The 57,671-nt window shown below is 44.2% G+C and carries 47 protein-coding genes (2 of these 47 cut by a window edge); 35 read left to right on the top strand and 12 right to left on the bottom strand.

Going from position 1 to position 57,671, the window contains the following annotated elements; all coding sequences use genetic code 11:
- Together serC and CKQ84_RS20380 are read left to right on the top strand one after the other, a co-directional pair.
- Positions 1 to 944, top strand: the 3' portion of a protein-coding gene (gene serC, locus CKQ84_RS20385; protein ID WP_105252556.1) for a 3-phosphoserine/phosphohydroxythreonine transaminase. Its footprint begins 148 nt before the window's first position; the window shows 944 of its 1,092 coding nt (coding positions 149-1,092); its start codon lies off the left edge, out of view; it ends in the stop codon at positions 942 to 944.
- A 357-nt stretch (positions 945 to 1,301) separates the two neighbouring features.
- Complete coding sequence (locus CKQ84_RS20380; RefSeq protein ID WP_105252555.1) at positions 1,302 to 2,222, top strand: LysR family transcriptional regulator; 921 nt, start codon at positions 1,302 to 1,304, stop codon at positions 2,220 to 2,222.
- Here the strand turns inward: CKQ84_RS20380 and CKQ84_RS20375 are convergent.
- From CKQ84_RS20375 to CKQ84_RS20360, 3 genes are all read right to left on the bottom strand, one after another.
- Complete coding sequence (locus tag CKQ84_RS20375; RefSeq protein WP_173913201.1) at positions 2,219 to 3,115, bottom strand: YjjW family glycine radical enzyme activase; 897 nt, start codon at positions 3,113 to 3,115, stop codon at positions 2,219 to 2,221. The genes CKQ84_RS20380 and CKQ84_RS20375 overlap by 4 nt on opposite strands.
- Positions 3,087 to 4,646, bottom strand: coding sequence for a YjjI family glycine radical enzyme (locus CKQ84_RS20370; protein WP_105252554.1), 1,560 nt, complete (start codon positions 4,644 to 4,646; stop codon positions 3,087 to 3,089). The genes CKQ84_RS20375 and CKQ84_RS20370 overlap by 29 nt, the downstream gene beginning before the upstream one ends.
- Positions 4,647 to 5,019: 373 nt before the next feature.
- Positions 5,020 to 6,210: an amino acid aminotransferase gene (locus tag CKQ84_RS20360; RefSeq protein WP_105252552.1), complete on the bottom strand. Its 1,191-nt coding sequence runs from the start codon at positions 6,208 to 6,210 to the stop codon at positions 5,020 to 5,022.
- Between the two features lie 435 nt (positions 6,211 to 6,645).
- Between CKQ84_RS20360 and aroA the strand changes: the two genes are divergently transcribed.
- The 10 genes from aroA to CKQ84_RS20310 all read left to right on the top strand — a co-directional run bounded on the left by aroA (position 6,646) and on the right by CKQ84_RS20310 (position 16,845).
- Positions 6,646 to 7,926: a 3-phosphoshikimate 1-carboxyvinyltransferase gene (gene aroA / locus CKQ84_RS20355; protein WP_105252551.1), complete on the top strand. Its 1,281-nt coding sequence runs from the start codon at positions 6,646 to 6,648 to the stop codon at positions 7,924 to 7,926.
- Between the two features lie 186 nt (positions 7,927 to 8,112).
- A complete protein-coding gene (gene cmk / locus CKQ84_RS20350; protein WP_028759874.1) occupies positions 8,113 to 8,805 on the top strand; it encodes a (d)CMP kinase in 693 nt (230 codons plus the stop codon).
- 102 nt (positions 8,806 to 8,907) lie between these two features.
- Positions 8,908 to 10,575, top strand: coding sequence for a 30S ribosomal protein S1 (rpsA, locus tag CKQ84_RS20345; RefSeq protein WP_028759875.1), 1,668 nt, complete (start codon positions 8,908 to 8,910; stop codon positions 10,573 to 10,575).
- A gap of 73 nt (positions 10,576 to 10,648) precedes the next feature.
- Positions 10,649 to 10,936: an integration host factor subunit beta gene (gene ihfB / locus CKQ84_RS20340; RefSeq protein WP_006081718.1), complete on the top strand. Its 288-nt coding sequence runs from the start codon at positions 10,649 to 10,651 to the stop codon at positions 10,934 to 10,936.
- Between the two features lie 122 nt (positions 10,937 to 11,058).
- A complete protein-coding gene (locus CKQ84_RS20335) occupies positions 11,059 to 11,334 on the top strand; it encodes a LapA family protein (RefSeq protein WP_028759876.1) in 276 nt (91 codons plus the stop codon).
- A gap of 1 nt (position 11,335) precedes the next feature.
- Positions 11,336 to 12,496, top strand: coding sequence for a lipopolysaccharide assembly protein LapB (gene lapB / locus CKQ84_RS20330; protein ID WP_105252550.1), 1,161 nt, complete (start codon positions 11,336 to 11,338; stop codon positions 12,494 to 12,496).
- Between the two features lie 45 nt (positions 12,497 to 12,541).
- Positions 12,542 to 13,237: an orotidine-5'-phosphate decarboxylase gene (gene pyrF, locus CKQ84_RS20325; RefSeq protein WP_105252549.1), complete on the top strand. Its 696-nt coding sequence runs from the start codon at positions 12,542 to 12,544 to the stop codon at positions 13,235 to 13,237.
- Between the two features lie 186 nt (positions 13,238 to 13,423).
- Positions 13,424 to 14,245, top strand: coding sequence for an SDR family oxidoreductase (locus tag CKQ84_RS20320; protein WP_105252548.1), 822 nt, complete (start codon positions 13,424 to 13,426; stop codon positions 14,243 to 14,245).
- Positions 14,246 to 14,315: 70 nt separating this feature from the next.
- On the top strand, positions 14,316 to 14,858 hold the full coding sequence (locus tag CKQ84_RS20315) for a DUF2058 domain-containing protein (protein WP_006086757.1): 543 nt from the start codon (positions 14,316 to 14,318) through the stop codon (positions 14,856 to 14,858).
- Between the two features lie 229 nt (positions 14,859 to 15,087).
- A complete protein-coding gene (locus tag CKQ84_RS20310; protein WP_105252547.1) occupies positions 15,088 to 16,845 on the top strand; it encodes an acyl-CoA dehydrogenase family protein in 1,758 nt (585 codons plus the stop codon).
- A gap of 101 nt (positions 16,846 to 16,946) precedes the next feature.
- Here CKQ84_RS20310 and dacB read toward each other — a convergent pair whose 3' ends face one another.
- Together dacB and CKQ84_RS20300 are read right to left on the bottom strand one after the other, a co-directional pair.
- Complete coding sequence (gene dacB / locus CKQ84_RS20305; RefSeq protein ID WP_105252546.1) at positions 16,947 to 18,440, bottom strand: D-alanyl-D-alanine carboxypeptidase/D-alanyl-D-alanine-endopeptidase; 1,494 nt, start codon at positions 18,438 to 18,440, stop codon at positions 16,947 to 16,949.
- Positions 18,441 to 18,499: 59 nt separating this feature from the next.
- A complete protein-coding gene (locus CKQ84_RS20300; RefSeq protein WP_006081710.1) occupies positions 18,500 to 18,676 on the bottom strand; it encodes a hypothetical protein in 177 nt (58 codons plus the stop codon).
- Between the two features lie 429 nt (positions 18,677 to 19,105).
- On the opposite strand from CKQ84_RS20300, the gene CKQ84_RS20295 reads away from it, so the two are divergent.
- Together CKQ84_RS20295 and pssA are read left to right on the top strand one after the other, a co-directional pair.
- Positions 19,106 to 19,438, top strand: a complete 333-nt coding sequence (locus CKQ84_RS20295) for a DUF1904 domain-containing protein (protein ID WP_028759882.1) — start codon at positions 19,106 to 19,108, stop codon at positions 19,436 to 19,438.
- Positions 19,439 to 19,449: 11 nt separating this feature from the next.
- On the top strand, positions 19,450 to 20,763 hold the full coding sequence (gene pssA / locus CKQ84_RS20290) for a CDP-diacylglycerol--serine O-phosphatidyltransferase (protein WP_105252545.1): 1,314 nt from the start codon (positions 19,450 to 19,452) through the stop codon (positions 20,761 to 20,763).
- 153 nt (positions 20,764 to 20,916) lie between these two features.
- Here the strand turns inward: pssA and emrD are convergent, their stop codons facing one another.
- Together emrD and ampC are read right to left on the bottom strand one after the other, a co-directional pair.
- Positions 20,917 to 22,149, bottom strand: a complete 1,233-nt coding sequence (gene emrD / locus CKQ84_RS20285) for a multidrug efflux MFS transporter EmrD (RefSeq protein WP_105252544.1) — start codon at positions 22,147 to 22,149, stop codon at positions 20,917 to 20,919.
- Positions 22,150 to 22,526: 377 nt separating this feature from the next.
- On the bottom strand, positions 22,527 to 23,711 hold the full coding sequence (gene ampC, locus CKQ84_RS20280; RefSeq protein WP_105252543.1) for a class C beta-lactamase: 1,185 nt from the start codon (positions 23,709 to 23,711) through the stop codon (positions 22,527 to 22,529).
- A 408-nt stretch (positions 23,712 to 24,119) separates the two neighbouring features.
- On the opposite strand from ampC, the gene CKQ84_RS20275 reads away from it, so the two are divergent.
- Positions 24,120 to 24,884: a tRNA-uridine aminocarboxypropyltransferase gene (locus CKQ84_RS20275; protein WP_105253122.1), complete on the top strand. Its 765-nt coding sequence runs from the start codon at positions 24,120 to 24,122 to the stop codon at positions 24,882 to 24,884.
- Positions 24,885 to 25,032: 148 nt separating this feature from the next.
- Here the strand turns inward: CKQ84_RS20275 and CKQ84_RS20270 are convergent, their stop codons facing one another.
- Positions 25,033 to 27,090, bottom strand: a complete 2,058-nt coding sequence (locus CKQ84_RS20270) for a PhoX family phosphatase (protein ID WP_105252542.1) — start codon at positions 27,088 to 27,090, stop codon at positions 25,033 to 25,035.
- A 431-nt stretch (positions 27,091 to 27,521) separates the two neighbouring features.
- Entirely contained in the window at positions 27,522 to 28,637 is a 1,116-nt protein-coding gene (locus tag CKQ84_RS20265) for a tyrosine-type recombinase/integrase (RefSeq protein ID WP_105252541.1), read from the bottom strand.
- 590 nt (positions 28,638 to 29,227) lie between these two features.
- On the opposite strand from CKQ84_RS20265, the gene CKQ84_RS20260 reads away from it, so the two are divergent.
- The 4 genes from CKQ84_RS20260 (at position 29,228) to CKQ84_RS20245 (ending at position 32,865) form a co-directional block, all read left to right on the top strand.
- Positions 29,228 to 29,755, top strand: a complete 528-nt coding sequence (locus CKQ84_RS20260; RefSeq protein ID WP_105252540.1) for a hypothetical protein — start codon at positions 29,228 to 29,230, stop codon at positions 29,753 to 29,755.
- A 167-nt stretch (positions 29,756 to 29,922) separates the two neighbouring features.
- On the top strand, positions 29,923 to 30,261 hold the full coding sequence (locus CKQ84_RS20255; protein WP_105252539.1) for a hypothetical protein: 339 nt from the start codon (positions 29,923 to 29,925) through the stop codon (positions 30,259 to 30,261).
- A gap of 347 nt (positions 30,262 to 30,608) precedes the next feature.
- Positions 30,609 to 32,597: an ATP-dependent DNA helicase RecQ gene (locus CKQ84_RS20250; RefSeq protein ID WP_105252538.1), complete on the top strand. Its 1,989-nt coding sequence runs from the start codon at positions 30,609 to 30,611 to the stop codon at positions 32,595 to 32,597.
- The gene (locus tag CKQ84_RS20245; RefSeq protein ID WP_028759892.1) at positions 32,590 to 32,865 is read left to right on the top strand and encodes a hypothetical protein; all 276 of its coding nucleotides are present in this window, start codon (positions 32,590 to 32,592) and stop codon (positions 32,863 to 32,865) included. Before CKQ84_RS20250 ends, CKQ84_RS20245 begins: the two co-directional genes overlap by 8 nt.
- Positions 32,866 to 32,951: 86 nt before the next feature.
- Here the strand turns inward: CKQ84_RS20245 and eco are convergent, their stop codons facing one another.
- Entirely contained in the window at positions 32,952 to 33,503 is a 552-nt protein-coding gene (gene eco / locus CKQ84_RS20240) for a serine protease inhibitor ecotin (RefSeq protein ID WP_105252537.1), read from the bottom strand.
- Between the two features lie 641 nt (positions 33,504 to 34,144).
- Between eco and CKQ84_RS20235 the strand changes: the two genes are divergently transcribed.
- From CKQ84_RS20235 to CKQ84_RS20215, 5 genes are all read left to right on the top strand, one after another.
- Entirely contained in the window at positions 34,145 to 35,413 is a 1,269-nt protein-coding gene (locus CKQ84_RS20235) for a cation diffusion facilitator family transporter (protein WP_105252536.1), read from the top strand.
- Positions 35,414 to 35,893 carry a MarR family winged helix-turn-helix transcriptional regulator gene (locus CKQ84_RS20230; protein ID WP_028759894.1) on the top strand — a complete coding sequence of 160 codons (480 nt, stop codon included), beginning with the start codon at positions 35,414 to 35,416 and terminating at the stop codon, positions 35,891 to 35,893.
- Positions 35,894 to 36,104: 211 nt separating this feature from the next.
- Positions 36,105 to 38,198, top strand: a complete 2,094-nt coding sequence (locus tag CKQ84_RS20225; protein ID WP_028759895.1) for a prolyl oligopeptidase family protein — start codon at positions 36,105 to 36,107, stop codon at positions 38,196 to 38,198.
- A gap of 268 nt (positions 38,199 to 38,466) precedes the next feature.
- The gene (locus tag CKQ84_RS20220; RefSeq protein ID WP_105252535.1) at positions 38,467 to 40,092 is read left to right on the top strand and encodes a phosphoethanolamine transferase; all 1,626 of its coding nucleotides are present in this window, start codon (positions 38,467 to 38,469) and stop codon (positions 40,090 to 40,092) included.
- 188 nt (positions 40,093 to 40,280) lie between these two features.
- Positions 40,281 to 41,309 carry a GGDEF domain-containing protein gene (locus CKQ84_RS20215; protein WP_028759897.1) on the top strand — a complete coding sequence of 343 codons (1,029 nt, stop codon included), beginning with the start codon at positions 40,281 to 40,283 and terminating at the stop codon, positions 41,307 to 41,309.
- A gap of 132 nt (positions 41,310 to 41,441) precedes the next feature.
- On the opposite strand, the gene CKQ84_RS20210 is transcribed toward CKQ84_RS20215, so the two are convergent.
- Positions 41,442 to 44,147 carry an acetate--CoA ligase family protein gene (locus tag CKQ84_RS20210; protein WP_105252534.1) on the bottom strand — a complete coding sequence of 902 codons (2,706 nt, stop codon included), beginning with the start codon at positions 44,145 to 44,147 and terminating at the stop codon, positions 41,442 to 41,444.
- A gap of 276 nt (positions 44,148 to 44,423) precedes the next feature.
- Between CKQ84_RS20210 and CKQ84_RS20205 the strand changes: the two genes are divergently transcribed.
- The 10 genes from CKQ84_RS20205 to CKQ84_RS20160 are packed head-to-tail and all read left to right on the top strand — an operon-like array spanning position 44,424 to position 55,179.
- Positions 44,424 to 45,566, top strand: coding sequence for a methyl-accepting chemotaxis protein (locus tag CKQ84_RS20205; RefSeq protein ID WP_105252533.1), 1,143 nt, complete (start codon positions 44,424 to 44,426; stop codon positions 45,564 to 45,566).
- A 14-nt stretch (positions 45,567 to 45,580) separates the two neighbouring features.
- Positions 45,581 to 45,865: an STAS domain-containing protein gene (locus tag CKQ84_RS20200; RefSeq protein ID WP_028759900.1), complete on the top strand. Its 285-nt coding sequence runs from the start codon at positions 45,581 to 45,583 to the stop codon at positions 45,863 to 45,865.
- An 8-nt stretch (positions 45,866 to 45,873) separates the two neighbouring features.
- Positions 45,874 to 47,607 (top strand): SpoIIE family protein phosphatase, encoded by a 1,734-nt coding sequence (locus CKQ84_RS20195; protein ID WP_105252532.1) that lies wholly within the window; start codon positions 45,874 to 45,876, stop codon positions 47,605 to 47,607.
- 3 nt (positions 47,608 to 47,610) lie between these two features.
- Entirely contained in the window at positions 47,611 to 47,976 is a 366-nt protein-coding gene (locus tag CKQ84_RS20190; protein WP_028759902.1) for a response regulator, read from the top strand.
- A 17-nt stretch (positions 47,977 to 47,993) separates the two neighbouring features.
- Positions 47,994 to 50,147: a chemotaxis protein CheA gene (locus tag CKQ84_RS20185; protein WP_105252531.1), complete on the top strand. Its 2,154-nt coding sequence runs from the start codon at positions 47,994 to 47,996 to the stop codon at positions 50,145 to 50,147.
- Positions 50,148 to 50,157: 10 nt separating this feature from the next.
- A complete protein-coding gene (locus tag CKQ84_RS20180) occupies positions 50,158 to 50,670 on the top strand; it encodes a chemotaxis protein CheW (protein ID WP_049821692.1) in 513 nt (170 codons plus the stop codon).
- Positions 50,671 to 50,675: 5 nt separating this feature from the next.
- Positions 50,676 to 52,673 (top strand): methyl-accepting chemotaxis protein, encoded by a 1,998-nt coding sequence (locus CKQ84_RS20175; protein ID WP_105252530.1) that lies wholly within the window; start codon positions 50,676 to 50,678, stop codon positions 52,671 to 52,673.
- Positions 52,674 to 53,519, top strand: coding sequence for a CheR family methyltransferase (locus tag CKQ84_RS20170; RefSeq protein ID WP_028759906.1), 846 nt, complete (start codon positions 52,674 to 52,676; stop codon positions 53,517 to 53,519).
- A complete protein-coding gene (gene cheD, locus CKQ84_RS20165) occupies positions 53,506 to 54,126 on the top strand; it encodes a chemoreceptor glutamine deamidase CheD (protein ID WP_105252529.1) in 621 nt (206 codons plus the stop codon). Before CKQ84_RS20170 ends, cheD begins: the two co-directional genes overlap by 14 nt.
- Positions 54,127 to 54,129: 3 nt before the next feature.
- A complete protein-coding gene (locus tag CKQ84_RS20160) occupies positions 54,130 to 55,179 on the top strand; it encodes a chemotaxis response regulator protein-glutamate methylesterase (RefSeq protein ID WP_105252528.1) in 1,050 nt (349 codons plus the stop codon).
- A gap of 108 nt (positions 55,180 to 55,287) precedes the next feature.
- On the opposite strand, the gene CKQ84_RS20155 is transcribed toward CKQ84_RS20160, so the two are convergent.
- A complete protein-coding gene (locus CKQ84_RS20155; RefSeq protein WP_105252527.1) occupies positions 55,288 to 56,922 on the bottom strand; it encodes a diguanylate cyclase in 1,635 nt (544 codons plus the stop codon).
- A 391-nt stretch (positions 56,923 to 57,313) separates the two neighbouring features.
- Between CKQ84_RS20155 and CKQ84_RS20150 the strand changes: the two genes are divergently transcribed.
- A protein-coding gene (locus CKQ84_RS20150) for a bifunctional 2-polyprenyl-6-hydroxyphenol methylase/3-demethylubiquinol 3-O-methyltransferase UbiG (RefSeq protein WP_105252526.1) crosses the window boundary here: on the top strand, positions 57,314 to 57,671 show its 5' portion. The gene runs 323 nt beyond the window's last position; the window shows 358 of its 681 coding nt (coding positions 1-358); the start codon lies at positions 57,314 to 57,316; its stop codon lies off the right edge, out of view.

The following is a 57,671-nucleotide window of genomic DNA, read 5'->3' as shown; positions in this document are numbered from 1 at the left end:
CACAACAAGCCGAGTCCGATTTACGTGAACTGATGCAGATCCCCACAAATTACCATGTGCTATTTATGCACGGCGGTGGTCGTGGACAGTTCTCCGCTGTTGTGAATAATTTTTTAGGTAATCATGGCAGAGCTCTGTATTTAGTCAGTGGTCAATGGTCATCTGCCGCATTAGCCGAAGCACAAAAGCTCGTGGGTGAAGCGCAGATTGATAGCTTGAATATTGTTGAAAAACACAATGGACTCAATGCGGTTGTCTTACCTGATTTACATAAAATCGATGCCGATTATCGCTATGTTCACTATTGCCCTAATGAGACAGTAGATGGTATCGAAATTTTTGATGAATTAGACTCACCTTGGCCAATTGTTGCCGATTTATCGTCAACCATTATGTCACGTGAAATCGACGTCAGCCGCTACGGTTTGATTTACGCTGGCGCACAAAAGAACATAGGTCCATCGGGTCTGTCGATAGTGATAGTTCGCGATGACATGTTAACACTGCCGAGTTTACCGCAGTCGTCCATCATGGACTATCGTTTAGCCGTTGAGCATGACTCTATGTTCAACACACCGCCAACCTTTGCTTGGTATCTCGCCGCTGAAGTCTTTGCTTGGCTTAAGTCCATTGGCGGCATTGCGAGTATTGCAAAAATTAATCAACAAAAAGCGCAGATGTTATATCAATGCATTGATGGTAATGCTTTCTACCGTAATGGGGTTGTTGCAGCGAACCGCTCACAAATGAACGTGACTTTCCAATTAGTCAACGAAGCGCTCGATAGTGAGTTCCTAAAGCAAGCCCAAATAGCTGGACTCGTTGCCTTAAAGGGTCATCGTATCGTAGGTGGTATGCGTGCTAGCCTCTATAATGCAATGCCACTCGATGGTGTAGTTGCCTTGGTCAAGTTTATGAATGAGTTTGCAAACAAACATAGCTAGGCTTAGCTGTATTGAGTTACTCATTAGCTTGCGACGCTTAGCGTCTAGAGTTTGCTGCTTGAATATCAACGTTATGCTTATTGAATGTTGATCATCAGTTAGCCATCTCAAGTGAGACATCCCAAAAGCGAATGCTCAAATGCATTCGCTTTTTTGTTAACTTTAATTTATCGACAATGGCGTTAAGCAAGATGACGTTGAGACCAGATGCCTTCAAGAACACTCGTTTTGAGAAAGCCTGTGAGCTGACGCGCATTACTGAGTAAGATGCTGGGTTAGTTGTATGTTATTGTTTATCATGATTAAAAGAACGTATCTTTAAATGCGTGTACACGATAAATCAATAGGATGTCACCGATGGATTTGGCCAAGCTTTCGCGGATTAGTATGAAGCATTTGATCACTTTGCATGTGATGCTCGATACCCTGAGTGTAACCGCCAGCGCCGAACGTTTATGTTTAAGCCCCTCATCCGTCAGTAAAACCTTAAGCCAGCTCAGGGACAGCTTGAACGATGAACTGTTCTATCGTAACGGCAACTCACTGGTAGCAACCCCATTGGCAAGACGATTAGGGCCTAGCGTGCAGCAAATGATCAATGATATGAATCAGATCATGAGTCAGGATGCGTTTAACCCTGCACATTTTGAGGGGCGTTTTTCGCTTGCGATGCGCGAAAGTACCTTTGAGCTGCTGGCCGCCAAGCTCAGCGCCCATATTCTGAGCTTGGCTCCTAATATCCGCCTCGATATTTACAGCAAAGACAATATTGGTTTTGATGGATTGCTTAAAGGTACATTAGACTTTGTGCTGTTACCCCATGATCTGAGTCAACCTAATCCTCTTCAAGACGATCTGGTGTGGGAAACCTTGTTTAGCGATGAAATGATCTGCCTGATGAATTCATCCCATCCCTTGGCTAAACAGCCGCATATCAGCTTCGATGATTACCTGAGTTTTAGCCATATTGGCATTACAGACACAGATCTGAGCACGCCTTTTTTTGATATTTTGCTCGCCCAGCAATCTAAAAAACGTGCCGTCCCCATTTCGGTCCCAGACTTTGGCAGTGCTGCGTTAATGTGCCATCACAGTGAGTTGCTCTTTACCTGCTCGCGCCGCTGGGCATCTATTGCCAGCCAAGCTCAAGGCTTAACGATTAAATCTTTACCCATAGAATATGGCAAAGTGGCTTACAGCCTAGTTTGGCATAGTCAAAGCATGAAAGATCCCGCGCTGCGCTGGCTTTATGAGCAAATTTTGTTTTGCAGTCGTTAAAGGTATATAGAAGGTAACATGAGATTGGTTACGCCTCGCTTTGCAAGGGTTGCGGCTAAGCGTTCAATATCGGCTTGTTTACAGCTTGGCCAATTGAGTGCTGCATCGACAACACCATGATGGTGAAAGGCATTTAACTTAACTCGCGTATCTGGGCCTAGCAGAAGTAAATAGGTCGCTAGTGCTTCTATTTCTTCCTCGTAATCCGTGATGCTTGGAATGTGCAGCAATCTCACCTCATACAGTTTTTGCTGTTTAGCCAATAACTGGATTGATTTGAACACGGCATGGTTATCACGACCGGTAATATACCTATGGGTATCCTGTTGCCACGCTTTAAGATCCACCATAGCGCCATCTAAAAACGGCAGCAGTTTATGCCATCCCGTTAGACTCAAACTGCCATTGGTGTCGAGCATACAAGTCAGGTGTGATAACGGCTTTGTGGCCTTAATCGCTTGAAACAACGCAATAATAAACGGCAGTTGCAGGCTCGCTTCGCCGCCGCTAACCGTAATGCCATTAATAAAGTGACGCTGACTATGGAGAATCGTCAGTATATCCTCAACGGTGTAACGAGTGAGCTTGGGGCTCACTTGTTTTGGGCATACGGCAAGGCAGGTATCGCATTGGCTACAACGCTCACTATCCCATTGAATATGATGCTTATTATTGAGATTTATCAATTTCAGCGCATTTTCAGGGCAGGTGGCGACACAATCGCCACAAGCATCACATAAGCCTATGGTATGTGGGTTATGGCAGTTTTTGCATTGATAGTTGCAGCCCTGCAGGAATAATACGAGCCTGCTGCCAGGCCCGTCGACGCATGAAAAGGGCAATAGCTGACTGACAATAGCGTGTCTATTTAAAGACACAAGGGGAGTGTTCATGGGCGATAACTCGTGCTTGTCGTTGCAATATTCCTGTATTAACCGCAGCTTCTGCGGCTAAGCCTGTGGTATTGAGACGCGAGCCGCACTGTTTAAACGCTTCAATATCTGAGCGTTTTACCATATAGCCAGTCACGCGCATTAAATCGTTAGAGGCGACATTGGCGGTAAACTCCCTAAAACCTAACTCAAGCGCGGCTTTACACAGTTGGAACATAGCTTGAGGATTGGATTTTACGGTTTCATCTATGGTCAAAATATCGCTAATCCCCGCCGTATAATACTGATGATGTTGCGCTAGGGCTTGAATATGGGCGATGGGATTCGGTTCAGTGCCATAGGGGATGCGAACGCCAGGAGTCACATCGTTGTCGATACTAATACCGCCCTGTGAATGCAGTAGTGCCCGCCCATGGTAACCATGCGTGACGGGTGTGGATTTCACTATGGCATCGAGCGTGGCAGAAATACGGTAGCCAAGTTGATTTGCATCTGCCTGATGACCATAGCCAGTGTGTTGATCTCGTTGAGATAACTTCGTTGCATCAGTTGCAGTGAATGTCCGCAGAATATTCACGGCTTCTGCCATGCCGTAAATACCAAACATGGGTGCAAAGCGCGATTCATCAATCAATTGTTCTTTAACTAAAAAGCTGTCAAAGAAGTGTGATTCTTGATGCAAAAATGCCGAGCGAGCGTCAATGAGCTCGAAGGTGAGTGAGCAGTAATTTGGCAATACAGTATCAAAAAAATCGTTTATAGAATTGGCCTTTAACGCCACTTCTTTAAGATTAAGTCGAACTAAAGTATTGGCGCCGCCCGCTAACGGCAACGCGTTGTAGCAACTGACAATACCAAAACCGCACTCATCAAACGCACTGGCATGCAGAGGGTAATTCGCGATATGTGGCTTACTGCACTGACAAATATTGGTGGTCGCAAGTAACAACAATTCATCTGGCGTGACGGCGGGGTCGTACATAAAGGTCAAATTGGGGGCAACTTGTTTTAACTCGGCATCAATGCGCAGTAGGGTGCGGCAAACGATGTTATCTGTAGGGCCAATATTCACATGCATAAAGGCATCGGGCAGGGTTCGGTCGAGCATGATCCAGAACAGTTTTAATTTACGATAAAGGACTTCCGCATCCATTCCTTCAACGAAAGGCATCAAAATGTCATCCAGCTGACCTAAATACACGGGGATATTGGTCACCGATGGCACGTGATGATACAGAATCGTTAAGGCATTGATGGCTTCGTCCAAGTTTTTTGCCGCAGATAACTCTAAGTATTCAGAGCCTTGTTGAAGGTAGCGGGCATAATCTGGCAACACATAGCGTGGTTTAAACGGCGCATGGCCTTCAAACATGTCGCAAATAATACCGTCATTCATCGCCGCTTTTACCTCGGGCGATATCGACATATAGGGCAAACTGGCTTCCGCTTCTAATGCTAAATAGTTGGATTTTTGCTTGGGTGAAAGCAGCGGGTTGGTGACGATTTGCACTAATTTATCTTGTAATAACATGGCTGAACATCCACAAGTTCTATGATGACCACTAATCTACTCAGTGGCGTTGGCTTTAAAAAGTGAAAATAGCCGCAGTCCTGATTAATGAAATGGAAATCCGCCGACTGAGGTCACAATTTGTGGCTTATTGCGATAAAGCCGCGATGTCAAAATCGCTAGAATGTGGTTTTACGATTAAAAATAAATGCTTGAACAGTGAGACGTGGCGTTGCTTGTCATATTGTGAATATGAAACTGAGGTTAATGAACTGTCAAAACTTATCGGGTGGGATGATTGAAAAATTTAACACTTGAGGCGGTAAATGAACTCTGCTGTATTCCTTTATTGAGTGAATACAGCAGAGTGAGCGGTGCAGATAAACTCAGCGGCTTAAAGCACTTTAGCAATCGATTGAGCTAAGTAATCAACGTTATCTTCACTGATCCCAGCAATACTGATGCGGCTTGAACCTACCATATAGATGCTGAATTCTTTTTGTAGGCGCGCCACTTGCTCTGGAGCCACCCCAAGGAAAGAGAACATACCTTTTTGGCGGGCGATAAAGCTAAAGTCACGGTTTACGCCGTTGGCTTTAAGTTTATCCACTAAAATGGCGCGGTTGCCGTTGATGCGATCGCGCATCACTTTCAGCTCATCAAGCCATTCTTGGGTTAATTCTTTTGATCCTAAAATCGTCTCAACAATCGCTGCGCCATGGGCAGGTGGCATAGAGTAGAGGCAGCGAACCACATAAAGCAGTACAGATTGCGCGACATTGGCGGTATTGGCATCTTTGGCAATCACAGAACATGAACCAATACGCTCACGGTACAAACCGAAGTTTTTCGAGCATGAGCTGCACAGGATCATATTATCGACCGCTGCCGCCATATGACGCACGCCGTAGGCATCAATATCCACGCCATCACCAAAGCCTTGGTAGGCCATGTCAATCAGTGGCGTAAAGCCTTGCTCTTTTGTCAGGGCAACCACTTTATCCCATTGCTCTGTGGTTAAATCCATTCCGCTTGGGTTATGGCAACAGGCGTGGAATAACACCACATCATCAGGATTTACTTGCGATAATGCAGCAAGCATCTCATCAAATTTCAATGATTTGCTATCGTAGTCATAGTAAGGATAGGTTTTAACAGTAATACCAGCTGCTTCGAATAAACCGATATGGTTTGCCCAAGTTGGATCGCTTACCCATAACACGGCATTCGGGTTGCAGCGTTTGATAAAGTCACCCGCCACGCGCAGCGCGCCTGTACCACCGGGTGTTGAAACGGTGCGGATACGGTTAGCGATAATGGCACTGTGGCCAGCACCAAAGGCTAATTCCGTCATCAAGGTGTTGAATTGTGGTGAGCCTGTTGGGCCGATATACACTTTGGTGGTCTCGGTATCGAGACGGAATTTTTCCGCTTTTTTCACGCAGCTTAGAATAGGGGTAACGCCTGTAGGATCTTTATAAACGCCAACACCTAAATCCACTTTTTGTGGGTGAGAGTCTTCGCGGTACTGAGTTAACAAGCCAAGGATGGGGTCCGCTGGCATTGCGATGAGTGAGTTAAACATAGCTCCATCTACCTTTCTGGTTATAGTGCAAACGTGATTGTTCGTATCAGATATGCGTTATTTATCGTTTAAAGGGTAGAATAGCGCGGAAAGGTAAAGTAATTAAAGTGAAAACTGTGATTACACGCCAGTTATCTTGGCAAAAAAGCCTGCCAAAAATACGGTTAAATCATAAATTAACCGCTTAAATTTTGCGTTTTTGTTATTTTTACACTGATCTCAGCAAATAATCTGACCAAAATGCCATTTTTCTCGAAAAAACGGTTGAATCCTTAGCGACAATCGGTAATTTTATAACGACGAAGCACCAACAAGGCCCCAATCTCCTTTTATTTGTAATCTTAACTTGACGCGCTGTAGCGTGAAGTTGCCATTTTGCGTATTCAGTCCGCGTGATCGTGATGATGACGCCCTATAGAGAAAGAAGATTTATTCATGAAGCAATTACGTCTTGAACCTGTTGTGCAAGTCCACGGTGAAATCAATATTCCGGGCTCAAAAAGTATTTCAAATCGAGCCTTATTATTGGCCACCTTAGCCCAAGGTACGACCACGCTCACCAATCTGCTCGATTCAGATGATATCCGCCACATGCTGGCCTCCCTCAAGCAGTTAGGGGTTAACTACCGTTTATCGCAAAACAATACTGTGTGTGAACTCGATGGTTTAGGTGGTGTGATTTCCTCAGCATCCGCGCAGGAATTGTTTTTAGGCAATGCGGGTACCGCAATGCGCCCCTTATGCGCCGCCTTAACCTTAGGCCAAGGTGAATTTACCCTCACGGGCGAACCACGTATGGAAGAGCGTCCGATTGGCGATTTAGTCGATGCCTTAAGGCAACTCGGTGCCAATATTGTTTATCTTAAAAATGACGGTTTCCCGCCACTGACGATTAATGCCACTGGCCTTAATGGCGGTGATGTTGAAATTGCAGGCGATTTATCGAGCCAGTTTTTAACGGCTTTGTTGATGGTGGCGCCGCTTGCTAAGGGCAGCGTCAATATCCATGTCAAAGGTGAGTTAGTCTCTAAGCCTTATATCGATATTACTATCGCTTTGATGGCGCAGTTCGGCGTTAACGTCATTAACCATGACTACGCGCGTTTTGAGATTGTTGCAGGCCAGCGTTATATATCACCAGGTAAAGTACTGGTAGAAGGCGATGCGTCATCGGCATCATATTTCCTCGCGGCTGGGGCGATTAAGGGCGGCGAAGTCAAAGTCACGGGTGTGGGTCGTTTGAGTATCCAAGGCGATGTAAAATTTGCCGATGTGCTCGAAAAAATGGGCGCAGATATCGAGTGGGGCGATGACTATATTATTGCCCGCGGCTCCCAATTAACGGCCGTCGACTTAGATATGAACCATATTCCCGATGCGGCCATGACCATTGCAACGGCCGCATTATTTGCTAAAGGCACGACGGTTATTCGCAATATCTATAACTGGCGTATTAAAGAAACCGACCGGTTAGCGGCTATGGCAACTGAACTGCGAAAAGTGGGCGCCGAGGTTGAAGAGGGCAATGACTACATTAAAATCACCCCGCCAGCCGTGATTAACACCGCTGAAATTGATACCTACAATGATCACCGCATGGCCATGTGCTTTTCTATGCTGGCATTTGCCGATTGCGGTATCACCATCAATGATCCTGACTGTACTTCTAAAACATTCCCTGACTACTTTAAGCAGTTTGCGAGCCTGCAAGGCTAAGTCTGTTTGTTTCGTCATTGTTACAACCATCGATGTCAAGAATTGTAAGCCGTATTTGTGCGGCTTCTATTCTTCATAAAAAATCCACGGATTTTGTTTGTCTTTTGTTGTACAATGCGGCGCGCTCATTTTCGGGGGCTCACTTGATGAACTCACGGATGATGGTTATTTTTTGCGGAGGAATGTATGTCTGAACGGGCTCCTGTAGTCACAATCGACGGCCCAAGTGGTGCTGGCAAAGGTACAATTAGTCAATTATTGGCTCAGCATCTAGGTTGGCAACTACTTGATAGTGGTGCCATTTACCGAGTTCTTGCGCTTGCAGCAATTCATCATAACGTTGAACTGGAAAATGAAGAGTCTATCACGTTGTTAGCGGCACATCTGGATGTGAAGTTTCTAACAGGCAATGATAAAGATCCGGTTCAAGTGATATTGGAAGGTGAAGACGTCACCAACGACATTCGCACCCAAGAGTGCTCGAATGCCGCTTCAAAAGTCGCTGCCTTTCCACGGGTGAGAGAAGCCTTATTACGTCGCCAACGGGCCTTTAAAACGGCGCCAGGATTAATTGCCGATGGTCGTGACATGGGAACAGTGGTTTTCCCAAGTGCGCCGGCAAAATTATATTTAACCGCCTCAGCTGAAGAGCGTGCCCAAAGACGCTATAATCAGTTGCAGGACAAGGGCTTCGATGTTAATATCGAGCGCCTTTTAAGTGAAATTATCGAACGTGATGACCGCGATATGAATCGTCCGGTGGCTCCTTTAGTCCCCGCCGATGACGCGCTCATTATCGATACTAGCGGTAAGGGTATTGATGAAGTGCTAGCGCTTGCGCTTAACTTTATCAACCAAAAATTATCCGGCACTAACTAAGTTAGTCCACCGGATAGGTATTCGTATTAAGGATGATACGGATAATTTGACTGACTCCACGTCTAGGACGGACAGTGGTTTAATAAAGAAAGTAACCTAAACATGACTGAATCTTTTGCTGATCTATTTGAACAATCCCTTCAAACTCTGGAATTCCGTCCAGGCTCTATCGTTCGTGGTACTGTTGTATCAATCAAAAACGGTATGGTACTGGTTGACGCGGGTCTGAAGTCTGAAAGCCCAATCCCAGCTGAACAATTCAAAAATGCTCAAGGCGTTTTAGAAATTCAAGTTGGCGATGAAGTTGACGTAGCTCTTGACTCTGTTGAAGACGGCTTCGGTGAGACTCAACTGTCTCGCGAAAAAGCGAAACGTCATGAAGCTTGGATCGTTCTGGAAAAAGCTTATGAAGATGCTGAAACTGTAATCGGTATCATCAATGGTAAAGTTAAAGGCGGTTTCACTGTTGAATTAAACGGTATCCGTGCCTTCTTACCAGGTTCTCTAGTTGACGTGCGCCCAGTTCGCGACACCGCTCACTTAGAGTACAAAGAATTAGAATTCAAAGTTATCAAGCTAGACCAGAAGCGTAACAACGTTGTTGTTTCTCGTCGTGCAGTTATCGAATCAGAAAGCAGCGCTGAGCGTGATGCACTGTTAGAAAACCTGCAAGAAGGTCAAGCAGTTAAGGGTATCGTTAAGAACCTGACTGACTACGGTGCATTCGTAGATTTAGGTGGTGTTGACGGTCTGCTACATATCACAGATATGGCGTGGAAACGTGTTAAACATCCATCAGAAATCGTCAATGTTGGCGATGAAATCAACGTTAAAGTACTGAAGTACGATCGTGAGCGCACTCGTGTGTCTCTAGGTCTGAAACAACTTGGCGAAGATCCATGGTTAGAAATCAGCAAACGCTACCCAGAAAACACACGTTTAACTGGTCGCGTTACTAACCTAACTGACTACGGTTGCTTCGTAGAAATCGAAGAAGGCGTTGAAGGTCTGGTTCACGTTTCTGAAATGGATTGGACTAACAAGAACATTCACCCATCTAAAGTGGTTAACTTAGGTGATGAAGTTGAAGTTCTGGTTCTGGACATCGATGAAGAGCGTCGTCGTATTTCTCTAGGTCTGAAACAATGTAAGACCAATCCATGGGATGACTTCGCAACTCGTTACAACAAAGGCGACAAGGTTTCTGGTAAGATCAAGTCAATCACTGACTTCGGTATCTTTATCGGTCTTGACGGCGGTATCGATGGTCTAGTTCACCTGTCTGACATTTCTTGGAACGGTACTGGCGAAGACGCAGTTTCTGAATACAAGAAAGGCGATGAAATCCATGCAGTGGTTCTGTCTGTAGATCCAGAGCGTGAGCGCATCAGCTTAGGTGTTAAGCAAACTGAAGATGATCCATTCAACGCATACTTGGCTGACAAGAAGAAAGGTACTATCGTAAACGGTACTGTTTCTGCTGTTGATGCTAAAGGTGTGACTGTTGAACTGGCTGACACTGTTGAAGGTTACATCCGTGTAGCTGACATTTCACGTGAGCGTATCGAAGATGCATCTACTGTCTATAATGTAGGTGATGCAATCGAAGCTAAGTTCATGGGTGTTGACCGTAAGAACCGCTCTATCAGCCTGTCAATCAAAGCGAAAGACGAAGCTGAAGAGAAAGAAGTAATGGCGACTCTGAACAAACAAGATGACGCTGTTATTAGCAATGCAATGGCTGAAGCGTTTAAAGCAGCTCGTAAATAATCGCCTGTTGTTTGGGGAGACATCTCTCCCCATTAGGCGACTGTGTTTGGCTTGATAATAGGGGATAGCTAGGATGACGAAATCTGAACTTATCGAAAAACTCGCCACCAGGCAGTCGCAGCTGTCGGCGAAAGAGGTTGAAGGCGCAATCAAAGAAATGTTGGAGCAAATGGCAACAACATTAGAAAGCGGTGATCGTATTGAGATCCGTGGCTTTGGTAGTTTCTCGCTTCACTATCGTGCACCGCGGACTGGCCGTAATCCAAAGACTGGTTCATCAGTCGATTTGGAAGGTAAATACGTCCCGCACTTTAAGCCAGGCAAAGAACTGCGCGAGCGTGTTGACGCCGTTAATGTGTGATTGACCGCATAGTAAAAAGCCTCCGTTAGGAGGCTTTTTTGTATCTATTGCAAGGCAATGCTGGTCAGCTTAGTAAATTTCTTGGATAATCATTAAATTGAAACGCGTTTAGGGAGTGCAGCGTGAAATCATTTGTAGCAACTGTGCTTGTGGCACTGTTATTTATTCTGGCGTTGATTTTTGGCGCGCGTAACGAACAAGTGGTGACCATCAGCTATTTTGTCGCACAGGGTGAATATCGTTTACCTGTTGTCTTAGCGATTGTCTTTTTTGCTGGTTTTATTTTGAGTTGGTTATTTGCTAGCTACTATATTGTTCGCTTGAAATTAAGTTTAGCGGCAACTAAAAAGAAACTAAATCAAGTGATCGCTAAAATCCCTCAGGATGTAGACGCCTAATATGCTTGAGATCCTCTTTCTGTTGCTTCCCATTGCTGCCGCCTATGGTTGGTATATGGGGCGACGGAGCATAAGGCAGAATCAAAGTAATCAACGTAAACAATTGAGCCGGGATTATTTTACTGGCCTCAATTTCTTACTGTCGAACGAATCGGATAAAGCCGTCGATTTGTTTATCAGTATGCTAGATGTTGACGATGAAACCATAGATACCCATCTGTCACTCGGTTCGCTGTTCCGTAAGCGAGGCGAGGTCGACCGCTCTATTCGTATCCATCAAAATTTAATCGCGCGGCCTACATTAACCAATGAGCAGCGTGACATCGCTATGATGGAGCTGGGTAAAGATTATCTAGCAGCAGGTTTTTACGACAGAGCTGAAGAAATCTTTATTAACTTGGTCAGCCAAGACGATCACAGTGAAGAATCTGAAACACAGCTGATTGCTATCTATCAAGTGATTAAAGAGTGGCAAAAAGCCATTGATATCACTAAGCGTTTGAGTCGTAAACGTCAGCAAGTTTTAAAGCCGTTAACGGCGCATTTCTATTGCCAGTTAGCCGATGAAGCCAGTGATGATGCGCAGAAAATTAAACTGCTACAGCAAGCGCTGAAGCAAGATCCCCAATGCGGTCGTGCATTATTGACCCTAGCGAAAAAATTCCTCGATATTCAAGATTATGCCCAGTGTAAGCAAATGCTGCTGCAACTGAAAAAAGCCGATATCGAGCTTTTTGCCGATGCGATTCCAACGGCCAAACAAGTTTATCGCGACACGCAAGATAAAGAAGGTTTTCAAGAATTACTCGCGGGCGCCATGGCCGATGGCGCTGGAGCTTCTGTGGTGGTCGCCTTAGCGCAGCACATGATAAGTCTTGATGAGATTAAAGCGGCAGAGACCATAGTGCTCGATGCGTTATATCGCCATCCGACCATGAAAGGTTTTCAGCACTTGATGCAGATGCATTTGCGCCAAGCCGAAGAAGGGCAAGCTAAGCAAAGTTTAACTATGCTAGAGCAGCTCGTTGAACAACAAATTAAATTCCGTCCGAGTTACCGTTGTAAGGAGTGTGGTTTTCCTTCCCATGCGCTTTACTGGCATTGTCCTTCCTGTAAAAACTGGGGCAGCATTAAACGGATCCGAGGCCTAGACGGCGAATAATCTATTAGAAGAATACACAGTTTGTGTAACCCCGTTGGAGAGATGATGACGACTAAACCTATCCTCGTAGCGCTTGATTACGATAATAAAAACCATGCTTTACAACTGATAGAAAAACTCGATCCCAACATGTGCCGCCTTAAAGTTGGCAAAGAAATGTTTACCTTGTTTGGCCCGCAACTGGTGAAAGATATCCATGATCGTGGTTTTGATTTATTCCTTGATTTGAAATTTCACGATATTCCCAATACTGTCGCCAAAGCCGTGGCCGCTGCTGCTGAGCTGGGCGTATGGATGACGAACGTACATGCCAGCGGTGGCTTCGCCATGATGGAAGCGGCCAAAAAGGCCTTGCTGCCATACGGCGACAAAGCGCCTATGCTGATCGCGGTCACGGTATTAACCTCGATGAGTGATGACGATCTTAAATTACTCGGCATCAATGTGCCTGCGTTTGAGCATGTGCAACGTTTGGCGAAGCTCACGCAGCAAGCGGGACTCGATGGCGTGGTGTGTTCCGCCCAAGAAGCGACAGCCTTGAAATCACTGTTAGGTCAGGATTTCAAGCTCGTGACGCCTGGGATCCGCCCAGTTGGCAGTGATGCTGGCGATCAACATCGCGTGATGACGCCACCTCAAGCGATAGCAGCGGGTTCTGATTACCTAGTGATTGGCCGCCCAATCACCAAAGCCGCCGATCCGTTAGCGGCATTGCAAGCGATTCACCAATCATTGGCATAGACGCCACACTAGCCGTCTAAAGCGCGGTTTGAAAGCCGTTTGACCGTCGTTTAAATAAAAAAGGCTTGGAATCGCTTGTTGGTATCCTTGATATGATGGATAAAAATTGAAATAGTATCTTGAATGACAGCATAGAATAATGAATCACACCCTGAGTGCATATCTCACTGTTCACGGAGAACGCCCATGTTTAATGCTACGATGTTTAACTATCAAGGTAAGAATGTTGTCGTTGTTGGTGGTACCAGTGGGATAAATCTCGCGATTGCCATTGCGTTCGCACAGGCTGGCGCAAATGTGGCCGTTGCGAGCCGCAGTCAAGATAAAATCGATACCGCGGTATTGCAGTTGCAACAGGCCAATCCTGACGGTATTCATTTGGGTGTGAGTTTTGATGTGCGCGATCTTAGCGCCCTTGAAGTCGGTTTTGATAAAATCGCTTCTGAGTTTGGTTTTATCGATGTGCTGGTAAGCGGCGCGGCGGGGAATTTCCCTGCCAGCGCCGCAAAGCTTTCGGCCAATGGTTTTAAGTCGGTGATGGACATTGATTTGCTCGGCAGTTTTCAAGTGCTAAAGCAGGCTTATCCTTTGCTGCGTCGCCCCAATGGCAATATTATCCAGATTTCGGCGCCGCAGGCTTCGATCGCTATGCCAATGCAAGTTCATGTGTGTGCGGCTAAAGCGGGTGTGGATATGCTGACGCGAACTTTAGCGTTAGAGTGGGGCTGTGAGGGGCTGAGAATTAATTCGATTATGCCAGGCCCCATAGCTAACACTGAAGGCTTTAATCGCCTTGCACCCAGCGCCGCATTACAGCAAAAGGTTGCCCAATCCGTTCCGCTAAAACGCAACGGCGCAGGTCAGGATATCGCCAATGCCGCGCTATTCTTAGGCTCTGAATTAGCTTCCTATATTACGGGAGTTGTGCTGCCGGTTGATGGCGGTTGGTCACTTGGCGGCGCCAGTATAGCGATGACAGAGCTTGGCGAACTGGCCGCAAAAATGTAGTTTGGTTTTAGATTATTGATATTCAAAATCGAGAACTTTGATTTTATAGAAATTAAGCAGGTAATGATCCATGGCTAATGCATTACAAGAGCAGCTACTCAAAGCAGGGCTTGCCAGTAAACAAAAGGTTCGCGACGTTAAGACTCAAAAACGCCGTGACAAAAAATCACGAGTTGATGATGGCTCAAGTGCTTTTAAGCAAGAAGTGGCCGAGCAAAAACGGTTGCAGGCGCAAAAAGATAAAGTGCTAAATGAGCAACGTTTTGCTGAGGCATCTGAGCGTGGACAGGTGCGCGGTTTAATCACAGAGTTCACTAAGTCTGCGATTAAGATCCCAGCTTATGCTGAAGTGAAATTTAACTATACTCTTGATAATAAAATTTATTCTTTATACATAGATGAAAAACTGCAGGCAGAATTGCTTAAAGGGCAGTTAGGCATAGTGCGTTACGAAGATAAGAGTTACTTAGTACCACATAAGTTAGCCGAGCGAGTGAAACTGCTGGTGCCGCAGTGGTGTGGTTATCTGTGGCAACAGGATGAATCTAAAGCTGTGGTCGTTGAAGATGATCCCTATGCAGATTACGCAATTCCTGATGATTTAATGTGGTAATTGCCACAAGCCTGTGACCTAACGCTAAGACAATCCTGTTGTAAAGCTTATAAAATAGAGACCCTTAAGTTCAAGCTTAAGGGTTTTTTTATGGGTTAAATTTATATTTAGCTCGCACACTCGCATACTTTTATATTATTCACAGCTGTATTTGTAATGAGATTGTTTTCTACAGTGAACTGGTATAAATTAAAACAACTGTTTTAATCCTACGTTTAAGAGTCTACCAATGAATCCTTACCAAGCCCCGTTGACGGATATGCGTTTCCTACTGGAACAGGTATTTGATGCCCCAAACACTTGGGCACAATTGCCTGAGATTGCTGAAATGGTCGATATCGACACGGCCAATGCTATTTTGGAAGAAGCAGCCAAGATCAGCTGTGAGTTGATCCATCCGCTGAACCGGACGGGCGATGAGCAGGGCGTGTTGCATCAAGACAATCAAGTGATTACCCCTGATGGCTATAAAGCCGTTTATGAGCAGTATTCCCAGGGCGGTTGGATTGGTTTGTGTGGCGATCCTGAATTTGGTGGCATGGGGATGCCGAAGATGCTGGGGATCTTAGTCGACGAAATGGCTTACAGTGCTTGTAATGCGTTTACGCTTTATGGCTCGTTAACCGCGGGGGCGGCTTTATGTATCAATGCCCACGGCAGCGAAGAATTGAAACAAGCTTATTTGCCTAAGTTATATTCCGGCGAATGGGCGGGTGCTATGGATATGACGGAGCCGCAAGCGGGTTCTGATCTGCGTAATATTCGCACTCGAGCTTTACTGCAGGATGATGGCAGTTATGCCATCACGGGCAGCAAGATTTTTATCACGGGTGGCGATCATGATTTAACTGAAAACGTTATCCATTTAGTGCTTGCTAAGCTGCCGGATAGTAAAGGGATTTCACTCTTCCTGGTACCTAAGATATCGGTGAATGCCGATGGCAGCTTAGCCAATGCCAATGGTGTATCAGTGGGGTCTATCGAGCATAAGATGGGCCTTAAAGGTTCTGCGACCTGTGTGATGAACTTTGATAATGCCCAAGGCTTCTTGATTGGTGAGCCTAATCGTGGCCTCGTATGCATGTTCACTATGATGAACTATGAGCGTTTAGCGATTGGTATTCAAGGGCTTGGCAGTGCGCAGGCGGCGTACCAGATGGCGGCCGATTATGCTAAAGAGCGTAATCAAGGCATCGCCGCTGGCGGCTCATCGACGGGCAGTGATTCTGATCCCATTATTGTCCATGGCGATGTGCGCCGTATGTTGTTGACCATTCGTGCGATGACAGAAGCGGGCCGTGCTTTGTCTGTGTTTACAGGACAACAGCTGGATTTAGCAAAATATGCCCAAGATGAGGTTAAGGCTAAAGCGGCGCGTTATGTGGGTTTATTAACGCCAGTGGCGAAAGCATTTTTAACCGATCGGGGTCTAGATGCGACTATCATGGCGCAACAAGTCTTTGGTGGACATGGTTATATTCGTGAAACAGGTATTGAGCAATTAGTTCGTGATACCCGTATCGCTCAGATTTATGAAGGCACCAATGGCATTCAAGCCATCGATTTCCTCGGTCGTAAAGTCACTGGCGATAACTTAGCCGCATTAAATGAATTTGTGGCTGACTTGAAGGCACAAATGCGCGCATTTACTCACGTTGATGCGGTGAAAGTGGCGGCAGTATGTGCACGTTTAGATGCCTTGGTCATAGTTGCCGAGTCAGTTAATGATCGCAAAGTGGCTCAGCCTGCACTTATTAATGCGTGTGCGGTCGACTTTTTAGATGCCTTTGGTTACACCCTGTATGGTTTCTACTGGTTGGCTATGGTCGATAAGGTCGCGGATCATGAAGATAAAGCTTTTGCCGAGCAGAAAGTCTATTTGGCTAAGTTCTATTTTGATAAGTTATTGCCAAAAGCGGATTACCATATCGCTCAAGTCAGAGCTGGTGATGCGACGACTATGGCGATGCCTGCGGAGTTGTTTTAACAAGGCTTCGGTATATTCGTTTAGATAAAAACTGAAAAAGCACTGATGACTCAGTGCTTTTTTGTGCAAGTTTTTTACTCTGTAGCAGTTAATTAATGACTCTAGTGAGCCGCAGTATTCACAGTCGCAGTGGTTGATGACGGTTGCAGCACTGAAATCAATTGTTTAAGAAACTCGGCATTGAATGAGGGTTTATGTTGATTTTTCAATTCAGGACTCATGCCATTCTCAAGGATTACAAACAAGGTATCGTTATGCTGGGGCAAACGGATAAAGCCCGCTAAGTTAGACACGCCTTGCATCGAGCCTGTTTTAGCAAAAATTTGCTGTTTAAGCGGCGGCTTGTTGTAGCCCATACGATATCTTAAGGTGCCGCTGATCCCTGCCTGTGGCAGACTCGTGATTAACGGACTAAAGCGGCTATCTTGGTGGATTAGCGCCAACACCGCGGCTAACTGCTTGGCATTGAGTAAGTTATAGCGTGACAATCCTGAACCATCCACAATATTGGCGTTACTCAAATCTATGTCTAAATTCGTTAAAATTCGCTGCATGGCAGCGGCACCATTGGTAAAGCTGCCTTGGGTCTTAAAATAACTTTTACCAAGTTGCTTAAAAAGGCTATCGGCAATCAAATTATCTGACTTGAGCAGCATAGTCTCGAGCAGCTCAGGTAAGGGCGCCGAGCTATGGCTGGCAATTAGTTTTGCCTTTTGGGGTAAGCTAGTGCCGAGTTGTACTTTACCCGCAAGAGACATCTCGCCTTTAAGTAGAGAGGTGAGGTTATCTTGGGCAAATTTGAACGGATCGCTGACCGCAATCGCCAGTGGTATCGCCTCACCGCCAGGATAACAGCCGCGTAAATGGTAGTTATTTTGACCTAATCTGACCATATCAAGTTGGCAAAATTCGCGGCTCGCCTTTTGATCAAACACCGCATCGCTGCTGATTTTAACTCCATAACTCCCCGCGCGCAGACTTACCTGTGAAGGGGTGCTGGTAGAGCTTGGGCTAAACTGACCATAGACACAGTTTTGATTGATAATATAGCTAGATACAGGCGCAGCAAAACAAATACCTAAGTCATCCCATACCCAACCGGGAGCTTGCAATTGTTCCTGTTTATCGCCGAGCAAATACAGATGTCCATCAATGCGATTAATGCCTTGTTTTACGAGATTGGCAAAAATGGCCTTGAGATCGGCTTGAGTGAGCGTGGGATCGCCACTAAAACGCAGATAAGCACTGCCTGCGATATGGCCCTTGCGTATCGGTGCATCTGTCCATAATTCCGTGACATAACGAAAATCAGGCCCAAGCTGAGCCATAGCACTGACTGCCGTGAGCAGCTTTTGGGTACTGGCTGGAATAAACAAGGTCTCAGCTTGTTGGCTATAGATCACTTGATTGTTCGACATATCCATTGCCAGCAAGGCGATTTGTGAATGTCGAGGGCTGATCTTGCTGATTGCTTGGCTAAGCGAAGTGGTTTGAGCACTTATCGGCCTAGAATCATGTTGCTCTGCATAGGCCATATTATGACTTGCGGCTAGGAGCAGGCCGGCATATAGAGTGGTTTTCAGTAACGTTTCCATGTTAGCTATTGGCCATTTTTATCAAAACATCATTAAGATTAGGTTGGTATTGTGTGCGGTTAATCCTCACTGCTGCCGTCATCCTTTTCCATCAAGCGATATAAACGTAGGGTAACAAACAATACTAGCCCAATAAACAACGGCAGGATGAGTAACCCTAACTGGGTTTTAAAATGGAAAATACCCCAAGCAAACAGCAATGTCAGTGCTAACGTTAGCAGAATTTTTTTGTTCATAGTCTTAATCTTGTATCGTGTGGTCTAATCGCAAATAGGCGGTTTAGTTTACGCTAAATCACTGGATTCGGGGTGAATGAAATGGGTTTGAAGATTATTTTGTGATTTGGCAGACATTTTGGGTGCAGTTTAGTGAAATTTGGACTGATTTGTAGCGTTAAGAATCACCCTATTTAGGGGCAACATATTGTGTGGACGGGCAAATAATGCCGAGAATACTCGCCGTAAAATGCGATTTCAAGCAAGGCTAAATGAAGAAGATTTTTAGGTAAATCGGTGCACTGAAGTGGAATAAAATCGCGTGAGGTCAAATTACCAGCAAAACCGTTAGGTTTAACAAGACTTTTGGGAGAAAAGTCTTGCCGAGACGAGGTGAAGTCGGTAATTTCTACCCCTTACGATTTTAGGTTCTTAGGTAACAACTAAACCATGCCACATATTAGTATGCGCGGCTTACCACAAGCGGTCGTTGCAGCGTTCAGCCAAACATTACTGCAGTCATTGGCGGATATATGTAAAGGTAATGCAGAGAGTTTCACATTAGATTGGATCCCAAGCATCAGTTTTCGAAATGGAAAAATTGATCAACGCTTTGTCCAAGTTGAGTTACTCTGGTTCCCTAAGGACCCTGATATACATCTTAAAGTAGAACAAACGATCAGGTTGGCAGTGACAGAGGCCTATCCAGAGTTAACACATATTGCTGTGATGTTTTTATCACTGAACCCCAGTGCTTCCTATCGGGGTGGTCAGCATGTTTAAAGGAGGATGCCTTGCTAGATAAGCTTGGTGGAATAGCCGTTCAACCCGAGGCTTTAACGTGGTTGCTCACGCCATGCCGTTTCAAGGCAGAATTACTCGCTCGTATTGTGAGCGCCAAGCACAGTATTTATATTGCGGCGCTGTATTTAGAAGATGACGAAGCGGGTCGTGAGATATTACAAACCCTCATGGATGCCAAAGCAGCAAATCCAACGCTTGATATCAAAGTGTTAGTCGATTTTCACCGTGCGAGACGTGGCTTGATTGGCCATAAAGGTGATAGCGGTAACTATTTGATGTACCGTAGAGTTATGGCTGAAGCCGAACATCCCATCGATATCTTAGGTGTACCCGTCAAATCCCGTGAATTTATGGGTGTGTTGCACCTTAAGGGATTTATTATCGATGATGCCGTGATTTATAGCGGTGCCAGTCTCAATAATATCTATTTGCAACAACACGATAAGTACCGTTTCGATCGTTATCACTTGATTGAGTCTGCCGAATTAGCGCGTAGTATGCGCGCGATGATCCAGAAAAATATCATTTCTGATCCAGCTGTGTGTTCATTAACGCAAGATGCCGAGCAAGAAGTGCTACCACCAAAGACGGATATGCGTAGCTTTAAGCTGAGACTGTCTGATGCTGAGTATCAGTTTAAGGAGACCCGTGATGGCAATCGCATCACGCCGTTACTTGGGCTAGGACGTAAGAAAAACTTGCTCAATAAAGTGGTTGTCGCCTTGGTGGAAGAGTCAAAAGACTCGCTGTTTATTTGCACACCCTATTTCAATCCGCCGTACATTTTAGTGCGCGCTTTAGCGAAGCATTTACGCAATGGCAAACGCATCGATATCGTTGTGGGCGACAAGACGGCTAACGATTTTTATATTCCGCCTGAGCAGGATTTCTCGACCATAGGTGCCTTACCCTATATGTATGAGCAATCATTGCGTAAGTTCGCTAAACGCCAACAGTGGGCGATTGATAATGGTCAGTTGAATATCCATCTGTGGAAACACGGCATCAACAGTTATCACCTCAAGGGCATCAGTGCTGACGGTAATAAGCATTTGATCACAGGCTCTAATCTGAATCCAAGAGCTTGGGCGCTGGATCTTGAGAATGGTTTGTTGATCCAAGATGAAATTGGCTGCTGGAAAGCTCAGTTTGAAGCCGAGCAGGCACATATTCTGGAACACACACAGCGGTTATATCACTACAGCCAAGTGGATACTTTACAGAGCTATCCTGCGCCAGTGAAGAAGATCATGACTAGAATTCGTCGCCTTAAAGCTGATTTTTTACTGCGTCGCATTCTGTAACGATTAAAGCTATCGAAGCTATAAATTAATCGGTATTTTTTATTTATTACAGTGTGTTATCGATTTAAAAAGCCCACAACAATGTGGGCTTTTTATTGACTGACGGTAATAGATTTAGCTTAAACCAAGAATTGTCGCTTCAAATCATATGCATTAAATCTGTGGCATTAAATTCTGGTGAGTATCATTTTGATCTTTGGCGTAATACAGAGACAGAATCACTAAAACTACCATTACAGCACTCAATAAACCTATGCTTAACTGGCCGCCCATAGGCACTAAAGACATAGTTAATGCGGCAAGTCCGGCACCAAAATTTTGTAATCCCCCCAGTAATGCGCCCGCAATCCCCGCCTGACGTGGAAATGGTTCTAACGCAGCAGATGTTAGGGTAGGGAACAGCATGCCTGCGCCACTGAAGAATAAAATCGATCCAATAAGTAAACTCCAGCCAACCACTAAATTAAAAAGACCTGGGATCAACATAAATAATGCGCCAGCACCGAGTAACGCAACACCTTGGTAAACAACCCTTTGTGGCTTATTTTGTCGGCCAGCGATGAGTGCCCCCAGTAAGTAGCCAGGAATTGGCGCAACAAAATAACAACTGACCATAAAAGGTGTCAGTCCGAGATATTGGCCATAGAGTACGCCAGCAATGGCTTCAAAAGCGGCAATACCGGCAAAGGTTGCGATCAATGAAAATAAATAAGCGCGAAACGCTCTATGGCGTAGGACATGCTTATAGGATTTGAAAACGGCTTGATGTTCCCGTTGCGCCTTAGGTAAAGACTCTTTAAAGAGGAATATTAACAACAGCCAGACCATGACACCGAATACCGCTAATACCCAGTATACGGCTTGCCAGCCGAAATAGGCTGCACTGGCGCTGCCGATAAATGGTGCAAGCAAAGGTAAAAACACCACAGCCATAGAGACATAGCTATTAAATTTTACCAGTCGGTCGCCAAAGTAATGATCGCGGGGAATGCTCCGGCATAATGCGCCTGCGCTGGCTGTGCCTAATCCTTGGATAAGGCTCGCCATTATCAGTTGGTTAAAACTTGTGGCCTTCGCCGCGAACACAGCGCCTAGAACGAAAATTGCGATACCCACGATGAGTGGCATTTTACGGCCAACGCGATCTGACACTGGGCCATACACAAATTGAAACATCCCGTAGGAGAGTAAGTAACAGGCCATCACGGCTTGTAGTTGGCTGGCGTCCACATGGAGCCCGAGTGCGATTTGTGGAAGGGCAGGTACAAAAATCGTCTGCGCCATTTGGCCACTGGCGACCATAAAGACAATCATTAACAGTAGGCTAGACTGACTCGCCGCTGGAGCGACATCGTGATGAATAGGAGAATGTGGCGTGCCTGACATGATATTCCCGAAAAAGGTCACTTAAGGTATTTGTGCGCATCTTACTCCCTAAAATCGTAACTTCAAGTGTCAATCATATTGATTTAACGAAATAATTTTTAATGTGATACATAAGTTTTTATCCTGATTTTAAGCTGTAAAGCTAAACTTACGATAGGTTATTTGTCTGTTAACTAGGTCGATGAGTTGCAAATGAATTAACGCAAGGATTAACTCTGTGGTGCATCTTTTCTTACAAGCCGCCATGAGAAAAGAGAGATTGCAAGGAAACTGTGAGTTAGCAGCAAGGTGTCAGCCATAAATCAGTAGCGACAAGAATATTGTTAAGAAAAAGGAGATAGCACCAATATACTTATCTCCTCTATCCTAGTGCATGGTTATTTTTGCAACTTTTCGATCCCAGTTAAAATCTGATACCCCACAGTCACCCGAGGCGGTACGGGATAATTTTTATTGCTTAACAATACTATGCCAAGCTTTTGCGCGGGAATAAATGCTGCATAAGCGGCAAAACCGCCAGTAGAACCTGTTTTATTGATCCACACATTTTGCTGCGGCGCGAGGGGCGGCACTATGGGTTTAACGGGTGTACTGCCAAACACGACTTCCTGAGTATGGCCCATAAGTATTTTATCAAGATCAATAGGATATGAGTAATGCTCCCAAATCATATCTTGGGTCATCATGCCCACATCAAAGTATCCCGTGTGGGTCTCATCGAGTGCCGTTTGCAGTGGTTTGGCAAGCGGGTGCATTTGCATATTGGCCTCAACAAATTGCAGTAAATCCTTGGCAGAGGTTTTAACGCCATAGGCTTCATCGGCTAATACACCGGGATTGACTCGCACTGGCATGTCTTGCTTATCATAGCCTTGGGCATAATCGACCATTTTGTTGCTAGGAACCTTGAGATAGCTGTTTGTCATACCCAATTGTGGAAATAGTGTTTGCTCAAGTACTTGTGGAAACGTTTGCCCTAAACTCTGCGCGGCAATCATGCCAAGCAGCCCAATACTCGGATTGGCGTAATTCCTATGGGTCCCCGCGGCAAATGATGGTTGCCAATGCTTAAGGTAATCCATTAACTCTGCGTTATTAGTGACCTTATCAGGAACTTGCATCGGCAAATCACCCGCTGTGTGGGTGGCTAAATTGATGAGACTAATCTTATCAAAATGGCTGCCTTTTAATGCTGGAACATAATCACTGGCCATATCCGTGAGTGTTAATTTACCTTCGCCCTGTGCATAGTTAGCCAGTGTTGCGGTAAAGGTTTTACTGATAGAGCCAATCTCGAACAGGGTATCTTCAGTCACACTTTGCCCAGAGGTTTTAGAACTGACGCCATATTGGTAAAAATACTGTTTACCTTCTATGGTGATGCCAATTACTGCACCGGGAATAGCATACTCGGCCATCAGTGGTTTAACTGCGGAATCTACAATTGACTGGATGTCTTTGGTATTAAGCGTTTGGGCCGTAGTGACATTAGAAAATAGCGTAGCAGAGAGCAGTACGCCGCTTAATAACGGTATAGAAGCGATCGGGGCTTTTGGGTGCATAATTGACCTTTCATTGAGACTGTATTTGTAGAGTAGATTTTCGCATGATATTAGGGCAATTCCACACGAAGTTAAGTCATTACTGATATTTAGCTTAAATACTCCCCCAATAAGTAAGTTAAACGTTAATTTAGTCGGTTTAGTGTTGCACGCTATTGCATACTAAGTGGTAACACAGATTAATACATTACAGTTGTTTTAAGAGATAATTGCTCTGTGCTCTTAAATTATCTCACTGGCGTTAGGCTGCATATGAAACCATCAACCACTGACACCGGCCTTTTATCACGATAATGTATTACGCGATTGCACCATTGATGGCCAAGGGATAAACTGCGCCACCGCGATAAAAAAGTGCTAAATGATGTGGTCGCGATCCTTAATAAGTTTGATAGAGAATTGGTTTTTATGGCTTTAGCCCCCCATGCAGTGCACCATTTATATCAGTACCGTAAGTCTATTTCGACTAAACCCTTTGGTGCCCGCGGTAAAAAACTGATCCGCTGTCCATTATGCCTCTTAGGTGAGCAGTTCTGTACCTGTGCGCTACGCCGTCAGTTAGATACTCACGCCAGTTTCCTGCTGATTATGTATAACGATGAGGTGTTAAAGCCGACTAATAGCGGACGACTCATAGCGGATCTTATTCCTGATACCCACGCCTATATTTGGTCACGTACAGAACCTGAAGCTGAGTTGCTTGCTTTGCTGAATTCGCCGCAATATCAACCCTATTTAGTGTTTCCTGCCCAGTATGCAGAGCAAGGGCAAACCGTACTGAACCAAGTGCCAATGTCGACATTGGCCGAAGGTAAACGGCCGCTGCTTGTTCTGCTTGATGGCAGTTGGCGTGAAGCGATTAAAATGTTCCGTAAGAGCCCTTACTTACACTCACTGCCGTTGCTTTCCTTCGATCCCGACACGTTTGCGACCTATGCATTGCGTAAAGGTAGTCATGATTTTCAACTTGGTACCGCCGAGGTGGCATCATTGGCTTTAGGAGCGATTGGCGAAGCGGCTAATGGCAAAGCCTTAAGTACTTGGTTTGATTTGTTTGTTGAATCTTCCTTACTTGGCCGCAATCGCCGTTGCCGTGAGGACCTTCTGCCAATTACAGATTTTACCGATGCTTTTGAACTGGCCTTTGAACAAGCAAGTCGTAGTAAGAGTTAATCGATGTTGGATTTAATCTATTTTGAAAAAGGCTAGTTAACTATCTTCTTAAATAAAAAATCCCCTACAGTGAGGGGATTTGTTATGTGTAGCAATTAACTTATAGGAACTTCATATTTAAGAAGATACCTCGCACAAGCATAATTGTTTATACCGCGACTTCTTTACCATCTAACTTACGGATAACGACCGTAGCGGCGCGAGGGCGTAATGTCGTGCCCGCAGGCGTTTTTTCAGCGGCATTGGACGAATAAGGCCAATTACCGGGATGCTGAATGTTAGCAAAAACAGATGTGTAATCAGGGCTAATAGCAAAACCCGTAACCTCACAGTCGTTTGGTCCAACAAAGAAACGCTTTAATTCCATTTGGTTATCAGCCGTTACGCCGAGCTGTTTCTCTTGGCCATCAACAAGCGTTGAAGGCACTATTGCTAGCATCTGATCGTTGGTTTCTTCTGCGACCTCCTTGGCTCCATTGTCGGTTTGAACCCACAAAATACCGCGTTGATCGAAGGCTAAACCGTCTGGGCTGGCAAATTGGTTAAGATCTGTTAGGCCTGATAAGTTTGTCTCTGCGTTACCATCACTTGGTGATCCAAATACGAAGATATCCCATGTAAATTCAGTATCTTTGTCACTTTCATCCCAACGAATAATATGGCCAAAGTGGTTTTTCAATCTTGGGTTCGCTGGATTGGTTTCAGTTCGTTTCGAGTTGTTGGTCAGGGTCAAATAAATTGAACCTGTGAAAGGATCGACAGCACACCATTCAGGGCGATCCATAGGTGTTGCACCAACAAGATCCGCTGCGCCTGCTGTGTTCAAAATAATCTCGGCTAAGCTAGCGAAAGTATTCCCTAGGGTTTTTCCGTCCGTAGTCTGGCTATCTAAGGTTAAAGGCAACCAAACACCACCACCATTTGCATTAAACTTAGCTGCATATAAAGTACCTTCATTCATATACTTATCGCCAGTTTGTATGCGATTGCTGCTGTCAGCATCTTTTGCATCCCACGCCGCGGCCGAGACAAATTTATAGAGGTATTCGAATTGTGAATCGTGGCCAGAATAGAATACTACTGGCTTACCTTCGGTTAACTTGCCAAAGGTACAACCTTCATGGCGGAAACGACCAAGCGCGGTACGTTTTACTGCGCGCGATGTTGGATTGAAAGGGTCAATTTCAACAATATAACCGTGACCATTCGCTTCATTACGATAGTCATCTTGAGCACTTGAACCTTTTGGTGTGACATCAAAACGCGCGAATTCATCGAGACGTTCCTCATCATGACCTGCAAGATCATCCCAGCCATAACGTGTGCTGGTTTTGCTGATCCCAATGCGATTTTGCTCGGCAGTTAACGTACCACGGTTTGCGAAGTAGCCTGGCCAGTTTTCTTCACAGGTTAAATAAGTGCCCCAAGGCGTGTAACCATTGCCGCAGTTATTTAATGTACCGCGAGCCTGACTACCGTCGGGAGAGTAGCGGGTTTCGAGTAGAGAAGAGTAGGCGAGAGGACCGCTAATATCCATTACAGTTGCACCGGTGAATCGGCGGTTATGGTTATCATTGCTAACCACTTCCCATTGATTATTAACCAGTTTTATACGTACAACCGATACGCCATGGGCGTTGATTTCTTTACGTACCTCATCGATAATCGTGCGCAAACCTGAAGTAGGATCAAAAGTTTGTCCTGCAGGATGTAATGCAACTTCATCAATATATTCATGGTTAATGCAAAGTAAACCGTCATTACCCGTATCATTTAATGGAAAGAAATGCATGCCATCGTGGTGCATACCGACTGAGTTCGCTTGGTCATCGGCAGTGTTACTACCATCACTTTTCCATGGTGCTGCTTTTGCATTTAATGGCGTACCCCATGGTGCAAGTACCTGCGCTGTATAGCCTTCTGGCACAACGACGGCATCTAAACGAGAACCCGCAACTGACGTAAAGTTTAGCTTGGCGGTACTTTTTGTTGGTGGCAAAGGTGTCACAGGATCAACAGGTTTTGTAACGGGTGTGTCATCTGATCCGCAAGCAGTTAAACCTACACTGGCAAAAGCTGTCATAGCACTGAGGCCTAAACCACTTTTGACGAAGTTACGGCGAGATAAATGTTTATCCAACACTTGGTTAAATGGCTCGTTATTACTTTTATTATAAAGTGTAGGATCAAAGGTGGCCTTACTCATATATTACTCCGGCTAGTACGATGGATTAAATTTCGTGACTAAGGCTAAAGTATCAATATGACAATAAAGATGATTTTATATTACAATAATACTGCAGTGAGCAATAAACCCGATATGCTATAAAAATGTTAACCAGCAGTTTGCTATGGTCTAAGCTGCTGAGGTCAAAGTAGCTCAATTAGGATTTTTATTCTGCTATGATGTCAAATCTTGTATCCAAGATAAAAATATATAATGTGAAATTATTGTTTTAATTTTTTTAAAATTTAAATTAAAATTAAAATTTGAAATAATGTTAATATAAATTACTGAATATCATTTTTATTCATAAACATGATAGATTTATATTTAACATTAAAATTGCTATTTTATTTTAGGTAAAAGACTAACTGATTCTTATCGAGTCATGATCTAGTTTAGTCTTTTGGGTTTTAGTCTCTTGGTTTTAAATAATGGCGAAGTGAGCGCGGATCGGTATGGCCAGTTCTAGCCATAATGTATAAATGATCTTTATCATTTTCATGGAGTTGAGTGACACAACCACTACGCAAACTGTGGGCACCATAAAACTTTGCAGGTAGGCCCGCTTTTGTGCAATATTTTTTAATTATGCGATAAATATCGTCTCCCGTGAGAAAACCACTATTTTTATGTAAACTTGAATTAGCTTCAGAGTGATGTTCTACTATTTGATAAGGGCGTAAATATTTCCCATCACGGGAAAGCGATCTAAATAAATGTCCATCCTCTATATTGGCGAGTGATAACCAATTTTTTACCGCGTTGAGTGCTGCAAAAGGTTCATGATCCGGCAGGTCTTTCCATTCCCGTTGACCTTGCTGATTACTCTTCGAATAAGGTAGGCGCACTTTTAGCTTATTGCGTAAAAAACTGACATATTGAACTTTTATATCTGCAAGTTCAGAACGGCGAAACCCACCTTGTAATCCTAACTGAATAATGGCTTTGTCTCTTGCTCGGGTTAATGGCTGCACTTGTTCATCGATAGCTTGAATGAGCATTTCCACTTCATCATACATAATCGGTTGTTGATCATAATCACTCACATGGCGAGATTGATTTCTGCTTAAACCGCGCATCACTCTGATCACCAGTGGATGTTCGGTAGGCGAGTGGAATCCTGCTTGAATATGATGGTAGCGAATGGCTGCCAACCTTGTGGTTAATGTTTGCTTTGAAAGTTGAACGCCAGTGCTTTCTTGGATCAGTTCTTTTTGATGACCAATAAATGAAATTACGCTTCTTGGATCTGCGGGCAGGGCCTGCAGTTGGTGTTCGGCACAATAACGGCTAAATAGACTAAAGCTCGTATTATAAACACGGCGGGTGTTGGCTGAAATTTCATATTCAGTTTCTTCGGCAGCACTTAAATAATCACTTCGAACAGATTGTGGCAGGAAAGTCTCTTCAAAAAAACGTGGCTGTTCAGCACGGTTATTATTGTGATGATCTGATCCTGTCACTCTTTCATTCGTTACATTGGTGTTATTTTGAGCATTACTATTTGTCCGGATCATTTTAGACATGCCGTTGAAGTCACCTGATATCGAATTAAGAAGGCGTAATTATACGCAAATCACGCCTACATCTACCAGTGATAATCGTCATTATCACTGGTAGAGTGCTTATTTGTTTAAATAATCTTCTTTTATCAGAGGAGGGGGCATTAAATAACATTTAGCTGGATTATTTAGTTTAAAAAACAGCCAAGATAAACCTATTCTAACAATGGCGATTAATTAAGCGGATATAAAATTAAAGGCAATGATAGTATGAAATTCGTACTTTCTCTATGCAGTGGTTTCGAACTTAGTTAGTCACAGATGCATAATTTTAAAGAATGGTTTAACCATTTTATTGGTTTTCTTGAATGGAATGCCGCTAAACTAGGCTTGCGTGTTGGGTGAAATTTAAGCTAATAACGACAACCGCTTATCGGGTTATTAGCCTGTTATGAGTTGAGCTATTTCTGCCAAAGGCAAAATGAAGCATAAGGGATCGATTCCCAGTCAATAAAATGGTTGAACCATATATTAATACTTATCGATTTGTACTAGCATGAGGTCCCATTTATTTCATCCGCATTAAACGCATGCTTAACTAAAGAAACGTATTTATGGAACCGCAAGCTTGGATATATCAACAAGACAAACCGACAGCAGGAAGAAAATTATTATTGCTTGAGGAAGCCGAATTAATTTTTGCCTTACCCTTAATTTATCGCCTTATCAATCCTGAAGCTGTGGCATCTAAACCAGATTGGTTTTGTGACGCTGAGTTACAAACGGTTTCCTATACTAAGTTGGTAACACAACTAAATGAATTAGTCCGATTACGCAAAAAGGCACAGCGGATCGACAACGAGCTTACTAATGTAAACAAAATGCTCAATCAGTATTTTACGGATTTTGGCTGGCGTATGGTTCGCAAAGAATTATCTCAAATAAAAAAACGGCAAAAAAAGTCTCATATTGAGCTAAGCAGGGATATTATTTTGAGGTTAAAACGTTATATGGAAACTCAAAAGTTAGACAGTTTTGACCAAGCCATTGATACCCTATTGTCAGAGCATAATGAAAATATTTCGCTTAATGTTTTACAACATACTGATGAGGATGTTGTAGACGACATTGTTGATGAATAGAACAAAAAAACGCGGATCTATATTTTGAAGAATATGATTTTAAAGTTGTTTTATTGCCTAAAATGGATTATCTAATAAGGGTAAGTTAGCCGTGACTTATCTGTGCAGACACGTAAAATTACTGTTAAAATCTTATGTTTACGACTAGATAACGCGGGGCATTAGAGATGAGTTTAAGTATTGCAAACGATAGGAAAATTGCGGTTTTATGCCGAATTGAACCTGGCTGTCTCGGACCTGATGGCGTAGATCATATTGAGGCTTTTTGTGCTTTAGCCCAGAAAGCGATGCAACATTTTGACGTCGATGTCGGCACTTGGGTGTTGATCCCAAGATATGATAAAACCTTAGAAGAGATGCAATATAGTCTTGCAAATAAGCTGCTTTCGCGTGAGCAGGCAACTAAATATTTAGTTTCTATAGGGCGTGACATTGATGGTTTTGAAGAAAGATTTCAGGACAAACTGACGTCGCTGATCAATCTATATCTTGCTAGAAAACCTTAAATGCTCAATTTATCGGAGATGTATTTTTTGCTGAGATTCATCTGACGTCTTGTTTTTTTATAGGAGATATTGGATCGAATTTTTACAAATCGGTTTTATTTTCATATTTAATTGCTGACTAAAAAAGTAAATTAATTGTATATTAATCATTGTGTTTCAATGAAATCCGCACCTATAATTACGCTGCTGATGAGCAGTTAAGTTGGATTGAAAACTCAGTTGTTGCTAATTAACTCCGTAAAGTACGTCAAAATTTGCTAGACTAGTCGACTCACTTAATGCTGAATCTTTTTCTTGCGGTATACCCGAATTTTGTGGGTGGTAAGGATAAGTGTAAAGGACGGTTGATGTTCAATCCCATTCCGGAAACCAATCCATACGTTAGTTTATTGCAGCAGGATTTCGGGTTTTCTGAATTTCGCCCTGGTCAAGCGCAAACGATAACACAACTGTTAGCAGGGAAGTCGAGTTTAGCGATTTTCCCGACAGGTTCTGGTAAATCCCTTTGTTATCAATTTACAGCATTGCAGTTACCCCATTTGAGTTTAGTGATTTCGCCTTTACTCGCCTTGATGAAAGATCAGCTGGAATTTTTGCAATCTAAGGGAATTCATGCGGCCAGCATAGATTCAACCTTAAGCGCTGAGCAGAGTCAGCAAGTGATGACAGATGCACGCTCTGGCAAACTGAAAGTTTTAATGGTGTCGGTGGAGCGTTTCAAAAATGAACGCTTTAGGCAGTTTATTCAATCGGTTCCGCTGTCTATGTTGGTCGTCGATGAGGCGCATTGTATTTCAGAATGGGGTCACAATTTTCGGCCCGATTATCTTAAATTACCCGATTATCGGCGCGAGCTTGAGATCCCGCTGGTACTGTTACTGACGGCCACTGCGACACGTAAAGTGAAACTGGATATGGCCAAGCGCTTCGATATCGCGCCCGAACACATAGTACAAACGGGATTTTATCGACCCAATTTAGATTTGACTGTTCTGCCCGTGTCGACGCAAGAGAAAAATGCCTTACTGGTTAACCAGATAACATCATTCTCAGGTGCTGGTATTGTGTATGTGACGTTACAGCAAACCGCCGAAACAGTCGCACGACTCTTGTGCCAACAAGGCATAGTCGCCAGTGCTTATCATGCTGGATTTGAAGATGAAAAACGTCAACAAATTCAAAATGATTTTATGCAGGATAAGCTGCAAGTGGTGGTAGCTACCATCGCTTTTGGTATGGGAATCGATAAGAGCAATATCCGTTTTGTGATCCACTATGATTTGCCTAAATCCATTGAAAACTACAGTCAAGAAATCGGCAGAGCAGGGCGTGATGGTGCCTTATCCCATTGTGTGACTTTAGCCAATCTTGACGGACTCAATACCGTTGAAAATTTTGTGTATGGCGATACGCCTGAGCGAGAAGGTATAGCGCAAGTCATTGAAGCAATTCGACTTGAACAAGATTCTGGTCAGTGGGAATGTCAGCTTAATGGCGTGTCGATGGTGAGTAATATTCGCCAGTTGCCATTAAAAACGTTACTTGTACAGCTAGAGATTCTAGGTGTGGTTAAGCCGTTATTTGCTTATTACGCCGATGTTAATTACAAATTTTTAGTGGATAAACATGTCATTCTGAGCCGCTTTAATCCAGAGCGGCAGGCCTTTTTGACGCAAATTTTTAATCATACGCAGATGAAGAAAATATGGGGCGCGTTAGATTTTGATGCCTTGTACAGTGCGACGGGCCATGAACGCAGTCGTGTATTGGCCGCGCTGGAATATTTAGCTGAACATCAGTTGATTGAATTAGAAACCAAACGAATTACCGATGTGTATCGGGTGGATGTTGCCGCATTAGCGCGTCCGGAACTCATCGATGAGCTGTACCATTATTTTATTGATAAAGAGCAGAAAGAAATTGCGCGAATAGCGCAGTTAGTCCGCTTTTTTGAACTTGAGACGTGCTTAAGCCACAATTTATCCCTTTATTTTGATGATAATAAGACGCCGGCTATCTGCGGTCATTGCAGTGTCTGCCGCGGTTATTTCGCTAAGTTGAGTTATTCAACGGAACCTACTTGGCCGACAGATCAGCAGATATTGGCTGATTTACATGAATTGAAGCACCATTTAACGGCCAAAGGCATAGATGCTTTATCACTTGATACCTATTGTCGTTGCCTCGCTGGTATGTCAGTTCCTTTGGTGAGTCGTTTTCAAGTGCGTAAGTTGAGTGGTTTCGGCCGCTGTGAAAAATTGAGATATGCTGAAATTAAACAGAAAGTTGAGTCACTGTTGTCGCAACTAGATGATAAAAGAGTTGAACATGAATAAGGCCGTAAAAAAGATGTTAGCCACCCATGAACATTTGGTTCACTCTGAAGGTGTGACTGTGGTTTCGCATATGCAAAGGGAAAAGGCGGAGTGGATACAACATACTGTTATGATTGAAGATTGTGACGTGCCGTTTAAATTTAGACGGGTCAAAAAGTATCGTAATCTGCAAGGGCAAAAGATCAATGTCATCTATTACCCAGAGACAGAAACTGTGGCAGGTTTTGAAATAGAAATTATGCAAGTCGTTAGAATTAAACGATTCTAGTTAATGCGCTTCGAGTCTTTGCTTTTATCAATCAGCAAAGACTCGAAGCGCATTTGATTGATGACGCAAGAGTTAAATTCGGCTATTTACTTGGAATATTGATAGGTTGAATCTACTTTCCAAGTTCTGAAACGCAGTTCAGCGCCTTCTGGTAGATAAAACACCTTAGGCAAGCGACTGTCATAGTGCATTTTTAGTTCACCCGGAATACGTACAAAAGCTTCTTTCTTCGCCAATTCGAAACAGGCCATCATAGTGCTTGGGCCTTCAGCGATTTCATCCACTTGATAGTAGTTGTAACCCCAACCTTGCACTGTCAGTTCCTTCAATTCCCCGTTTAATCCATGCTTATTGCAATCAACCATTTGAGTCTGACCAATTTGGATTTCGACCATGTAGTCATCTTCGTTTTCTAATTTAGGTAAACTTAAAATGTGCTGCACCATACCTGCTGCCGGAGCAGGGAACATCTTAGTGGCTTCCTGCGCGCTGTAATCTTTTGGATCGAAACGTTGAATACTGATCATAGGCGCATCTAATCCTGTTGGGTGTGGTGGGCTCACCGCCACGGCATTGAATGACAATAGTGCAAATGCAAGGGGAACAGCGCTAACGCTAAATAAGGTCTTCAATTTCATTTTATTTCTCCTAATCGAACTGAATTGATGTCGATAAATTTGTCTGTGTTCTGCTCCCTATAAACGCAGCAGAGGTAAAAAAGGGTTAAATTATTCAATAAAAAATCGATTTTTTATTCAAATAATCTTTATCAATCTGAATAATAAGGGTTAATTACACTTTCCAATGACTTATTTTGTTAAGTTCGCAGCTATTTCAATTCTTTGCTGTGGCTGTTTTATGACTCATATCATGCGAAAAATATACGAAATAGCCTAGATAAAAACCTTAAAACTTGGATTTCAACTTGCACTGAAAAGCCACCGCTGTGTCTGTCTATAACTGCATAAGGCTGTAATAAAGCCAATCTAACTCAGCTATGTGAGCTGTTTTTACTCATAAATCAAGCGCTAATCCATTAAACCTTGCCTGATATCCTTTGCCTAGTCTAGCTGCCTATCTTAATTCACATATCAGTGTCTCGACTGATGGCAGGAGGGCGGATGCATTATGGGGATTCAAATACACGTTTAAAAGTTTGAAAACAGTATATCTTGATAAATAGTTAATTTGATCTTCATATATTTTGATTTTCAAACTATAATTCAAGCGACGAGTTTTTCACCATTAATAGCGATAGAAATGGAACAGGGGCCATACAATGAAATCAATGACAGCCGAGCAAGCGACAGGGCATCAAGCTACTACGGGAAGCCGCCAAGGGCACTCACTCGCCCAGTGGCAGCACGCCCATGAGTTTTCGAGTCAGAACCGCGATGGCGAGAAGAACACTCGCTATGTACTGTATTTAACCGTGATCACTATGGTGGCTGAAATTGCTGCCGGAACCATCTACGGTTCTATGGCACTGCTCGCCGACGGTTGGCACATGGGAACCCATGCCGCGGCCTTTATGATCACGTTATTCGCCTATTCGTATGCCCGTAAACACGCTAACGATCCTGCATTTGCTTTCGGTACTGGCAAAGTGAGTGTGCTTGGCGGTTATACCAGCGCAATAGCGCTAGGACTTGTGGCACTGGTGATGTTGATTGAATCGGGAATGCGACTGATTAACCCTGAGCAAATCCATTTTAACGAAGCCATATTTGTGGCTGTCATAGGTTTGAGCGTGAATGTGCTGAGTGTATTTTTACTCAAAGATCACCATACCCACGACCATGGGCACACTCATGGTCATAGTCATGGTCATAGTCACGATCATGGACATCAAGATGATCATGAAGACGAGCATGCTCATCACAGCTGCGAAGCACACTCCTCCCATGACGATCACGTCCATACGGCTCATTCACATGGTGCGGGTCCACATTCACATGATGACTCACATGCACACGATGAAAGTCATCAAGATCATAGCCATTGCCATCATAAACAGGAGCACCATGCTGCTGAGCATGAGCATGAGCATGAGCATGAGCATGAGCATGAGCATGAGCGTCAGAAGGCACACGGTGGTCATGATCACAACCTACGCGCCGCCTATTTTCACGTATTAGCCGATGCGTTAACGTCAGTGCTCGCCATTGCGGCCTTGTTGTTTGGTAAATACATGGGACTGACTTGGCTCGATCCGGTTATGGGTATAGTGGGTGCTGTGATTATTAGCCGTTGGTCATGGGGACTCATTCAGCAAACGAGTCCTATCTTACTTGACGGTGGTGTTAAAGCGTCATTGCAGCGTAAGGTCGTGGAAACCCTTGAGGCCGTACCGGATCATCAAGTGGCCGATTTACATCTTTGGCGAGTGAGTGCCGATCACCATGCTATTATGGTGTCTATCGTGTCCCATTCACCGAAAGATGTCAGTTATTTTAACCAGTTACTGTCACAATTTCCTGAATTGGCCCATATCACTATTGAACTCCATACTTGCCGTCAGCGCGAGTGTATGGCTAAGGAAGCCTAAATGACTGTTGAACATCATCATTCATCAAACCTGAATTCAACGACTGCTCATTCAACGGCCGCTCATTCAACAGATCATGCATTAAATCATGTGATTATTGAATTTTACGAAAAGCTGTCGTCTTGGGAACACGCCATTGTGCGTGACAAAGGTTTTAGCCTATCGCAGGTGCACACCATTGAGTTACTCGGCGTGCACGGCGCTATGAGGATGAAAGAACTGGCGGATAAAATTGGTGTCACAACAGGCACACTAACGGTCCAAATCGACAAAATGGTAGAAGCTGAGTGGGTTGTACGTCGTCCCCATGAAACCGATCGTCGTTCGATTCTGGTGGAGTTAACCGAAAAGGGCCAAACTTTGTTCCTTGAACATGATGCATTACATCTACAACTCACCACAGATCTCACCGCTAAAATGAGCAGTGAAGAACGTATCGTGCTGCTCAATTTGTTGTCTCGCATGAATAACGAGTTTTAATTTACCCTATTTCATCCACTAAAAAGCGTCCCTCGTGGACGCTTTTTTATAGCATGACATCTTTAAAAACGCGATTCATTCTAGATTAATCATCAGCTATTACAGTATCTTACCTTTTGTTACATTCTTGTTGGATTAATAGTTGAACTGGATATTAATTAAGGTAATGTAAGGGCAGATCTCAAGATGGACTTTGTTTAAAAGGAATAGAATGAATAATAAATTACTGCCTTTGTGCATTGCAGGAGTGCTCGGTATGAGCGGTCAACTTCACGCAGAAGAAGATAAATACATTTGGTTAGAAGATGTTGAAGGCGCAAAGCCGATGGAATGGGTGAAAACCCAAAATGCTGCATCTGCCGCTGAAATTAAAGCGTTTAAAGGTTTTGATACCTTAGTGGCGAACAGTCTCGCCATCCTGAACGATAAAGAACGCATTCCCTACGCGACCCACATTGGCGACAAGTTATACAACTTTTGGAAGGATGACACCCATGTGCGCGGTATTTACCGCCGTACTACTATGGAAGAATATGCTAAACCCGATCCCAAATGGGAAACCGTGCTTGATATCGATGCCCTAGGTAAAGCTGAATCCGTCAATTGGGTATTTAAGGATATTAGCTGTCAGTATCCCGAAAATGAGCGCTGTTTTGTCTCACTTTCCCGCGGCGGTGCCGATGCGGTGGAAGTGCGAGAATTTAATTTAAATACTAAATCCTTTGTTGCCACCAAAGATAAGCCATTCTTTTTAAAAGAAGCCAAATCGAGCCTGAGCTGGATAGATAAAGACCACGCCTTTGTCGGTACTGATTTTGGTGATGGTCAAAGCATGACTGACTCAGGTTATCCACGGGAAGTGAAACTCTGGCAACGGGGTACAGCACTCGAGCAAGCGAAACCGATTTTCACTGGCGACAAAACCTCAGTCGCAGTATCAGGCTGGGTTTTATTCGATGATAAAACGCCGCTGAGTTTAGTCACCGAGGCACATACTTTTTATACCGCCAGCCAATATGTCTATCAAGATGGTAAACTCATAGGGTTGCCATTACCTCAAGATGCTGAGATTAAAGGTTATTTTAAAGGTAAGTTATTTATTGAGTTAAAGAGCGATTTAACCAATAAAGACGGTAACTTTAAGCAAGGCGCGGTCGTGTATGCCGATGTGGCGGATCTTATCGCCCAAAAAGCCAAATTCAGTTTATTTGTGAGCCCGACTCAGACCGCATCGATAGCGCAGCTTAGTTTTAGTAAGAGTGCGATTTTCGTGAATTGGCTCGATAACGTGAAAAGCAAATTAGTGCGGTATGAGCAAGACGAAAAGGGCGCTTGGCAAAGCACCCAAGTCCCATTCGAAGCGAATGGCGCCCTGACAGTAATGGACGTTGAGCAAGACAGTGATGATTTTTTCGTGAATTACACCAGTTTTCTTGAGCCTTCAAGCCTCTATACGGTTAATGCAAAAACCTTAAATCCGAAGAAAATTAAAGGTATGCCGCAACAGTTTGCTGCGGATAAGTTTAAAACTGAGCAATACTTTGCGACGTCTAAAGATGGCACTAAAGTACCGTACTTTGTGGTGATGGCTAAGGATCTTAAGTTAGATGGCACTAATCCTACGCTACTTTATGGCTATGGTGGGTTTGAAGTCTCACTGCGTCCATCCTATTCGGCCACCATTGGTAAGAACTGGTTAGAGCAGGGCGGCGTATATGTGTTATCTAACATTCGTGGCGGTGGCGAATATGGCCCAGCTTGGCATCAAGCGGCGTTAAAGCAAAATCGACATAAAGCCTATGAGGATTTCGAGGCAATAGCGGAAGATTTGATTGCCCGTAAAATCACGTCAAGCAAACATTTAGGCATCCAAGGTGGCAGTAACGGTGGCCTGTTAATGGGGGCGGCGTTTACCCGCAGGCCTGATCTGTACAACGCTGTCGTGTGTCAAGTGCCTCTGCTTGACATGTTTAGATTCAATAAGTTACTCGCCGGTGCCAGCTGGATGGGCGAATACGGTAATCCGGATATTCCTGAGGAATGGGCTTACATTAAAACTTATTCTCCGTACCATAATCTGCATAAAGACGTGCATTATCCAAAGGTCTTTTTCACCACATCGACCCGTGATGATAGGGTTCACCCAGGTCACGCCCGTAAGATGGTTGCTAAGATGAAAGACATGGGAATTGATGTCTTGTACTACGAAAATATTGAAGGTGGCCACGCCGGCGCTGCAGATAATAATCAAGCCGCGGAACTTAATTCAATGGCGTTTGCCTACTTATTACAGCAATTAAGATAATTACCGCTGGGTTAGCATGAATTGTTAACTCTTCACTGGTAAAACCGAGCAAGACCCTAATAGGTTGGGGAGCAGAAAACGGTCGAACTTATTGAGGTTCGGCCGTTTTTTTAAGTTTATTATTTAATGTTAACAATACCCACAGATAATTTGAGCCATTGCCGAGAGCTTGCTACTATTGCGAAAAAATTTCACTGTCAAAGGCTAAGACTACCTTAAGAATACTAAGTTATTCTCGACAAACAACTAATTTGAGTGAGAGCTATCAGTGTTAGCAAGATTTAAGACTCTATCGGTGAATCGATTCACTTTTATCACAGCGTTATTTTACGTCTGTATTTTCAATATCCCATTGTTTGGCATCATTAAGAAAGGCATTGAAAAACAACCTGATGTCGATCCTATCTTCATCGCTACTGTGCCGTTGTTTTTAACCTTTGCACTCAGTTTTGTATTTTCCTTATTTACGGTGAAGTATCTCGTTAAACCGTTTTTCATCTTACTCACCTTGTTATCATCGAGTGTGTTCTTCGCAGCCTACCAATACAATGTCGTCTTCGATTACGGCATGATAGAAAACACTTTTCAAACCAATCATGCCGAAGCGTTCATGTATGTGAATTTTGCTTCGATAATGAATATGTTACTGACTGGGATTTTACCCGCGTACCTTATCTATAAAGCGGATATTCAGTACAAGCCTTTCCTAAAAGAACTTCTGCATAAAGTGCTTTTTATGCTGGCGATGTTGGCAGGACTGGGCATTATTGCTTTCTTCTATTTTCAAGATTACGCGGCCTTTGGCCGTAACAACGACGAGCTAAAACGTTACATCGTGCCGACGTATTTTATCGGTGCTGTGTCTAAGTACATCAATGTGCAGTATTTGCAAACGCCAATGGAATATCAGCAACTTGGCCTCGATGCAAAAAATGTCAGTGCCAACTCAAATGGTAAACCGAATTTATTAGTCCTAGTCGTGGGGGAAACCGCGCGTTCAATGAGTTATCAGTATTATGGCTACGACAAGCCAACCAACGCCCATACCCAAGACCAAGGATTAATAGTCTTTAAAGATACCCATTCATGTGGCACGGCAACGGCGGTATCTTTGCCTTGCATGTTTTCTCGCATGGGACGGGAAGATTACGATTCACACCGTGCCTATGCTCAAGACACCGCCGTTGATGTGTTGGATCATGGCGGTATTAAAGTGCAGTGGTTTGACAATGATTCTGGCTGTAAAGGGGTGTGTGACCAAGTTGAAAACATAACCATTGATTTGAACAGTGATCCTAAGTTGTGCACTGGCCAATATTGTTTCGACCAAGTGTTACTGAACAAATTAGATGAAGCCTTAGCCAACGCAGAACGCAAAGATACTGTGATTGTATTGCATGTTATTGGTAGTCATGGCCCGACTTATTTCTTACGTTATCCAGCAGAACACCGTAAGTTCACACCGGATTGTCAGCGCAGTGATATACAAAACTGCAGTGAAGATGAGCTGATGAATACCTATGACAATAGTATTTTGTACACTGACTATATTATTAGCGAAGTGGTTAAAAAGTTAGAAAACCAACAAGATAAATTTGATCCAGCCATGTTGTATCTGAGCGATCATGGCGAGTCTTTAGGCGAAAAAGGCATGTATTTACATGGCGCGCCTTACAGTATCGCACCGATTGAGCAGACGAGCATTCCTATGCTTGCTTGGGTGTCAAAAGATTTTAGCAAAGATAATCAATTGGATATGGATTGTTTGGCTGAGCATGCGGCGAAAGGTGGTTTCTCTCATGACAATTTATTCGATAGTCTATTGGGACTAATGAATATCAAAACTGAGGTATATCAGCCTGAATTAGATATCTTTGCTCGCTGCCGTGGTTAATTGTGGACTTAATTGTCGCGAGGTTTAGCTCGTTCTAGTTGGTTCGGTACCGTGATGAGGAAGAGGATGGCAACATCCTCTTTTCTTTTGCTCCCTGTCATAATAATTGATTTCTCCCATATCCAAATCGAATCAGTTGAGTTAACTTAATATATACAAAAACATAACAAATTTATGGTTCGCGATTTATGTCTTCTACTGCAGAAAATAAAGAACTTGATTCTGCCGCGCAAATTTTGCGTTTGGCCGTGCCGCAAATGTCTGCCCTCGATATTCCTGTTACTCCTGAAAATTACACTGTTTGGTATGAATATTTTGCAGGTACAAATCTCGATTTAAATCGCGCGATTGATGGTTTTTTGGCGAATTCTGTCTCTTTTACCAAGGAAGTTAATACCAGTCTTTATAAAACCTTTATCCAAGAACAGTCACCAGAAGTAATTGAAAATGTTCAGATTGAAACACAAATCTTGATCAATAGCCTGTTGAATAAAATCAGCCAGTTGAGTCAAGGAACCGCGGCATTTTCTGGCTCATTAGCCGAGTTTGGTTTGCGATTACAAACTAATCCCGATATCAATACCTTAAACGAGCTGGTTGATGGTGTGGTCGATGAGATGCAGATGCTACTTATCAACAACCGTGAGATGGAGCAAAGTCTGTGTACCATGGGTCAAGAAGTGCAAAATCTTAAATCTGAAATGGAAAATCTTAGCCTCGCGGCTATGACAGACCAATTAACGTCTCTGCATAATCGCCGCGCCTATGAATTGAGTATTCAGGATCAAATCTACCGTTCTCAAGATCACCAGACCCGCTGTAGTCTCTTACTGATTGATATCGATAATTTTAAAGCCTTTAACGACACCTATGGTCATTTAACGGGTGATAAAGTATTGGCCTATGTCGCATTAGCCTTAAAGCAATGTGTGCGTGGGGATGACTTTGTTGCGCGTTATGGCGGCGAAGAATTTGTGGTGGTGCTACCTAACACCCATTTTCACGACGCATTGCAAGTGGCTGAAAATCTGCGTGAACGTATTTCTGAGCGGCGCTTAACGGTAGGGAAAGACAAAAAACTTTCTCTTGGCGCGATTACTGTCTCGATTGGGATGGCCTCATTGCAACAGGGGGATGATGCTGAAACGCTGTTTAGTCGCGCCGATAAAGCACTGTACCAAGCTAAGTCTGAAGGCCGTAACTGTGTTAGAGGCTGAGAATGTGGGTACGAGTGTCGATGTTTCAAGGTGTTAAGTATTAGCTCGGTCGCTATTTCGTTAAATAATCATTTACTTAGGATAACAAAACACCGCAATGATTTGCGGCGTTTTTGTTTGTCTGGGTAGGTGCTATTGATCACTGGGCGGTTTTAAATCCATGTGCATTTTGATCAAATGTTCCTCCATATCGAAGGTCACTTTAAAACCGAGACTCTTGGCAAGACTGGCCATATTGCGATTCTCAAACATGGTAAAGCCGGTGAGCACGGGCGTGTCGTTGGCCTGATAATACTTGATCAATTTTTCGAGTAACAACTTACCTAACCCTATACCTTGATGATCGCCACGCACCGCCATGGCAAACTCGGCCTCGGTATTATCAGGGTCGATGGACGCACGCACGGCACCTAAGGTGATGTCATCACCATCAGGCCCCTTAGCCGTGGCGATAAAAGCCATCTCACGGGCGTAATCGATTTGAGTTAATACCGCCATTTCTTCATGGGTCATTTTCGAGCGCACCCCAAAATAGCGTTTGTATCTGTCTTCATCGGATAACGAATTATCAAAAGCCAAATGTTTAGGTTCATCTTCGGGCAAAATCGGCCTTAGCATTACCTTAAGGCCATTTTTAAGCTCGGCGAATTCTTCTAATTCCTTCGGATAGGGCATGATGGCCATCCGCGATGAACTGTCGGCATTGGCATCATGCAAACGGATATTCACATCGAGCAGAGTGATATTTTCACCCGCGGCCAGTACTGGGTTTAAATCTAACGAGGCGATTTCAGGGCAATCGATAATAATATGGGATATTTGCGTTAACATCACGCACAGGGCATTCATGTCTAGGCCCAGTGGTAAATGTCTGTCTTTTAACTTATGGGTCTTTAACGCTTGGATCACCATATAACGCGCCAGTGCCATATTCAGGGGTGGCAGGGCAACGGCAGCATCATTGGTGGGGTCCCATTCTGAGCCACCTTCGCCAAGGCAAATCGCCGGACCAAAGACGGGATCGCTTATCACGGCCACGCGGATTTCCTGTGCGCCAGCGGTCAACGCCATTTTCTGCACTATCATGCCTTCAATGATCGCTTCGGGATTGGCCTGATGCACCCTCTGGGTAATCGCATTCGCGGCGTGGCGGATATCTTCAGCCGAGGTTAAATTGAGCATTACTCCGTGCACATCGGACTTATGCAAGATGTTAGGGGATTGCACTTTTAACGCTAAGGGATAGCCCGCTTCATTCGCAATGGCCACCGCTTCATCGGCATCTTTCACAAACCAAGTGTCTATGGTGTTAAGCCCATAAGCACGCAAAATAGGGCTGGCCTCATGGGTTTCCAGTACCGATTTTCCTTTAGCTTGAGCCGCTTGCAGTAATTTGCGCGCCGTGAGGCTATCTGTCGGAATATTATCGGGGATCGATTGCGGAACTTCTTGCAGCAGTTTTTGGTTACGACGGTATTCAACCATGTGCATAAAGGCACCCACAGCACCTTCGGGTGTACGGTAGGTGGATATACCGCCCTTAGTGAAGCGTTTTCGTGCCTGATAAGCCGAGTCTTCACCGCTCCAGTTCGTCAAAATATTGAGGCGATTCTTTTTGGGATGCGCGTGGATCACACTCACCAAAGCATCAGCTATCTCAACACTTTCACCGAGTGCTGAAGGGGAGTGCAAGACCAAAATAGCGTCAAGTTCATTGGAATCCATCAAGATAGTCAAAGCTTTAGCATATCGTGATGCGTTCGCATCACCAATGATATCGATGGGGTTTTGCCTTGACCAAGTATTAGGTAACACGGCTTCTAATTTGGCTATGGTGTCTTCTGATAACTCCGCCAGTTTACCGCCGCGCATAATGAGTTCATCTACCGCTAATACGGCAGGACCGCCACCATTACTGATAATCCCTAAGCGCTCACCTTGCAGCGGATTGGAATGCGCTAAACTTTCAACCGCGGCAAACAGTTCAATTAAATCGTTAACCCGCAACATACCTGCACGGCGAAACGCCGCTTCATACACTGCATCGTTACCGCCAACACCGCCCGTATGCAATTTTGCGGCGCGGGCACCTTCGGCGCTACGGCCCGATTTAATCACTAGAATTGGTTTATTGCGTGAAGCGGCTCGAGCGGCCGAGAGGAAATGGCGCTTCTCATTCACCGAGTCGATATAAAGCATGATGGCGCTGGTGCGGCTATCGCGGCCGAGGTAATCGAGCAGTTCGTCAAAGTTAATGTCGGTGGCATCACCGAGGGAGATAAAGGAGGAAAAGCCAATACCTTTGTTATTGGCCCAATCGAGTACCGTTGTACAAATGGCGGCAGATTGAGACACAAAGGCTATTTTGCCCGGTAGTGCGCTGGCGTGGGCTAAGCTGGCGTTTAATCCCAACGGAGGTAATAGCATTCCTAAGCTATTTGGCCCCAGAATGCGCATCCCATAACGCTTAGCATTTTGCATGGCAAGGTCGAGCAGGCTCACGCCATCTTCGTTAAATTCCTGTGCCATTCCCGCTGCCATAATAATGGCCACCTTACAGCCAAATTGCGCAAGGGTTTCAACGATGGCGGGCACACGGCAAGCGCGGGTACAAATAACCGCTAAATCGGGTTTGATGGGTAAGGCTTCAATATTGGGATAGGCGAGCACACCCATCACTGCCCGATACTTAGGGGTGACTGGCATGATAGGCCCCGAAAAACCACTCGATAGTAGGTTTTTCATCAGCACATTACCCGCGCGTTTTTCGGTATTCGAAGCGCCGATAATAGCAACGGAAGTCGGTTTAAATAAGGAGTTTAATGTACGTTGACTCATAAGCGATCCCATCCCAATCCATGACGCTTCCAGTGTAACCTAGGGTATGAGGACTGCACAGTTAAGTTTCGGGTTCCATTAAGACAAGTTTATTAGCAAATCATGAATTTACGGCAATTTACTGAGAATTAGCGCTCAATGATGGGAATTTCTATCGCGATAACTGCATTTTCCGCATTGCGACACGTAACAATGTGAATAATTTCACTTTCGTGTTTGAAAATCACCCAATATGAAACTACTTTTTAATCACTGTACAATTATTGTGAAGACCATATGACATACAAGGATGGGGTCGTTGCGGTGCTCGCGGCAGGCGTTGGATATGCGCTGAGTTTGATGACATTGTGGGCTATTGGTCCGGTTATTTCTGTATTGATTATGTTGCTGTGGCAATTTTATCAGCACCAGCAAATGCAGTCAGTTCAACAGCATGATGATAAGTCCTTCAACAACCAACTTGCCGCGGATTGGCAAGCCCATATCAATCTGTATCAAGAGTCAATCACGACACTTAACGGCTGCGAGGCTAACATTGACAGTGTGCTAGCGGTGCAAGGTGACGCAGTCAATTTGCTCGGTGAGTCATTCGATGGTTTAGGGCGGTTAATGACGGAGCAGACAGGATTTATTTCAGATCTCGTTAAGAGTACTGATGATGCTGAGTTATTCCATTCAGATCAAATGAAGCAATTTGCCAACAATACCTCAATGACGTTAGAGCGCTTTATTCAATCCACCATAGAAATGTCGGCATCAACGATGGAGTTGTTGGAAAAAGTGAATCTCATCTACGAGTCTATGCCTCAAGCGATGAAAGCCTTGCAAGACATAGATCAAATCTCGTCCCAGACTAATCTGCTGGCTTTAAATGCGGCAATTGAAGCGGCGCGGGCGGGTGATGCGGGTAGAGGCTTTGCCGTTGTGGCAGATGAAGTGCGCGCTTTATCCACTCGTAGCGCAGGTTTTAGTGAAAGCATACAAAAACAGCTTAAATCAATTCAAATTCAGATTGAACAATTAACCGTACACGTGAGTAAAGTCGCCGCTCAAGATATGACTTATATTATTGATGCAAAAAAGGATATAGATACTGCACTAAGGCAGATTATCGTTAAAGCAGAGAAGGATTCTCAAGTGATTGAACGTATCGATTCATCAGCACATGAACTAGAACATGCCATCTCGGATACTATTCGGGGATTGCAGTTCAGTGATATTACTTCCCAAAGCCTGATTTACACAAATCAGTCCCTAAACCATTTAAAAGAATCGCTCAATCGCGTCACCACTATGTCACAACAGGAGTTTGGCATTAAGGGGGATGACATCATAATACAAATGAGTCGCCGACGTCAGGAGACTCATAATCCCGTTTCAAGGGATCAAATTACCTGTGGTGAAATTGAACTCTTTTAATTAGGGATAACACAATGTCAAATATTAAAGTTATTTCATTGCCAGAGCGATTTGACTTTTATTACCACAAGAAATTCACCAGTGATTATCAAGATATTTTAACGCTTCCAGAGGTTAACCATATTATTTTAGATTTTAGTCGAGTGCTTTACCTCGATAGTTCTGCTTTAGGCATGATGGTACTGCTGCATCGTAAGGCGCAGGAGTTACATATTTCTACGTCTGTAAAAGGTGCACATGGTCAGGCGAATGAAATCCTTAGTATTGCCAATATGCAGAAAATCTACATCATAGAGTAACACTCATTATGGTATCGCTTACTCAGCCGGAACATTTTATTTTAGTTATCGATGATGACGCTATTGCGAGTCAAAGGATCAGTGACTTTATTCATAGCAAAGGTTACAACGTTATTGTTTGTAGTGATCTAGAAGAAGGTTTATTTGAAATAACGCAAAATACGGTTGATTTAATTCTGATTAACTATTGGTTAAAGGATGGTACCGCACTGGCGTTACTGGATAAGTTGAATAAGGATAAAAAAGAAACACCTGTTATAGTCATGAGCGAGACAAAAGAAAATCAATCCGTGTTAGCCTGTTTTAGAATGGGGGTTTTGGATTTTGTTGTTAAACCGATAAATGTTGAAATATTTTGGTACAAGGTTGAATGTTTACTTACCCGGGTGCAACTTCAGCATAAAGTAGAGCATCAAAGAATTGAACTTGAAAAAATGCTTTATGAAAAGGCCAGAGAAGAACACATGGCCCGGCATTTATTTGAGCACTTAGTCAATATTGATAATACTGACTTTGATTTTGTACATACTTACTGCCAAGCCAGTGCCAATTTTAGCGGTGATATTATCCTCAATGGCATCGCACCTAATGGCAATTTCTTCTTAATTCTCGCCGATTCAACGGGTCATGGCCTGAGTGCAGCCATGCCCATCATGCGGGTTGCCAGTACATTTAGGGCCATGGTTTCAAAGGGATTTTCTTTAGTTACGTTTATTTATGAACTGAATGCTAAGCTCCACCGAGAAAACCCTGAAGACAGATTTGTTGCCTGTATTATTTTAGAAGCCGATTTTAATCGTAATAAATTACACATTTGGAATGGTGGTATGCCCCCCGTGTATATTCAAACGGGGGGGATTGACTGTTTAACAAACCACAATATTAAAGAAACTGACCATTCTCATTCAGTCAGTAATCAATCCATCGATAAATTTAAATCGACAAATATGGCCCTTGGTATTTTACCTCCGCATACTTTTATAGCGGATATTGTTACGGTTGATTTACCATCCCATGGGCATGCTTGCCTTTTTAGTGATGGTTTAATAGAGCAATATACCCATGACGGCAATCCATTTGGCATTGATAAATTAAAAGATCTTTTTATTCATTTGTCAGGTGGTCTAGTCAAATATTTAGAGAACAATATTCATGAGTACTGTTCTGCTGAAAATATTGCCGATGACATCACTATTTGTACCTTAGATTTTGAACGATTAAACACTTGGCATCAAGATCGTGATGTTAGTCGTATTAAAGCCATTATGGATGGTGAGTTCTGCTGGGATGTCAGTATTGCAGGGCCTATGTTACTCAGCGCTGATTATTTAAGTTCATTGAATCAGTTTCTCAGTATATTGGGATTTGCGACCAATTTCTGTCAACGGGTTTTTACTGTTGTCGCAGAGTTATTTAGCAACGCTATTGATCATGGTGTACTAAAATTAGATTCTCGACTAAAAAATGATCCAGAAGGCTTCGAACTGTACCATAGTATTAGGGACAGTTTTGCAGATAGGCTCACGGCAAATGATTGGGTAAAAGTGAGCATCATCTGGCGTTCATCGCAGGATGAATTACATATTAGCGTGGCTGACAGTGGCAAAGGCTTTGAGGGTGATGAAAATTTGATGGCGGACATTCCTCAGTTGTCTGGGCGCGGTCTATCGCTGGTGAAAACATTATCTAAGACATACGAATTAGTACCGCCAGGGAATATAACTAAAGTCATAATGGAATAGCGCATGAGTAAAAGAATATTAATTGTTGATGATTCCGCAGCGATTCGACAAATGGTCGAAGCGACCCTTAAATCGGCTAATTATCAAGTGGTACTGGCCAAAGATGGTCGAGAAGCCCTCGATATCTGTAATGGGCAGAGATTTGACTTCATTCTGACTGACCAAAACATGCCTCGAATGGATGGGCTGACCTTAATTAAATCCTTACGTGCTATGTCAGCATTTATGCGTACACCGATCATTATGCTCACCACGGAAGCGGGCGATGATATGAAAGCCCAAGGGAAAGCCGCGGGTGCGACGGGATGGATGGTAAAACCCTTTGATCCTCAAAAGTTGTTGGCTATTACGGCTAAAGTGCTGGGTTAACTGCAACGGGGTGCGCTATGTCCATCAATATGGCCGAGTTCCATCAGGTCTTTTTTGAAGAAAGTCATGAACATCTTGAAAATATGGAACAATTGCTATTGGCATTGGACCTTGCTTCTCCCGATCCTGAAGAACTGAACACCATTTTCCGTGCTGCACATTCTATAAAAGGCGGCAGTGGTATTTTTGGTTTTACCGCATTAACCAGTGTCACCCATGTGATGGAAAATCTGCTGGATAAAACGCGTAAGGGTAACTTCCAATTAACGTCATCTATTATCGATTTACTGCTGAGTACTGTGGACACGTTATCCCATATCTTGAGCTTGTACCGCGAAGAAGAGCAGATTGATTGGCAGGAGGTTGAATACAGTAAAAGTCAGTTGGTCGCAGCGTTAAATGGTGAGCCTTTTAGTTCATCAGTTGCGATACGTAATGGTACAGACGCCGCTAGCACTCCCATCATAAATGCAACACTGACCGCACCAGTGGAGGCAGAAGATCTGGGTTTTGGATTTTTTGAAGATGAAATGGCACGTGATATTGCCATCGAAGGTGAAGACTTTGGATTTTTTGATGAGGCTTATCAAGCGGAAGACATCAGCGCTGACAGTGTGGCAAATAATAAAGAGTGTATTGCTGAGCTGTGTGATGTGACAATTGACGATGATGAGTTAGGCTTTGGTTTTTTTGAAGCATTAACGCCAGAATCCTTCGCTAATGAAATCGAGTTATTAAGTTCAAAACCGCTAGTGCAGAAGGTTTATAAGCCAGCGACCACTCGAGCACATCAAGCCAAGGAAACTGGAAGTAGCCAATCCAAAAACACCTTATTTAAAGCCAAAGCGACTGAGCCCACCGTACCTGATTCAACCGTGCCCACGAGTCCTTCTGTGAAAGCAAGCTCGCCTGCAATACTGAGTTCAAACGCAACATCAAACTCATCCGTTGCCCCAAAGCCCAATACCACAGAGGTGAAAACAGCGACTAAAAAATCAGCCACGCCGGCTCAGGATGCCACCTTAAGGGTCGAAACCTCTAAGATAGATACTTTGGTTAATCTCGCGGGCGAGCTGGTGATCACTCAGTCTATGTTGACTCTCATTGGTAACGAGATGACGGGCGATTTAGGTGAGCGACTCAAGACCGCACTCAATGAATTGGAACGTAATACCCGTGAAATGCAAGAGGCAGTGATGTCGGTGCGTATGCTGCCAGTATCTTTTGTGTTTAACCGTTTCAACCGTTTAGTGAGGGACCTTTCTGAGCAACTGGGTAAAAACGTCAATCTCGTGATTGAAGGTGGCAACACAGAAATTGACAAGGGAATGATTGAAAAGCTCGTCGATCCGCTGACTCACTTAGTGCGCAATAGTTTAGATCACGGTATCGAAAAACCTGAAAAACGGCTCGCAGCGGGTAAATCCGAAGTGGGCGTGTTATCCCTTAAAGCCAGTCAAAGGGGCGGCAATATCGTTATCGCTGTGCACGATAACGGCGCAGGCTTAAATCGTGAACGCATTATTCAAAAGGCGCGGGAAAATGGTTTGCAAGTGGCTGATAACAGTAGTGACAAGCAAGTCTGGCAATTGATTTTTGCCGCAGGATTTTCAACTGCGGAGGAAGTCACAGATGTGTCTGGCCGTGGTGTTGGTATGGATGTGGTGCGCCGTAATATCGAAGCCTTAGGCGGACGCATTGATATTGAGTCCACTGAGGGCCAAGGCTCAACCTTTGAAATCCAGTTGCCACTCACGCTCGCCATTGTCGATGGTATGACGGTTTCTGTGGGAAATCAGATCTACATTCTGCCCTTAGTGCACATCATAGAATCTATTCAGCCGCAAACGGAACAACTTAAATTTCTCGCTAAAGAAAGACTCTTAAAAGTACGTGAAGAGTACTTACCTCTGCTCAATCTTTATCAGCTGATGGAAATTGAGCCCAATGCCCGCTGCCCAGAAGAGGGCATAGTCGTATTGCTCGAAAGCAACCACAAGCGCTTTGGCCTGTGCGTTGATGCCTTAGTTGGCCAGCAGCAAGTGGTGATTAAAAGTCTTGAAAAACATTATCGCAGGATCCCCGGTGTTTCCGGCGCCACCATCATGGGCGATGGCAGCGTCGCGTTGATCCTCGATGTCGAATCGCTCGCTCTGCACATTAAAAATTAAGGAAATAGCCATGGAGAGTCGATCAACTATGACCGCCAAAGTGGAATACAACGCCCATGATGAGGTGGAGTTTTTAAGCTTTATGTTAGGCGAAGAGCACTATGCCCTCGATATTATGTCCGTCAAAGAAATTCGCGGTTATGAGTCGGTCACTAAAATCGCCAACGCCCCCAGTTTTATAAAAGGCGTGATTAATTTGCGCGGTGACATAGTACCCATAGTGGATTTACGGATGAAATTTGCTGTTGGAACCGCCACTTATAACGAGTTCACTATCGTTATTATGCTCAATGTGTTTGAACGTATTGTTGGCATAGTGGTCGATGCCGTCTCCGATGTGATTAAGCTATCGGCGGAGGAAATCTTACCCGCCCCAGAATTTGGGGTAGCATTCGATAGCCGCTACCTCAAAGGCTTAGCCACGGTCGAGGATAAGATGATCATTTTAGTAAATATTCAGGCTCTGATCAGCAGTGATGAGCTGGGTCTAATTGATGCAAATAGTCTGACTGATCAGGAGTAACAATAATGAGTATCTTCAAATTTTTTGGCAATGATGAGGCGCGTGAGCAAAGGGATGAAGAGCGTCAGCGCTATTTTCAGCTACTTGATAACAGTGGCAACAGCTTTATGATCGCTGACAGTCAGCGCAATATTATTTATGCGAATAAAGCCGTTGTCCGTTTGCTGCAAGAGGCAGAGGACGATATTCGTAAAGAGTTACCTCAGTTCTCGGTTGCTAAACTGATTGGCAGTAATATCGACATTTTCCATAAAAATCCCGCACATCAGCGCAATTTATTAGAACGTCTAACCCAATCCCATACCGCGCAAATCACCATAGGCAAACGTACTTTTAGGTTGATTCTGACGCCGATTATCACCGCTGAAAATAAACATTTAGGTACAGGTGTTGAGTGGATAGATCGCACCGAAAGTATCGAAGCCGAGCGAGCAACCCAGCGCATCCTCGAAGCGCTCAATAATACCAGTACCAACGTCATGATAGCCGATGCTAACCGTACGATCATTTATATGAATCGTTCGGTCGAAACTATGTTGCGCCATTCTGAAAGTGAGATACGACAAGCCTTACCGCATTTTTCCGTGGATAAAATCCTCGGCAGCTCGATGGATATCTTCCACCGCAATCCTGCCCACCAAGCAAGTTTACTCGATAAATTAGACCGTAAATATGAATCGCTTATTAAGGTCGCGAGTTGCCATTTTCGCTTAACGGCCAGCCCCATTGTGTCTAAAGAAGGTGAGCGCTTAGGGACTGTGGTTGAATGGCTCGACCGCACCATTGAAGTCCAAACCGAGCAGGAAATTTCCCGCATAGTCACAGCCGCAGCGGCGGGTGATTTCTCCCAAAGGGCGGAAACAGATGGCAAGCAAGGTTTCTTTTTAATGCTGGCGAACAATTTAAATTCGTTAATTGAAACCTCGGAACGTGGATTGCAAGATGTGGCGCGGGTACTGATGGCGCTAGCGGATGGCGATTTGACCACTCGCATTTATAACGACTATGAAGGCACCTTTGATGATTTGAAAAATTACTCAAATCAAACTGCTGAAAAGTTATCCTTCATGATCCAAGATATTCAACGAGCCGCGGATACCATCAATACCGCTTCGGCAGAAATAGCTCAAGGCAACGCTGATTTATCCAGCCGCACCGAAGAGCAAGCTTCGAGCCTAGAGCAAACCTCGGCCAGCATGGAGGAACTCACAGGTACAGTGAAACTCAATGCGGATAATGCCAGTCAAGCCAATGCCTTAGCCTCTAAAGCGGCTGAAGTCGCAGTGGATGGCGGTGAGCTTATCCAGCAAGTTGTCCAGACCATGGCATCGATTAATGAATCGGCGCGTAAGATTGCCGACATTATTGGTGTTATCGATGGCATTGCTTTCCAGACCAATATCTTAGCGCTCAATGCTGCGGTTGAAGCGGCGCGGGCGGGCGAACAAGGCCGCGGCTTTGCGGTGGTCGCGTCAGAAGTGCGTAGCTTAGCCCAACGTTCGGCCAATGCCGCTAAAGATATCAAGGCACTGATCTCTGATTCTGTGTCTAAAATCGAGAGTGGCAACAGCCTTGTCGGTAAGTCTGGCGATACCATGAAGGAAATTGTCATCGCCATTAAACGGGTGAACGACATCATGGCGGAAATTGCCTCAGCCTCTAATGAGCAGGCAATCGGTATCGATGAGATCAGCAAAGCCGTAGTGCAAATGGATGAAATGACACAACAAAATGCGGCATTGGTTGAAGAAGCGGCCGCTGCAGCGGAAAGCATGCAATCCCAAGCGCAGCAACTCTCAGATAGTGTCGCCAGTTTTCGCGTGGACGACGAAGATGAAGCCCCAAGACGCAGCAACGCGAGATTAGCGGCGCCCAAAGCGAAGGCGATGAAAACCATTAAACAGCAGCTTCAACCTATGGCAAGAACCAGAGTGACAGAGAAACCTAAAACCAATGCGATGAAGCCCATGAAGCAAGATCAAGACGAATGGGAAGAATTTTAATTGAGTGAAAACAAACCATTGGAACGAGAGTTTGCCTATACCTCGGTGCACTTTAATACCGCGAGGACGACGCTGTACCGCTTAGCGGGGATCAAACTCGCCGATAGCAAGGATGCTATGGTGTATAGCCGTTTAGTGCGGCGGATCAGAACATTGAAATTAGCCGGATTTTCGGCTTATTTTGAGTATCTGCTAAGCCATGAAAACGAACACCAAGAATTTATCAATGCGTTAACCACTAATCAAACGGCATTTTTTCGGGAACCGCATCACTTTGAAGTGTTAAAGCAATATTTAATCGATAACCCAGATACCCGCAGGATCTGGTGTGCGGCCAGTAGCACAGGGGAAGAACCTTACTCGATTGCGATTGTCGTCGCTGAACATTTCAACAGTTTTAAAACGCCTATTGAGATCATTGCTTCCGATATCGACAGCGGCGTGCTTAAAAAGGCTGAAATGGGCATTTATCCCTTAGACAGGATCGATACAGTCAGCGATATCCGTAAGAAACGTTTTTTTCACCGCGGAAGGGGTTCACAGTTGGGCAATGTGCGCGTGGTGCCCGAATTAAAGCAGATGCTCAAGTTTACCCGCATCAATTTACTCGATTCTTTTTGGCCGCTAAAAACGCCAATCGATGTGATTTTTTGCCGTAATGTAATGATTTATTTCGATAAAGAAACGCAGGAAGTCATATTAAAACACATGATGAACTCCCTTAGCGAGGATGGGCTTTATATTGCGGGACATTCGGAAAATTTTAATATGTTCCCGCAAATCATCACTGCCGTTGGTCAAACAACCTATCGGCCAGTGAAGGGGCTCATGAGTGCTAAAACCTAATATCGAATATGCTATTGCAGAGCCGAATCGCTATCACGATCATCATTTTGGTTGCGATGCGGTAAAAATATTACCCGGCGAGTATTTTGCAACCCGTGAAGATACCATGATAGTGACAGTATTAGGCTCCTGCGTCTCAGTGTGCTTGTATGATCCTAAGCTCAAAATTGGCGGAATGAATCACTTTTTATTGCCAAGTGACAATAGCAATTGTACTGGGGTGCTCGCCGATTCTGCCCGTTACGGCGTGTATGCCATGGAGTTGTTAATCAACGACTTGCTCAAGCTTGGCGCACAGCGCAATTCACTCGAAGCTAAGGTGTTTGGGGGCGGCAATATGTTACGCAGCTTTACTGTGCATAACATTGGTGAGCGTAATGCTGAGTTTGTGATTGAATATCTCAATCTTGAAAATATCCCTATCGTTGCTGCCGATTTACTCGATGTATATCCGCGCAAAGTGTATTTTTTCCCCCATTCGGGAAAAGTGAAAGTCCGCAAAATTAAATCCATGCATAACAGTACAATTCTTGACAGGGAAAGTGAGTACCGTTTACGGGTTCGTAATTTACCTTCGGGCGGCGACGTTGAACTATTTGGTGATTAAGTTATGACGATCAAAGTGTTAGTTGTTGACGATTCTGCGCTAATGCGCAGCTTGCTCGGTAAAATGATTGAGGCTGACTCTGAACTGTCTCTGGTTGGGCTTGCTGCCGATGCCTACGAGGCCAAAGATCTGGTGAACCAATTTCGCCCCGATGTGATTACCTTAGACATCGAAATGCCCAAAGTAGATGGTTTAACATTTTTGGACCGCTTGATGAAAGCCAGACCCACTGCGGTAGTGATGATTTCATCGTTAACCGAGCAGGGCGCTGATGCGACATTTAACGCCTTGGCCTTAGGCGCGGTGGATTTTATCCCTAAACCGAAATTAGACTCGCCCCAAGGTATCCATGATTATCAGGATTTGATTTTAGATAAGATCAAATCTGCCGCGAAAGCCAAAATCATCAAGCCTCAGAAATTTGTTGAGCCAGTACGCCCTGTTTCAAGTAAGCGGCCAGTATTGGCCAATACAACCCTGACTCAGCATTTAGTCGCGATAGGCGCATCTACTGGCGGTACTGAAGCCATTCTTTATGTATTACAACATTTACCCGCGGCTATGCCGCCGATAGTGATCACCCAACATATGCCAGCGGGGTTTACCCGCACTTTTGCTGAACGTTTAAATCGACAGTCACGGATCACTGTCAAAGAGGCCGAACATGGGGAACGACTCTTACCCAGTTATGCCTATGTCGCACCTGGGGATCATCACCTTGAGATCATCAAAGTGGGTGGCAGTTATAAAGTCAAATTAACCCAAGATGAAAAGGTCAGTGGCCACAGACCTTCAGTCGATGTGATGTTTACGGCCTTGGCCCAATGTGCCGCGCCCAATATCAGCGCGATGATTTTAACCGGTATGGGCAAAGATGGCGCCGAAGGCATGGTGGCGCTACACCAAAAAGGCGTCACTACATTTGCCCAAGATGAACAAAGTTGTGTGGTATTTGGCATGCCACGAGAAGCAATAAAGTGCCGTGCAGTAGATTATGTGGTGGAGTTATCGCAGATGCCGAGCAAGCTCATTAACCATTTAAGCTCACTGTGACCGCTAACGCTGAGTGGGATTAAAAAGTAACGAATAGAGCGTGAGTCTCGCAGGAAGAGCATTACGCCGAACTGATTTGTGCGCTGCAGTGGCTCATTCTGTTTAGGGTTAGTCAGTCGGAGAAACCACGAGCTGATTTCTGCCTAAACGTTTAGCTTCGTAAAGGTTTTTATCTGCTAGTAACAGACAATCTTGAAATTCCTCACATTGATCCGAAAAGGCTAAACCGCCGCTGAGCGTGACCTTAAATTCGACGCCATCTTCAACAAATACGATATGACTAAAGCTTTCACGGATCGCATTCAACTTGGCAATCGCCAGTGGTTTTTGCATATCTGGCAGCACTAACATAAATTCTTCGCCGCCGTAGCGGCCGGTAAAGTCAGTTTGACGTAAGGATTGTTGTAACAGGTGGGCAAATGCCAACAACACCTTATCACCACCGGAATGACCATAAGTATCGTTGACCTTTTTGAAGTGATCTAAATCGAACATGGCAATACAAACTTGAGAGTTAATCCGTTTAGCTACGTTAAAACAGCGTCTCGCAGCCACCAGAATTTGGGTATGATTTAACAGCCCAGTTAAGCTGTCGCGACTAGCCGAACTTCGAATGTCATGACCCCGTTGAGCACGGGAAATCACCTGCGCGACGAATAAACTCGGCGCGGTTTGCTTTGAAATTAAGTCATCTGATCCCGCTTGTATGATGCTGACTTTATTCTGCATCGTATCATCAGAGCTCAACACGAGAATTGGGCTCGAGGTGTATTTGTCCAATTGACGGATCATCTTTGCCAGCTCAAGCCCGTTCACCTCTGGCATGTACAAATCGAAGATAAACAAATCAGGCTCAAATTGCTCAAGGGCAGGTAAAACTTGCTCGGCACTGGACAACCCTTTTACCATCAAACCATGGCTGCGTAACAGGCTTGAAAAGTAATCCACCATAGATTGTTGATCATCCACCAGTAACACCTTAAGTGGCTGTTTCTCTGACATTTTGAGGGATTGATGGATTTTGCGCACCAATAAAGTGGTTTCCGCAGGTTTAACAAAATATTCGCTGACGTTGGCACGAATGGCCAATAGCCGCATGTCAAAATCCCCCCGCGAGGATAAAACAAACACTCGGGTATTGTTCTTCTCAAACTCAGTGGCGGCTTCGAACAAGGCCTCTTCAGTCCAATCGGGTAGAATTAAATCTAATAAAATCAGATCGAAGGGCGTTTTATTTTGCACCACCAGAAAGCTCGTGAAATTCAAAAAATGCTGCACACTAAAACCGAACTCTCGCAGCTGCTTTGTGATCATAGCGCCGACATTCCCATCGTCTTCTATGATGGCAATATGGTGCTCATGGCGCGCCTTTGACGGTTTATAGGGGCTTTGCTGCATTTGCGCCTCTACTACTGGCGCCGACGGTTGGCCGCGCATATTGTTTTGTAACAACTGGTGGAAGAGGGTATCTAAGCCTTTGATCGTAGGAAGTTCGGGGGCTGGCGCATTGAGCAGCCCCTTAAGCAGCAACTCCAGTTTATCGACTATGTGTTTGGTATCTGACAACCCAAAGGTCTCGCTCGACCCTTTTAAGTTATGCACCTCTCGGTACACGGCAGACAGCATGTGAGCGTCCCAATTTTTACGCAATGAAATCCACAAGGTAATGATTTGTTTCTTTTTATCCGGCAGTGCATGTAAAAACTGTCGTTTAAGTTGCTCTAACGAATCTTCAAAACTCATAGGCAATAGATATCCTAAATAATTGAGCCCTAGGTCTTAATCTCTATATAGACGCTACGCCAAGACGTTAAAACCCGTTCACTCCAACACTGAAATGGAAACTGCTCTGGAGAAGCATGTAACAGATTCAATCAATTGCACTTATCTTTACACTCACTCATAGAGTGTAAACCACTGCGAAAAAAACGACGGGAAAATGCTGAGATTGCATAGGCATTGATAAGAATATTGGGGCGAATAGCCGAAATCAGCACAGTGATCGCGAGCTGCATAATGCTAAATATTTTATGCAAAACAGCATGATAATGATGACATGTATTTTTTATCAAATACGATTGTGATAAGTTAGCGTCTGTAAAAACAATCACTTGTTGCAAAAGGATCGTTGTCAGTGAGCACAGTGTTTTATAATGACTACGCCGAAATACTCGCGGCACAGTATTTGTCTAAAACCTTTGAAGAAGTGCATTCGAGTTGGTTGCATCATCTTTTGCCTCTACTTACTAAAAATACATTGTCGATATTGGATGTAGGAGCTGGTTCTGGCCGGGATGTGTATTATTTAGCCGAAAAAGCACAGGGCAAAGAGACACAAATTATTGCAGTCGAACCTGCGGTTGTTTTAGCGAAAATGGGGCAGGTGTTAACGCGGGATCTACCCGTGCGTTGGATTGAGGATGGTTTACCTCAGTTGCAAAAAGTGGTTGGCCTAGCGCAACAGTTTGATCTGATTTTACTCAGCGCAGTGT

It is taken from the genome of Shewanella sp. WE21 (assembly GCF_002966515.1).
GTDB lineage: Bacteria > Pseudomonadota > Gammaproteobacteria > Enterobacterales > Shewanellaceae > Shewanella > Shewanella oncorhynchi.
The sequence above is the reverse complement of the archived record's forward strand: the minus strand, read 5'-3'. Positions and strand labels throughout refer to the sequence as shown.

Coding starts and splice junctions, on each gene's coding strand:
- CKQ84_RS20380 (WP_105252555.1), top strand. CDS start 1,302: ATGGATTTGGCCAAGCTTTCGCGGATTAGTATGAAGCATTTGATCACT.
- CKQ84_RS20375 (WP_173913201.1), bottom strand. CDS start 3,115: ATGAACACTCCCCTTGTGTCTTTAAATAGACACGCTATTGTCAGTCAG.
- CKQ84_RS20370 (WP_105252554.1), bottom strand. CDS start 4,646: ATGTTATTACAAGATAAATTAGTGCAAATCGTCACCAACCCGCTGCTT.
- CKQ84_RS20360 (WP_105252552.1), bottom strand. CDS start 6,210: ATGTTTAACTCACTCATCGCAATGCCAGCGGACCCCATCCTTGGCTTG.
- aroA (WP_105252551.1), top strand. CDS start 6,646: ATGAAGCAATTACGTCTTGAACCTGTTGTGCAAGTCCACGGTGAAATC.
- cmk (WP_028759874.1), top strand. CDS start 8,113: ATGTCTGAACGGGCTCCTGTAGTCACAATCGACGGCCCAAGTGGTGCT.
- rpsA (WP_028759875.1), top strand. CDS start 8,908: ATGACTGAATCTTTTGCTGATCTATTTGAACAATCCCTTCAAACTCTG.
- ihfB (WP_006081718.1), top strand. CDS start 10,649: ATGACGAAATCTGAACTTATCGAAAAACTCGCCACCAGGCAGTCGCAG.
- lapB (WP_105252550.1), top strand. CDS start 11,336: ATGCTTGAGATCCTCTTTCTGTTGCTTCCCATTGCTGCCGCCTATGGT.
- pyrF (WP_105252549.1), top strand. CDS start 12,542: ATGACGACTAAACCTATCCTCGTAGCGCTTGATTACGATAATAAAAAC.
- CKQ84_RS20320 (WP_105252548.1), top strand. CDS start 13,424: ATGTTTAATGCTACGATGTTTAACTATCAAGGTAAGAATGTTGTCGTT.
- CKQ84_RS20315 (WP_006086757.1), top strand. CDS start 14,316: ATGGCTAATGCATTACAAGAGCAGCTACTCAAAGCAGGGCTTGCCAGT.
- CKQ84_RS20310 (WP_105252547.1), top strand. CDS start 15,088: ATGAATCCTTACCAAGCCCCGTTGACGGATATGCGTTTCCTACTGGAA.
- dacB (WP_105252546.1), bottom strand. CDS start 18,440: ATGGAAACGTTACTGAAAACCACTCTATATGCCGGCCTGCTCCTAGCC.
- CKQ84_RS20300 (WP_006081710.1), bottom strand. CDS start 18,676: ATGAACAAAAAAATTCTGCTAACGTTAGCACTGACATTGCTGTTTGCT.
- CKQ84_RS20295 (WP_028759882.1), top strand. CDS start 19,106: ATGCCACATATTAGTATGCGCGGCTTACCACAAGCGGTCGTTGCAGCG.
- emrD (WP_105252544.1), bottom strand. CDS start 22,149: ATGTCAGGCACGCCACATTCTCCTATTCATCACGATGTCGCTCCAGCG.
- ampC (WP_105252543.1), bottom strand. CDS start 23,711: ATGCACCCAAAAGCCCCGATCGCTTCTATACCGTTATTAAGCGGCGTA.
- CKQ84_RS20275 (WP_105253122.1), top strand. CDS start 24,120: ATGGCTTTAGCCCCCCATGCAGTGCACCATTTATATCAGTACCGTAAG.
- CKQ84_RS20270 (WP_105252542.1), bottom strand. CDS start 27,090: ATGAGTAAGGCCACCTTTGATCCTACACTTTATAATAAAAGTAATAAC.
- CKQ84_RS20265 (WP_105252541.1), bottom strand. CDS start 28,637: ATGTCTAAAATGATCCGGACAAATAGTAATGCTCAAAATAACACCAAT.
- CKQ84_RS20260 (WP_105252540.1), top strand. CDS start 29,228: ATGGAACCGCAAGCTTGGATATATCAACAAGACAAACCGACAGCAGGA.
- CKQ84_RS20255 (WP_105252539.1), top strand. CDS start 29,923: ATGAGTTTAAGTATTGCAAACGATAGGAAAATTGCGGTTTTATGCCGA.
- CKQ84_RS20250 (WP_105252538.1), top strand. CDS start 30,609: ATGTTCAATCCCATTCCGGAAACCAATCCATACGTTAGTTTATTGCAG.
- CKQ84_RS20245 (WP_028759892.1), top strand. CDS start 32,590: ATGAATAAGGCCGTAAAAAAGATGTTAGCCACCCATGAACATTTGGTT.
- eco (WP_105252537.1), bottom strand. CDS start 33,503: ATGAAATTGAAGACCTTATTTAGCGTTAGCGCTGTTCCCCTTGCATTT.
- CKQ84_RS20235 (WP_105252536.1), top strand. CDS start 34,145: ATGAAATCAATGACAGCCGAGCAAGCGACAGGGCATCAAGCTACTACG.
- CKQ84_RS20230 (WP_028759894.1), top strand. CDS start 35,414: ATGACTGTTGAACATCATCATTCATCAAACCTGAATTCAACGACTGCT.
- CKQ84_RS20225 (WP_028759895.1), top strand. CDS start 36,105: ATGAATAATAAATTACTGCCTTTGTGCATTGCAGGAGTGCTCGGTATG.
- CKQ84_RS20215 (WP_028759897.1), top strand. CDS start 40,281: ATGTCTTCTACTGCAGAAAATAAAGAACTTGATTCTGCCGCGCAAATT.
- CKQ84_RS20210 (WP_105252534.1), bottom strand. CDS start 44,147: ATGAGTCAACGTACATTAAACTCCTTATTTAAACCGACTTCCGTTGCT.
- CKQ84_RS20205 (WP_105252533.1), top strand. CDS start 44,424: ATGACATACAAGGATGGGGTCGTTGCGGTGCTCGCGGCAGGCGTTGGA.
- CKQ84_RS20200 (WP_028759900.1), top strand. CDS start 45,581: ATGTCAAATATTAAAGTTATTTCATTGCCAGAGCGATTTGACTTTTAT.
- CKQ84_RS20195 (WP_105252532.1), top strand. CDS start 45,874: ATGGTATCGCTTACTCAGCCGGAACATTTTATTTTAGTTATCGATGAT.
- CKQ84_RS20190 (WP_028759902.1), top strand. CDS start 47,611: ATGAGTAAAAGAATATTAATTGTTGATGATTCCGCAGCGATTCGACAA.
- CKQ84_RS20185 (WP_105252531.1), top strand. CDS start 47,994: ATGTCCATCAATATGGCCGAGTTCCATCAGGTCTTTTTTGAAGAAAGT.
- CKQ84_RS20180 (WP_049821692.1), top strand. CDS start 50,158: ATGGAGAGTCGATCAACTATGACCGCCAAAGTGGAATACAACGCCCAT.
- CKQ84_RS20175 (WP_105252530.1), top strand. CDS start 50,676: ATGAGTATCTTCAAATTTTTTGGCAATGATGAGGCGCGTGAGCAAAGG.
- CKQ84_RS20160 (WP_105252528.1), top strand. CDS start 54,130: ATGACGATCAAAGTGTTAGTTGTTGACGATTCTGCGCTAATGCGCAGC.
- CKQ84_RS20155 (WP_105252527.1), bottom strand. CDS start 56,922: ATGAGTTTTGAAGATTCGTTAGAGCAACTTAAACGACAGTTTTTACAT.